We start from the raw sequence: 56,516 nt of genomic DNA, 5'->3' as shown, positions 1-56,516 counted from the left end.
TTCGCGGCCGGGATTATCGCCTGGTGGCGTGGCCTGCGTGTGGCGCGCTACTTCATCATCGCCTGGTCGGCGTTTTTGCTTGGCGGCGTCATCAATACGCTGATGGTGCTGGGCCTGCTGCCGAACGTATTCTTGACCATGTACGCCAGCCAGATCGGTTCGGCCATTGAAGTGGCATTGCTCTCGCTGGCGCTGGCTGACCGCATCAACGCCATGCGCGAACAACAGGCGCAGACGCTTTACGACGCCGGGCAAAAACTCGAAGTGCTCAACCAGCAACTGGCGCACAGCAACAAGCTCAAGGACGAATTCCTTGCGACCCTGACCCACGAACTGCGCACGCCGATGAACGGTGTGATCGGTTCGCTGGAATTGATGCAGACCGTCGAGTTGGACTCGGAGCTGGAGCAATATCACCAGACTGCCGCCGGTTCGGCGCGGGACATGATGCGCATGGTCAACGGCATCCTTACCCTCACCGAATTGCAGGCCGGCAAGCTCAAGGCTGCGCCGGGCAGTTTCAGCCTGCGCACGGTGGTCGAGGCGCTACGTGCGCAGTTCGACGGCAATGCGTCGAGCAAGTCGCTGGACTTCAAGGTCGAGGTGCTGCCAACCCTGCCGGATCGTCTGTACGGTGACAGCGCCAAGCTTGCGCAATGCCTGGAATGCCTGCTCGACAACGCGATCAAGTTCACCCGCGTAGGTGGCCTGGCGCTGCGGGTGACCGGCAAACCGTCGACGGGCAATCGCCTGGCGCTGTCGTTTGCGGTGATCGATACCGGCATCGGTTTCACCGATCTGGGCGAGGCGACGATGTATCAACGCTTCTTCCAGCTCGACGGCTCGATGACGCGCGAGTACGGCGGCCTGGGCGTTGGTCTGGCGATCTGCCGACAGTTGGTGGAGTTGCTCGGCGGCAAGCTGACTCACCGGTCCGAGCCGGGTCGCGGCAGCCGCTTCCAGCTGGATGTCGAATTCGAATTGCCGGAGGTCGAACCTACGCCGATAACCGCGCCTTTGCGTGAATGCGTGCGCGCGCCGCAGGACTGCACGGTGTTGCTGGTGGATGACAACAGCGTCAACCTACTGGTGATGCGCGGCATGTTGCTCAAGCTCGGTTTCCGTGTGCGTAGCGCCGACAACGGCGCGGCGGCGCTCGAATGTCTGCAACGCGAAACGGTCGACGCGGTGCTCATCGATTGCCAGTTGCCGAGTCATGAAAGTGCGTCGTTGTGCTGCCAGATCCAGGCGCTGCCCGGTTGCGCCAACCTTCCGGTGTTCATGCTGGCGTTGAACGTTGACCGAGAACTTTGCGCCACGGGTGCCGCGATTGATTACCTGAACAAACCGGTGAAATTCGAAGATTTGCAGTCAGCCCTTGAGCGCCGGGTGCTGTGCTGCGCATAGGGTAAATGCGCCGCCAATTCGGCAGGTATGACACTTTGATCGGTCTGAGGGCAGTGCTTAACTGACTTTCTGGCCGACAGAGGAGCCCGTGTCATGAACCTGCATCAGTTCGCCGAAACCCACGAAGTCACCAACCAGCCACCGTCGCTGGACGGCACCAACCTGTATCGCATCGACCTGCCTTTACAGGAATGGTCGCGCCGGTTCGGTGCCGGTTGGGCCGAGTCGCGGATCGATGCGTACGGTGCGCTCGCCGGCGGGCCACTGATGGCCGCCGGGTTCCTCGCCAATCAGAACAAACCGGTATTCACCAGCCATGACCGCTATGGCCATCGTATCGATCTGGTGGAGTTTCATCCGGCCTATCACGAGCTGATGCGCACGGCGATTGAACACGGTCTGACTTCGCTGCCATGGACACATCCCCAGGATGGCGCCCATGTCGCCCGCGCCTCGATGAGCTATCTGCACAGTCAGGCCGAGGCTGGCAGCGGTTGTCCGTTGACCATGACCTTCGCCAGCGTGCCGGCCCTGCGTTTGCAGCCGAACCTGGCCGAGCAGTGGCTGCCGAAAGTCCTCGCCAGCGAATACGACCCGCGTAACGTCGGCATGGCGCACAAGGCCGGTGTGACTATCGGCATGGCCATGACCGAAAAACAGGGCGGTACCGACGTCCGAGCCAACACCACCAAAGCGTATCCGGTGGGCGCCAGTGGCCCGGGCGAGGCTTATGAATTGGTGGGTCACAAGTGGTTCTGCTCGGCGCCAATGTGCGATGCCTTCCTGACGCTGGCGCAGACCGACAAGGGCCTGACCTGCTTCCTGTTGCCGCGTCATCGCCCGGATGACACGCGCAATCAGTTCTACATCCAGCGCCTGAAAAACAAACTCGGCAACCAGTCCAATGCTTCCAGCGAAGTGGAGTTCCGTGGCGCGCTGGCATGGATGGTCGGTGAAGAGGGCCGCGGCGTGCCGACCATCATCGAGATGGTGGCGATGACCCGGTTCGATTGCATGGTCGGCTCCAGCGCACTGATGCGTCAGGCACTGACCCAGGCCAGCCATCACTGCGCGCACCGCAAGGTCGGCGGCAAATTGCTCAGTGAACAGCCGTTGATGCAAAACGTGCTGGCCGATCTGGCGCTGGAAAGCGAAGCCGCGCTGGCCCTGAGCTTGCGCATGGGCAAAGCGCTGGATCATCTGGATGATCGCCACGAAGCGCAGTTTGCGCGGCTGGTGACGGCGGTGGGCAAATACTGGATCTGCAAACGTGCGCCGGGGATGATCAACGAAGCGGCCGAATGCATGGGCGGCGCGGGGTATGTGGAGGACAGCATCCTGCCGCGCCTGTACCGCGAGGCCCCGGTGAACTCGACGTGGGAGGGCTCGGGCAACGTGCAGTGTCTGGATGTGCTGCGCGCGCTGTCGAAAGAACCGGGTGTGCTCGATGTGTTGTTCAGTGAATTGGGCGATGGTCATGGCGACAAACGTCTGGCCACGCATATTCAGCAGTTGCAGGCGCAGTTCAAGGATACGAGCGACATTCAGTACCGGGCGCGGCAACTGACCGAAGACATCGCGCTCGGTTTGCAGGCCAAGCTCCTGTTGGAGGCCGGAAACTCAGCCGTCAGCGACGCCTTCATTGCCAGCCGCCTGAGCGGCGGTGGCCGCGTATACGGCGCGCTACCGCGAGGCCTCGACGTCGAAGCCATCGTCGCCCGCGCAACCCCACAAGGATTCTAACCCACCACAAATCCCCCCTGTGGGAGCGAGCCTGCTCGCGAAAACGGTGTATCAGTCGACATCTTTATTAATGACCCACCGCATTCGCGAGCAGGCTCGCTCCCACAGGGGATCTTCATTGATTTAAAGATTTAGGTACCGCCACAACGCCACTGTTCCCGTGACGCCACGATGCAGGCAAGATGAAGCTCTGCAAGTCAGAACACAGGAAGCTGATCGTGACCGAAGCGTTTATTGTCGTTGAAACCGCCGAACAAGCCGTGGATCGTCTGGCCGAGCTGCATGAGCGTGCCACCACTGCGCTGAACTCGGCGCTCAAGCGTTACCTCAAGGATCGCGTCGAGCCTGACGCCGAACAGCGTGCGCTGTTCCGTTATCCCGAACTGCGTCTGACCTATCTTTGCCAGGGCGAAGTCCCGCAGACCACCCGCGCTTACGCCAAGGTGCAATTGCCGGGCACTTACAGCGTCACCGTCACCCACCCGGCGGCGTTTCGCAAATACCTGCTCGAACAACTGGTGCCATTGATGCACGACTTCACCGTGACGGTGGAAGTCGGCGTCAGCCAGCAAAACATTCCGTATCCGTACGTGGTCGAGCAGGGCGATGAACTGGCCGGCTCCGGGGTCACCGCTGCGGTGCTGGCGCGCGTGTTCCCGAGTACTGACCTGTCTGCTGCCACCGATGGCATCGCCGATGGCCTCTACGATTGGGAAAACACCGATCCGCTGCCGCTGGCGCTGTTCGACGCCGCGCGCGTGGATTTCTCGCTGCGTCGCCTGGTGCACTACACCGGCAGCGACTGGCGCCATGTGCAGCCGTGGATTCTGCTGACCAACTATCACCGCTACGTCGACCAATTTATCGTCCATGGTCTGGAGCAATTGCGCAGCGATCCGCGTTTCGTGCGCATGGTCTTGCCGGGCAATGTGATCATCGAAAAGAGCATGGATCACGGCGAAGCGTCGGCGATTGCTGCCGGTGTGGTGTGGCACCGTTATCAGATGCCGGCCTATCACCTGATCGCCAGTGACGGCCACGGTGTGACGCTGGTCAACATCGGCGTCGGCCCGTCCAACGCGAAAAACATCACCGACCATTTGGCGGTGCTGCGTCCGCATTGCTGGCTGATGATTGGTCATTGCGGCGGCCTGCGTCAGTCGCAGACCATCGGCGACTACGTGTTGGCGCATGCTTACATGCGTCGCGACGGCATTCTCGACCGCGTGGTGCCGCCGAATATCCCGATCCCGGCGTTGGCCGAAGTGCAGATGGCCCTGCAACAAGCGGCTGCCAACATCACCGGCGAGAAGGGCGACGACCTGAAAAAACGCCTGCGCACCGGCACCGTGCTGACCTACGACGACCGTAACTGGGAACTGCGTTGGGCGCAGGAGCGACCGTTGATCAACCTGTCCCGCGCAGTTGCCGTGGACATGGAAAGCGGCACCATTGCCGCCCAGGGTTATCGCCTGCGCGTACCGTACGGCACGTTGCTGTGCGTTTCCGACAAACCGCTGCACAGCGAAATCAAACTGCCGGGTTCGGCCAACGCGTTCTACGAGCGCGCAGTCAGCCAGCACTTGAAAATCGGCATCGAAGCGGTGGATCTGCTGCGCACCGAACTCAACTCGCTGCACTCGCGCAAACTGCGCAGCTTCGACGAGCCGCCGTTCCGTTAACGGTTAGTCGTGGTCATTTGGCGGTCGGGGCACTAGCATTAGCAGCCCTGACCGTTAGATGTTCCTTCCGCCATGTCCCGTCCCCCGCGTCCACCTTCCCGCCATCCCGGCGCGAAGCCTCAGTCTTCCTCCCCGCGGCGTGTCGCCAAAGCGCCACCGGCCGAGCCGAAGCTGATCCTGTTCAACAAGCCCTTCGATGTGCTGACGCAATTCAGCGACGAAGGAGGGCGGGCGACGCTCAAGGATTACATCGATGTGCCCGGCATCTATCCGGCTGGCCGCCTTGATCGCGACAGCGAAGGTTTGTTGTTGCTGACCAACGACGGTCAGTTGCAGGCGCGTATCGCTGATCCGAAACACAAACTGGCGAAGACCTATTGGGTGCAGGTCGAGGGCGTGCCGACGGACGAGCAGTTGCAGCGGCTGCGTGACGGCGTCGAGCTGAATGACGGCATGACCCTGCCGGCCGAAGCACGACAACTGGATGAGCCCGAGTTGTGGCCGCGCAATCCGCCGGTGCGCTTTCGCATGACGGTGCCGACTTCTTGGCTGGAGTTGGTGATTCGTGAAGGGCGCAACCGCCAGGTGCGGCGCATGACGGCGGCGGTCGGTTTGCCGACCTTGCGACTTGTCCGGGTGAGGATTGGCGACTGGACGATCGAAGGACTCGATCAGGGCCAGTGGAAAGAAGTGCCGGCGCGCTTATAGAGCGCCGGATTCGATCAGGCCGATCACCACGCTCTTGATGATGAACGCGGCCACGCCCAGGCCCAGCACGAAGAACAAAATGAACGAGCCAAAGCGCCCGGCCTTGGACTTCTTCGCCAGATCCCAGACGATGAACCCCATGAAAATGATCAGGATGCTGACCAGGCCGGTCATCATCCATTCTTCTAATAGTGCTGGATCCATTAGGTTTCTCCGACGCGCGCGGGGCTAAAAGGGCGCGGCGAGTATACGCCAAGGTCGAACGGCGGGGCATTGACCTGCGTCGGTGTGCCGCAGTCATTGGTCTGGAACCCTGTGGCGAGGGGATTTATCCCCAACGGGTTGCGAAGCGACCCCAAAAATATCCGCCTCGCTGCAAAATCTTGCCAGTGCTGCGCACTGGATCGGGGATAAATCCCCTCGTCACGAAAGCAATCAGCTGCGAAGATGAGTCAGCGGCAGTTCGGTGCTGTTGAGCACCTGATTGAGCACAAAACTCGAGCGCACGCTGGTCACGCCATCGATGCGCGTAAGGTGGCCAAGCAGCAGCTTTTGATAGTGATCCATGTCCGGCACCACCACTTTCAACTGATAGTCAGCGTCGACGCCAGTCACCAGACTGCACTCCAACACCTGCGGCAATGTGCGAATCGCCGCTTCGAAATTCTCGAAACGCTCCGGCGTGTGCCGATCCATGCCGATCAGCACGTACGCGGTCAGGCTCAGACCGAGCATTTTGCGATCCAGCAAAGCCACTTGGCGCGAGATATAGCCGTCGTCTTCCAGTTGCTTGACCCGGCGCGAGCACGGCGATGGCGACAGACCGATGCGTTCGGCCAGTTCCTGGTTGGAGATGCGGGCGTCGCGCTGCAATTCCGCCAAAATGCTCAGGTCGTAACGGTCGAGTTTGCTCATCAATCTGTCCTTGGTTGTAACTATTGCGGCGGATTATCTATCCAGGGTTAAAAATTGCGCAAGTGGTGTTTATTTCAGCAATCTTCGCAATCATCTGTCGCGGCCTCAGGCCTATTCTTATCACCAGAATCACTGCTCGGTAACACAGTCCACGCGGCCCGCCCTATCCGGCCCGCCGCGGCCGCCACCCCCACCGGGGTTGTGCCGGCCCCCGAGCTGCACACTGTCCACAAGACGGCGTGAGGTGAGCCGACGTCAAAAGCGTCGAGCCAGGACGAAGTTCTCTAAGGGGAGGCCGACGGGTCTCCCCTTTTTCTTGTTGGCGATTTTTGTGCCTCGACAGCACGCAGTCCTCAATAAATAAGTTGCGTGACTGATAACCTGTTGCAGAACCGGAAGTGCACATCCCCGGTCTTAGTTACAGGCCCCTTAATGACAGGTCTTAGCCGCAGTGAGGAAGAGCATGAAGTCGCGCATCTGGCGTCTGGCCGGTGTTGGTTTGCTGTGTGTGAGTGTCAGTGCGCAAGCGCTGGCCGATGATCCGCAGAATCGTGGACCCGATGGCGGTGGCCACGGTCAGGACCATCAGGGTAACAATCAGGGCCATGGCGGCAAAATCAGCCGCACCCGCAGAACAATCCACAGCAAAACCAGCCGCGTCCGCAAAATCAGCCGCCGCAGAATCAACCGCGTCCGCAGAACAACGAGATCATTCGTGGCGACAACAGCCGCCAGTTCGAGCACAACGGCCAGCCGCACAATAACAATGGTCAGTGGCAAAACCACGACCAGAACCGGCCTGCCTACAACCCCAATCCGGTGCGCCAACCGCCACCGCCGGCCAACAGCCTGCCGATTCAGCCGCGCCCCGATGCCGTGCGCCAGACCCAGGAACCGCGTCAGGGTTACTACCGCGACGAGCGTCCGCAAAACGGCTACAACAACCAGCATTGGCAGACCAACAATCGCCCAAACGACAATCATTGGCCGGGGCGCCCGGACGGGCATGGCAACGGTTGGGGCCCCGGCCCGCAATACCGGCCGGGGCATGTGATTGATCGCTTCCCGGATCGTGAATACCGCGTGCCGTATCGCGGTCAGGATTACTTCTATTCCGGCGGCTACTGGTATCGCCCGCAAGGTCCGCGCTACATCGTCGTGCAGCCACCGCGGGGGATCCGCACTCAGTACCTGCCGGACTACGCCCGTGAAGTATGGATCGGTGGCTCGCTGCTGTTCCTCGCCGCCGGTTCCTATTACGCCTATCAGGAAGCGACGCAGGATTACGTGGTGGTCGAGCCGCCAGTGCAGCAACAACCGCAACCGCAATCCCCGGGTTATGACGTCGAGGCGTATCCAGCCAACGGTCAGTCGCCGGAGCAAGTGCAGCAGGACGGTTACCAGTGCTATCAGTACGCGGTGCAGCAAAGCGGCTTCGACCCGCGCACCGCGACCTATCAACCGGCGCCCGAAGTGGTTCAGGCGTATCGCCAGGCGCAGGGCAATTGCCTGAGCAGTCGCGGTTATCAAGTCCAGTACTAGCAGCGGCGAGCTGCAAGCTTCGAGCTACAGGATTGAAGCTTGAGGCTCGCGGCTTGTAGCTGCTTTTATCGGGTCGGCGTGCACCAGCACTTCGGCCCGTGGGTAGGCTTTGTGGATGGCATCGGCGGCCTGGTCGCTGATGCCATGCGCCACTGACAGGGTCAATTCTCCCGGCAACTCCAGGTGCAACTGCACGAACCAGTGGTTGCCGGAAATCCGCGTGCGCAAGTCATGCGCGCCCAACACCCCCGGTACACTGCACGCCAGTTCGAGCATGTGCTGACTGACATCGGTCGGCAGTTCTTCATCCATCAACACCGAAAAACTTTCCCGGGCGATCTGCACCGCGCTCCACAGAATGTAGGCAGCAATCCCCAGACCGAACCACGCATCAAGCTGATGAAAGCCGAGCCCGGCCAAAATCAGCGCAATCAGAATGCTGCCGTTGAGCAACATGTCCGAGCGATAGTGCAGCGAATCCGCGCGCACCGCGTTGGAGCCGGTCTGCTTGATCACCCGATGCTGCAACACCAGCAGCGCCGCTGTCAGCAGCAGCGAAAACACGATCACCCCGATGCTCAGCCACGGCGCGCCAAGCGGTTGTGGATCGTGCAGTCGCTCGTAAGCCTGAAACGCGATCAACACCGCACTGCCGCCAATGAACAGCGCCTGCGCCATGCCCGCGAGGGACTCGGCTTTGCCGTGACCGTAACGGTGATCGTCATCGGCCGGGCGCAGCGCGTAATGCACCGCCAGCAGATTGAGCATCGAGGTAATGCCATCGAGCGCCGAGTCGGTAAGGCCGGCGAGCATGCTCACCGAACCGCTCAGCCACCAGGCGATGGCTTTGGCGACGATCAGCGTGCAGGCCACCGCCACCGAGGCGCGGGTCGCCAGCCGTAACAGGCGGGCGTGTTCGGGGCTGGTTGTCATCAAGCTTCCTTTTTAGGCGGCGGGTTGCAGGCCGAACATCGCCAGTTGTTGAGTGCTGCCTTTGTGTTGAATCAGGCGCGGATCATCGAGAGGGAAGTCTCTTCCGAGCTCGCTTTCGAGAATAGCCTGCAACTTGTGATTATCGACCTGACCGTCAGGGCCGATGGCTTGCTTGAGCTTGGCCGGGTCGATCTGTGCGGTGTGACCGGGTTCGAAGTAGATCGCGCCAGTGGCGAAGTCGACGGCAAACGCGATCAAGCCGGGAATGATGTAGAAGAGCAGGCCCACGGCATCCAGCACGGCAATCGCCGGGTCGACCTTGCCATCAATCTGGCCGCGCCGATCCGGGTAGAAAATCGAACCGCACGCGGTGATTTGGGTGAGCAGAGTAGCGACCAGCACACCGCCGATCAGGCGAAAAGGTAAACGCATGGGAAATCTCCTCAGTCATTTGAAAACGAAGCGTCGTCATTTGGAATTAAGACCCTGACGAACGCCCGGCAGTTCGCCGTTATACTCGGCCCTCTGTTTTGGAGCCAGCATGAATTCTTTGCCGATCGACGACGTTTTACCCGCCCTGCGTGAAGCCTTGGCGACACGCCACGAAGCCGTGCTCGAAGCACCGCCCGGTGCCGGTAAAACCACCCGCGTGCCGCTGGCCCTGCTCAATGAGGCATGGCTGGACGGGCAAACCATTCTGATGCTCGAACCGCGTCGCCTGGCTGCGCGTGCGGCGGCGGAGCGCTTGGCCAGCGAGTTGGGCGAGAAGGTCGGCGAAACCGTCGGTTATCGCATTCGTCTCGACAGCAAGGTCGGCCCCAAGACGCGCATCGAAGTGGTCACCGAAGGCATTCTCACCCGCCGTTTGCAGGATGACCCGGCGCTCGAAGGCGTGGGTTTGCTGATCTTCGACGAATTCCACGAGCGCAGCCTCGACGCTGATCTGGCGTTGGCCTTAAGTCTGAACGGTCGTGAGCTGTTTCGAGCTGAACAGCCGCTGAAGATCTTGCTGATGTCGGCCACGCTCGAAGGTGAGCGCTTGGCCGGGTTGCTGGATGACGCGCCGATCCTGCGCAGCGAAGGACGCATGTACCCGGTGACGATGCGCTGGGGCCGTCCGTTCCAGCCTGGCGAATACATTGATCAACGTGTTACGCAGACCGTACTTGAAGCCCTTAATGATGAAACCGGCAGTGTGTTGGTCTTTCTGCCGGGGCAGGCCGAAATTCGTCGTGTGCATCAGCAATTAGCCGACGCGATAGGTGAGCGCAGTGACGTCTTGCTCTGCCCGCTGCACGGTGAACTCGACCTCAATGCCCAACGCGCGGCAATCGATCCGGCACCGGCCGGCCAGCGCAAAGTGGTGCTGGCGACTAACATCGCCGAGACCAGTCTGACCATCAACGGCGTGCGCGTGGTGATCGATGCCGGGCTGGCGCGGGTGCCGCGTTTCGATCCAGGCAGCGGCATGACCCGGCTCGACACGCAGCGGATTTCCAAGGCCAGCGCCACCCAGCGTGCAGGCCGCGCCGGGCGTCTGGAACCGGGCGTTTGTTATCGCTTGTGGTCGCAGGATCAGCACGAGCAACTCGCCGCTTATGGCAGTGCGGAAATTCTCTCGGCGGATCTTGCCAGCCTTGCGCTGCAATTGGCGCGCTGGGGCGTGACCCCGGGCGAATTGGTCTGGCTGGATGTGCCGCCAGCAGCGGCTTATGCACAGGCGCAGGATTTGTTGCAGCGACTGGGTGCGCTGGAAGGTGAGGCGCTGACCACTCACGGCCAGGCCATGGCTGAGTTGCCGGCGCATCCACGGATCGGCCATCTACTCCTGCGTGGTCAGGCGTTGGGGCTGGCCGACATGGCGTGCGACGTTGCCGCGTTGCTCGGCGAGCGCGATATCTTGCGCGGCGCCGGGGCCGATCTGCACAGTCGATTGGTCCTGCTTTCTGGCGAAGAACGTGCGGCCCGTGGAGCACAGGGCGGTGTGCAGCGCGCTAAGCAGCTGGCGCGGCAGTATCGCGGTTATCTGCGCGGCAAGGCGAGCGAACCGGTCAGCGATCCCGATCATCCGCGCTGGCTGGGTGCGCTGCTGGCGCTGGCGTATCCCGATCGCGTCGCGCAACAGCGGCGAGCCGGTGGCGCCGAATATCGCCTGGCCAACGGTCGCGCCGCGCTGTTCGCCGAAGCCGACAGCCTGATGAAAGAGCCGTGGATCGTCATCGCCGATCTCGGCAGCCGTCAGGGCCAGCGTGAAGAGCGGATTTACCTCGCAGCGGATTTCGATCCGGCGCTGTTCGATTCCGTGCTCGCCGAGCAAGTGCGCAACGTCGATCAACTCGACTGGGACGAGCGCGAAGGCGTGCTGCGCGCCGAACGTCAGCGCAAGGTCGGCGAGCTGATTCTCAGCCGTGAACCGTTGACCGGTCTCGATGAAAACGCGCGCAGTCAGGCATTGGTCAATCTCGTGCGGCGCAAGGGGCTGGAGCTGTTGCCGTGGACGCCGGAACTGCGTCAGTGGCAGGCGCGAGTGGCGTTGTTGCGACAGCTCGATCTGGATTCGCAGGACGCAAGCCAATGGCCGGATGTCAGCGATGCGACGTTGCTGAGCACCCTCGAGCATTGGTTAATGCCTTACTTGGGCAAGGTCTCGCGACTCAGCCATTTCGGCAATCTGGATCTGTCGAGCATCGTGCGTAATCTGCTGCCGTGGCCGTTACCGCAAAAGCTCGATGAACTGGCGCCGCATCATTTGAGCGTGCCGTCGGGGTCGTCGATTCGCCTGGATTACAGCGAGCATCCGCCGATTCTGGCGGTACGGTTGCAGGAACTGTTCGGGCTGGCGGACACGCCACGGATTGCCGGTGGGCGGCAGGTGGTCAAACTTCATCTGTTGTCGCCAGCGCGGCGGCCGGTGCAGGTAACGCAGGACTTGGCGAACTTCTGGCGCAGCACCTATGCCGAGGTGAAGAAGGATTTGAAAGGGCGGTATCCGAAGCACTACTGGCCGGACGATCCGTTGGTGGCCGAGGCGACCGCGCGGGCTAAACCACGTGGTACGTGAAGATCAAAAGATCGCAGCCTCCGGCAGCTTCTACAGTGCTGGAGTTGGCGCAACATCTATCTACTGTGGGAGCTGCCGCAGGCTGCGATCTTTCGATTTTAAAAACGGCTCTTGGCGGTCAGTTGCTCGCGGCAGTAATCGGCAAACAACTGCGCCGGTTTGGTCAGTTGCCCACGCTTGAGCCACGCCGCCACCAATCCTGAGCCGGTGACGTCCTCGGCAATTTCCACGCACACGACTTTCTTGCCATCGTAGGTGCATTCCGAATGCGGCCGCGTCACCAGTATCGAGAAGCCGAAACCCTGGCCGACCATTCCACGGACCATCTCGATTGACGGTGAGCTGAAGTCGATGCGCGGCGTCAGGCCCAATTCTTCGAAGAGGCTGACGAAGTAGGTCCGGCTCGGTTGCACGTCGAGCAGGATCATCGGCTCCAGGCACAAGTCCCGTAGCGAAACCTGCTTGTACTCGGCAAAGCGATGGTCGGCGGGTAGCAACGCATATGGCCGTTGCGCCGGCATCAGCGGTTCGGTCTGAATCGTCGCGTCGAGTTCGTGTTCATAGAGGATCACCAGGTCAAATGCGCCCGAGGTCAGGCCTTGCACCAGTTCCTGTTGCTCGCCGTCGCGGATGCGGATTTTTACCCCCGGGTACAGGGCGGAAAACCCGGCGATCAATTGCGGCAGGTATAACGGCGCGACGGTTTCGAAACAGCCGATGTCGATCTGCCCGGCGACCACATCGTTGTCGGCCAATGCGTTCTGCTCGAACTCCTTGGCCATGCGCAGCAGTTCCTGAGCCTTGCGCAAGAAACGTGCGCCGCTGGGTGTCAGGGAAACCCCTTGGGCGTGATGGCGGATCAGCAGTTGCACGGCGAAGCTGTCTTCCAGCGCCTTGATCGCCGTGGAGATCGCCGGTTGGGCGATGTAGAGCTTGCGTGAAGCCTCGGCAACGCTGCCGCATTCGACGGTGGTGATGAAATATTTCAACTGACGCAAATTGTAGGCGGCCACGGCAAACCTCAGGACGAGCGGACTCGACTTCCAAGCAATTTGTGCGCCGCCGCGTCCGCTGCGCGACGTTGTTTTTATCCTTCAACCATAGCCACCTGCGCAGTGTTTGGGGGAAGTCATTGCCCAGTGTTTTTATTGCCTGCGAAGACATTTTTACTATTTTTAGCTCGCGCAGGCCTGAGCGACCATCGACTGCACAATAAAGCCCAAGGAGCATCCGACGTGTTCGAGTTTGCAGAGTGGCAGCGCCAGGCCGTTGCATTGAAGTTTCCCGATCAAGCCGTGATCAACGGCCAACACTGCGCGGCGCAGTCGGGGCAGACCTTTGCCGCGATCAACCCGGCTACCGGCCAGTTACTGGCCAACGTTGCTGCGTGCGGCGAGGCCGATGTCGACGCGGCGGTGCGCAATGCCCGACAGGTGTTCGAGTCCGGCACTTGGTCGCAACGCTCGCCGGCCGAGCGCAAGCAAGTGCTGTTGCGTCTGGCCGATTTGTTGATGAGCCATCGCGAAGAGCTGGCGCTGCTCGACTCATTGAACATGGGCAAACCGGTGAAGGATGCCTACAACATTGATGTGCCGGGTGCCACCGGGGTGTTCCGCTGGTACGCCGAAAGTGTCGACAAGCTCTACGATCAGGTGGCGCCGAGCGCGTCCAACGTGCTGGCGACCATTACCCGCGAAGCCCTCGGTGTAGTCGCTGCGGTGGTGCCGTGGAATTTTCCCTTGGACATGGCCGCGTGGAAACTCGCGCCAGCGTTGGCGGCGGGCAATTCGGTGATTCTCAAACCCGCCGAGCAGTCACCGTTTTCGGCATTGCGTCTGGCCGAGCTGGCGCTGGAGGCGGGCCTGCCGCCGGGTGTGCTGAACGTACTGCCGGGGCTCGGCGAGCAGGCCGGCAAGGCCTTGGGCTTGCACGCGGATGTCGACTGTCTGGTGTTTACCGGTTCGACGCAGGTCGGCAAATATTTCATGCAATACGCGGCGCAATCCAACCTCAAACAGGTATGGCTGGAGTGCGGCGGCAAGAGCGCCAATCTGGTCTTCGCCGATTGCCGGGATCTGGATCTGGCGGCGGAGAAAGCCGCGTTCGGGATCTTCCTCAACCAGGGCGAAGTCTGTTCGGCCAACTCGCGGTTGCTGGTGGAACGTTCGATTCATGATGAGTTTGTCGAGCGCCTAAAAGCGCAGGCCGAACTTTGGTTGCCGGGCGATCCGCTGGATCCGCAGAGCCGCGCGGGTGCCATCGTTGATCAGCGGCAGACGGCGGGCATCATGCGCGCCATTCGCCAGGCACAAGAGCAGGGCGCGACGCTGGTATGCGGCGGCCGGCAACGGCGTTTCAATGGTTCGGACAATTTCATCGAGCCGACGATTTTCACCGGTGTGAAAGCCGACATGTCGCTGTTTCGTGAAGAGGTGTTCGGGCCGGTGCTGGCGGTGGTGCCGTTCGACAGTGAAGAGGAGGCCGTGCGTCTGGCGAATGACAGCGTCTACGGGCTGGCGGCATCGCTGTGGACCGATGATCTGCATCGCGCGCATCGCGTGGCGCGACGGTCGCGTGCCGGCACGGTGTCGGTCAATACCGTCGATGCGCTGGACGTGACCGTGCCGTTTGGCGGCGGCAAGCAATCGGGTTTTGGCCGCGATTTGTCGCTGCATTCATTCGACAAATACACCCAACTGAAAACCACTTGGTTCCAATTGCGCTGATACCGCGTCGCCCCCTTCGCGAGCAGGCTCACTCCCAAAAGAGTTTTGTGTCGATCACACATCCCCTGTAGGAGTGAGCCTGCTCGCGATAGCGATGGGTCAGGCGGCAAAGATATCGACTGACCGGACGCCATCGCTGGCAAGCCAGCTCCCACAGGTTTCAGTGGTGCTCACAAAATCCGGGCACACCTTAGATCCTTGTAGGAGTGAGCCTGCTCGCGATAGCGGTGGGTCAGGCAGCAAAGATGTCGACTGACCGGACGCCATCGCGAGCAGGCTCACTCCTACAGTATTCAGCGGTGCTCACAAAATCCGGGCATACCTTAGATCCATGTAGGAGTGAGCCTGCTCGCGATAGCGGTGGGTCAGGCAGCAAAGATGTCGACTGACCGGACGCCATCGCGAGCAGGCTCACTCCTACAGTATTCAGCGGTGCTCACAAAATCCGGGCACACCTTAGATCCTTGTAGGAGTGAGCCTGCTCGCGATAGCGGTGGGTCAGGCAGCAAAGATATCGACTGACCGGACGCCATCGCTGGCAAGCCACACAGGTTTCAGCGGTGCTCACAAAATCCGGGCATACCTTAGATCCATGTAGGAGTGAGCCTGCTCGCGATAGCGGTGGGTCAGGCAGCAAAGATGTCGACTGACCGGACGCCATCGCTGGCAAGCCAGCTCCCACAGGTTTCAGTGGTGCTCACAAAATCCGGGCACACCTTAGATCCTTGTAGGAGTGAGCCTGCTCGCGATAGCGGTGGGTCAGGCAGCAAAGATGTCGACTGACCGGACGCCATCGCGAGCAGGCTCACTCCTACAGTATTCAGCGGTGCTCACAAAATCCGGGCACACCTTAGATCCTTGTAGGAGTGAGCCTGCTCGCGATAGCGGTGGGTCAGGCAGCAAAGATGTCGACTGACCGGACGCCATCGCTGGCAAGCCAGCTCCCACAGGTTTCAGTGGTGCTCACAAAATCCGGGCACACCTTAGATCCTTGTAGGAGTGAGCCTGCTCGCGATAGCGGTGGGTCAGGCAGCAAAGATATCGGCCGACGGGGCGCCATCGCGAGCAGGCTCGCTCCTACAGTATTCAGTGGTGCTCACAAAATCCGGGCACGCCCGAGATCCCTGTGGGAGCTGGCTTGCCAGCGATGGCATTCTTTCTGTCACAGAAAATCCCCGACTTGCACCGACCTCGAACATCCGCGCAAGCCCCGCTCTTTTGCGGTGCGCCCTAAGCAGTTTTTTCATTGTTCGCAGCCAACAATTTCCTGATTTTCCTCACCGCGCACATGGGCCACCATCGATCTCGCCAGCCCAAGCCTTTCACGCCAGAGTCCAGCAGAGACCGCAGCGTGGATTCACATCATTTGGCGCTGGCCGTACTGCCCATGACAAAACTAAATCAACAGCGTCGGGAGTGCTCCATGATCAAGTCCTTGTGTATCCGTCTCGCTCATCCTCTGGCGATCACCGCCCTTGCCGCCACGGTCGCGACCAGCGCCCAGGCCGGCACCCTGTCCATCGGCCACACCACGTGGGTCGGTTACGGCACGCTTTATCTGGCTCAGGACCTGGGCTATTTCAAGGAAAAAGGTCTGACCGTCGAATTGCCCGTGGTTGAAGAAGCCTCGATGTACATGGCCGCGCAGGCGTCCGGGCAACTCTCGGGCTCGGCGTCGACCATCGACGAAGTGCTCAAGTACCGGCCGCAATTCTGCTTCAAGGCGGTCGCGGCACTGGATGACAGCCATGGCGGCGACGGCGTGCTGGTCGGCAAGGATGTGCAAAGCCTGCAAGAACTCAAGGGCAAATCCGTCGCGGTGAACGAAGGCTCGACCTCGCAGTTCTGGCTCTCGTATCTGCTGAAAAAGAACGGCATGAAAATGAGCGACATCACCGTGCAGAACATGACCGCTGACGATGCCGCCACCGCGTTCATCGCCGGTCGCGTGCCCGCTGCGGTGACTTGGGAACCGCATCTGTCGATGGTCCGCGACAAGCAGCAAGGCAAGGTGTTGATCGACAGCAGCACCACGCCCGGAGTGATCGTCGATGTGGTGGCGCTCAACTGCAGCGTCATCGAAAAACAGCCGGAGGACGTCAAGGCGCTGGTCGCCGGTTTGTACAAAGCCGTGCAATACACCAAGGATCACCCGGAAGACGCTTACAAAATCATGGCCAAAGGCGTCGGCGGTTACCTGTCCGATCCGAAGGAACTGGCTGCCGCCGCGCAAGGCGTGCGCTTCTACGATCAGGCCATGAGCGAGAAGCTCCTCGGCGCACCGGGCCAGCCGGGTGACAGCGCCGCGTTGATCAAACTGGCCAACGAAACCGCCAGCGAGTTGCAAGGCAAACCCTACAACGTCAGTCATGACGAGTTGGTCGACAACCGTTTCGTCAGCCCGCTCTAGGAGGTCTGCAATGTTCAAGCGCAATTCGTGGCTGAGCCGCAGCCTCACGCCGAAAACCGCTTTGCCGGTACCCGTGGTGTGGAGCGCCAGCGGTCTGGCCTGGGTGTTGTTGGTCGGTCTGTGGGCCGGGTTGTCCTACGGCGGCATCGTGCCGGGGATGTTCTTGCCTACGCCGGGCGCGGTGGTCGAAGCGGCCGTGCGGTTGAGCCGCGACGGCACCCTTGGCACGCATGTCTGGGCCAGTGTCGAAGTGGTGATGGTCGGCTTCATTGTGTCGTCGCTGGTGGCGGTACCGTTGGGATTACTGATGGGCAGCTTCCGCATCGTCCAGGCGTTTCTGGAACCGCTGGTGAACTTCATTCGTTATCTGCCGGTGACCTCGTTCGTGCCGCTGTTCATCCTGTGGATCGGCATCGGTCTGGAACAGCGGGTGTCGGTGATTATCTTCGGTGTGTTCTTCCAGCAACTGGTGATGATTGCCGATGTGTCGAAAGGTATTTCCAAGGACTTGATCAACGCCTCCTACACCTTGGGTTCCAACCGCCGTGATGCGGTGTTGCATGTGATCGCCCCGGCCTCGGTGCCCGGCGTGCTCGACACTTTGCGGGTAACCATGGGCTGGGCCTGGACCTATCTGGTGGTGGCCGAACTGGTCGCGGCGTCCAGTGGCCTCGGCTATTTGAGTCTGAAAGCCATGCGCGGCTTTCAGGTTGACGTGATTTTCCTCGCCATCGCGATCATCGGCCTGCTCGGTCTGGTGACTGATCAACTGTTCCGTTTTCTCCGCTTGAGGGTTGCCGCATGGGCTCAGTGACTGCTGCCAATCATCGTTTTATCGAACCGGTCGCGGCACCGGTGCAGGCCGCGCCACGCTTGCAGGTGGACAAGGTCAGCCTGCGCTACAAGAAGCCCGATGGCGGAACGTTTACCGCGCTGGAAGAGGTTTCATTCGAAGTGCCGGATCAGCAGTTCGCCGTGCTGGTCGGGCCGTCGGGTTGCGGCAAGTCGAGCCTGTTGTACTTGACCGCTGGCCTGGCCGAACCCACCTCCGGCGAGATCTACGTCGGCGGCCAGCAGGTGCAAGGTCCCGGCGCGGATCGCGGCATGGTCTTTCAGAGCTATACGTTGTTCCCGTGGCTGACGGTACGACAGAACGTCGAGTTCGGCCTCAAGCGTCGTGGCCTGCCGGCGGCGCGGCGCAAAGAGATTGTCGATTACTACGTCAACGAAGTCGGCCTCGCCGGGTTCGCCGACAGCTACGCCAAACAGCTCTCGGGCGGGATGATGCAGCGCGTGGCGATTGCGCGGGCGCTGGCCAATGATCCGCAGATTTTGCTGATGGACGAACCGTTCGGTGCGCTGGATAGCCAAACGCGTTTGCAGATGCAGCAGTTGTTGCTGCGGGTGTGGGGCAACAGCAAAAAAACCGTGCTGTTCGTCACCCACGACATCGACGAAGCGATTCTGCTCGGTGACCGGGTCTATGTGATGGGCGCCAAGCCGGGGCGGATCAAGCAGATTCTCGACGTACCGATCGAGCGTCCGCGCTCGCTGGACATGGTCATGGAACGCTCATTCATCGACATGAAACGGCAGATCTTCGGCCTGCTGCACGACGATCTGGAAGAAGTGCACTGATCACGCAATACCCCTGTAGGAGCTGCCGAAGGCTGCGATCTTTTGATCTTGTTTTTTAAGATCAAGAGATCGCAGCCTTCGGCAGCTCCTACAGGGGCATTGTTGTATTGAAGGTTATGAGGAAAACCAGGCTCAAGGCGCGGCGGGCAGGAGGAAACGCGCGATCACCGGCAGGTGATCGGAGATGCGCAGCGTGTCGTCCTGGCGCACCATCGCTTCGATACGTTTGATTTTCGGGCTGTAGAACAGATAGTCGACCGTGCGATCCGGGCCGTTCAGGCCGGGGTCGTTGGGGTAGTGGGTCAGCCACTGCGCGCGGTCGATGCCGCTGGCCTCGTTGTTGGTCGGGATCATCGGGTATTTGTCCCACAGCAGGTGCAGTTCGCTGTCGGCCGAGTAGGGCGTGCGCTGTTCGGCGGGCAAGCGCCGATATTGGCCGAGCGGCAGCAGGTTGAAGTCGCCACCGATCAGCCAGGGCAGGCCTTGGCTTTCATACTTGTCGAGCACTTTGGCCACGGCGCTCACTTGCGTTTGCAAGGTGTTGTCCGGTTGCCGGGCACGCTCCAGGTGGGTGTTGAATACGGTCAGTTGCCCACCATCGCTGAGCGGCAGTTTGGTCGCGAGCAGGGCGTCTTTCGGTTGAAACTGACGGCTGATGAAGTTGCTCGAGGCCACCGGCAGTTGCAGGCGTTCGGCGTGTTCGATGCGATAGCGGCTCAGCGTCGCCAGCTGCCGGCCAACGCTGCCGAAGATATGCGGATCCGGGACAAAGTCAGCCTTCCAGTCAAAGGCATGGGCGCTGCACGGATACAAATCGGCGACGCGTTCCTGCAACAGCTTGAGCTGGTCTTGATAGTCGCTGGCTTTGGCGCCGTCATCCAGTTCCTGCAACAGCACCACATCGGGCTGCTCATCGCGAATCACCCGCGCCACTTCGTCGAGGCTGAAGGCCATGTCTTCCGGCGTGGGTGCTTCGTCATCACCCTGTGCCAGGTCATTCCAGAACACATATCGCTTGCCGGCCAGATACTGCACGTTCCAGGTCATGACTTTCAGCGCTTGCCCGGGCACCAGCGTCGGCGGCTTGCCGGTGCAACTGACCGGCAGGGTTTCGCGGGCGTCGGGGCGCCAGGTCAGGCTGAACATCAGCACGCCGATCAGGACGACGGCGAGCACAAAAAGCATCAGGGTGTAGCGCAGTAGACGGGTCATGGCTCGGCTTATAGCGTTACAGAAAGTGGCCCCGAGCATACCTGAGGGCGGTCGCGATGCCCAAGCGCCGTGCGGTCAGACCGCTCCGTCACGTTTGTCAGGCAATTCGCTGATCAGCATGAACAGCCGGAACAACACCACACTGGTGAACAGTTGCAGGAAACTGTGAGCGCTTTCGATCAGCACGGCGATCGCCGGGTTTTGCGGCTCCGGATACACCGCCAGTGTCGCGCCCTTGAGCAACCACAGGGGTGTCATCACGCAGAGAATGCACAGCAGGATTCGCCAGAAATGCCCGCGAGTCAGGCGCAGGCTTTCTTTCATTGCCTGCAACGGCCCCATGCCGCGCAGTACCAGCAGGTATTCGCCGAACGCGAGCATGACCATCAAGATCAGCCCCGGCAGGAAATACAGCGACAGGCCCAACAGGATCAGCAGGGTGTTAAGCGCTGTCAGCAGGGCGAAACGCGGCCACAGGCGCGCAGACATCGCCAGCAGATCGAGGGTGCGCGGCGCTTCGCCACGGGTGCGGGCGTCGAGAAACAGGATCAGTGCGGCGGTGTACAACGGGTAAACCAGCAGGCCGACGACCACGCTGACCGAGGAAAAACTCTCCGGGTCGCTGTTGTGATCGACCACTTGCTGCAGAAACGCTTCGAAAATCACCAGCGGCAGGCACAGCTGCACGATGCTGCCCAAATGGCGTTTGAAAAAATACAGAGAGTCGCGCAGTACTTCGAGGGCATTCATCAGTCGGTATCGCAGGTCGAAAACAGTGGCTCACTTTAACCGATGATGCGCGAGGCGACACGAACGTAAACATTCGGTAAAGGTCATTGAAACGTTTTGTCACTGTCTCCATTACAGGAGAGCACCTTGTCCAATGTGGACGAGGGCAATGTTATCCCCGGCAATCTACGAGGTCGCCATGAACAGCGAAGAGCAAACCCTGATCGATGGACTGTTTTCCCGGCTGCAACAGGCCGAAACGGAGGCAGCCCCGCGCGATGCCCAGGCTGAAACGCGGATCAAGGAACACCTGACGCGCCAACCGGCCGCAGGTTATTTCATGACCCAGGCGATTCTGGTGCAAGAGGCTGCGCTCAAGAGCCTCGATGAGCAGAACAAGCAACTGACCCAGCAAATTCAGCAATTGCAGGCGGAACTGCAATCGGCCAAAGCACAAAGTGCCGCGCCTGCGCCGAGCGGCGGCGGGTTTTTGTCGAGCATCTTTGGTGGCGGCAGCTCGCGCCCAGCGCCAACCCAAAGCGCTCCAGCCTCGACCGGCGGCTGGCGCGAGCCGGCGCCGCAGCAGAACTTTAACGCGCCTGCGCCCCAGCAGAACTTCGGCGCGCCGCCGCCTAACTACGCGCAGCAAGCCGCTCCGGCGGCGGGCAGCAGCTTCCTCGGTGGCGCGCTGAAAACTGCGGCCGGTGTGGCCGGTGGCGTGATGCTGGCGCAAGGCATCAGCAGCCTGTTCCATCACAACCAGCAACCGCAGGAAATCGTTGAGGTGATCAAGGAAGAGCCGGCACAGGTGGCCGACCAGAGCAGCAGTGGCTGGGGCGATGATCAGCGCATGGCCGGCAACGATCAGGGCGGCTTCACCGACACTGATTACAGCAGCGACGACAACTCATCATTCTTCGATGACGACGACTCCTTCGTCTGACACCTGCATTCATCAGGTTTGACACCAAACCTGTGGTGAGGGGATAAATCCCCTCACCACTCGTCAGCAGCACCTGCGCGCCTGCCGGTGATTATTCGCTGAACCTTCCTCTTGGCTGGCATACTGAGCGCCTTTTTCGGGCCCCGCGCCTGATCCCGCTTCTTGCGCTCGCGCGCTCACAGGAACTCCGGTGAAAAAAATCGCAGTGTTCGCCGACGTGCAGAACCTCTACTACACCGTGCGTCAGGCCTATGGTTGCCACTTCAACTATGCCGCGCTGTGGGCGGATATCAGCAAGGACGGGCAGATTGTCGAGGCCTACGCCTACGCGATCGACCGTGGCGACAGCAAGCAGCAGCAGTTCCAGCAGATCCTGCGCAACCTCGGGTTTACCGTGAAACTCAAGCCCTACATCCAGCGCAGCGACGGCTCGGCCAAGGGCGACTGGGACGTGGGCATCACCCTCGACATCATGGACGCCGCCGACCATGTCGACGAAGTCGTCCTCGCTTCCGGTGACGGCGATTTCGACATGCTGCTCGAACGCATCATCAGCAAACACGGGGTGCAGGCAGTCGCCTATGGCGTGCCCGGCCTGACCGCGAACTCGCTGATTCGTGCCGCCAGCCGCTACGTGCCGATCGAAGGCGCGCTGCTTCTGAAGAATTAAGCTGCACCCGAGAAATTGAATTGGACGGAGTACATCCCGGTTTGGAACGCATTGCAGTCATCGACTTTGAAACCACCGGCCTCTCGCCGAACAGCAGCTGTCGCGCCACGGAAATCGCCGTGGTCATGCTGGAAAACGGCCGTATCGTCGAGCGTTACCAGAGCCTGATGAACGCTGGCGTGCGCGTCCCGGCGTTCATCGAGCAACTGACCGGCATCAGCAACGCCATGCTGCGCACCGCGCCGCCGGCGGAGCAGGTGATGAACGAGGTCAACGAATTCGTCGGCTGCACGCCACTGGTCGCGCACAACGCTTCGTTCGACCAGAAGTTCTGGGATTTCGAGCTGGGGCGGATCAAGCGCACGCGCTTGCAGAACTTTGCCTGTTCGCTGCTGCTGGCGCGTCGATTGATGCCGGCCGCACCGAATCACAAGCTCGGCACGCTCACCACTTTTGCGCGCCTGCCGCACACTGGCCAGGCTCACCGGGCCATGGCCGATGCCGAGATGGCGGCCAACCTGATGGCGCATCTGGCCGCAGAGTTGCGCGACAAGCATGGCGTGCGCGAGCTATCGCATGACCTGCTGTGCAAACTGCAGAAAGTCCCCGCCGCCAAAGTCAGCGAACACCTGCAGCGCTACCGCTGATCCCGCGCCCCACACAAAGCCCCTATGGGAGCGAGCCTGCTCGCGAAAGCGGTGTATCAGGCAACATCAATGTTGAATGAAAAACCGCATTCGCGAGCAGGCTCGCTCCCACAGGGGCATGTTCGTCCTCAGGATTTGCCGTTGTTTTCGATGTGGTCGAGCGGCACGCGTTTTTCGATGGCGCTGGACAGCACAATCGACGTCTTGCTGAAGCCGAATTTCGCCACGCGATTGATCAACTCCTCAAGCTCGGGCATCGAGCCCACCGCGCCTTTCATGATCACGCACGGATCGCCTGTTACTCGAAAACACTCGGTCAGCTGCGGAATTTTCACCAACTCGTCATACACCTTCTGACTGCCGTTCTGGTGCAGGCGCAACTCGATCACGCATTGGATCGGCAGCCCGATTTTCGACAGGTCGATTTTCGCCTCATACCCGGTAATCACCCCGGATGCCTCAAGCTTGGCCACCCGTTCGGCGACGGCCGGGGCGGACAGGTTCACTTTGCGCGCCAGATCGGCGTAGGACGCGCGGCCGTTTTCGAGCAGGGCGCTGAGCAGCATGCGGTCGTATTTATCCAAGGGAAACTTCCTGAAAATGCCAGACTTTCGAAATCGCGGTTTATTCCATCGATCTCCGTGATTTCCAAAGTGTACCGGCGTGATAAACAGGTTTTGTAGCTTATTTTTGCTCCCTGGCCTTTCTAGAATAATCTATTCACTGACGCTGATATTTGAGCTGCCCATGCCTGCCTTGCGCCGTTTTTCCTTACCGTTGATTGCTGCGTTTTTCGCGCTGTATGTGATTTGGGGATCGACCTACCTGGTGATTCGCCTCGGCGTCGAGTACTGGCCGCCGCTGATGCTTGGCGGGGTGCGCTTCGTCATCGCGGGCAGCCTGATGTACGCCTTCCTGCGCTGGCGCGGGGCGCCGGCGCCGACCTGGGCGCAGTGGAAAGCGGCGGGGATCATCGGGATTTTGCTGCTGAGTTTCGGTAATGGCGCCGTAAGTATCGCCGAGCATACCGGCGTGGCTTCGGGTGTGGCGGCGTTGGCGGTGGCGACGGTGCCGTTGTTCACCTTGCTGTTTGGTTATTTCTGGGGCGCGCGTAACACTCGTCTGGAGTGGGCCGGTGTCGGCTTGGGGATTATCGGCATCGCCATGCTCAACATGGGCTCCAACCTGCAATCGAGCCCGATGGGCGCGGCGTTGCTGATTTTTGCGGCGGCGACCTGGGCGTTCGGTTCTGTCTGGAGCAAGCACTTGCCGTTGCCGCAGGGGGCGATGGCCAGTGCTGTGGAAATGCTGGTTGGCGGCGTGGTGCTGCTGATCGGCAGTGCCGTGAGCGGCGAACACTTGCAAGCGCTGCCGCCCATCGAAGGCTGGCTGGCGCTGGCGTACCTGATCTTTTTCGGCTCGATCATCGCCTTCAACTCTTATATGTACCTGCTCAAGCATGTGCGTCCGGCCGCGGCGACCAGTTATGCCTACGTCAACCCGGCGGTGGCGGTGCTGCTCGGGATCGTGTTCGTTGGCGAGACCATCGGGATCGAAGAAGCGCTGGCGATGCTGGTGATCATCAGCGCCGTGGTGCTTATTGGCTTGCCGCAGTGGCGCCGGCCAGCACAGCCGCCAGTCGTGGCGCCGACAGCCGTTCCCACAGAAACGCGTACGAATTAGGGTAAACTGCGCGCAATTGCATCCTTGTTTTGCGCAACCGCGCTGATTTTTCCTACGGTACTTCCATGACTTTCGCCACCCTTGGCCTGATCGAACCCTTGCTGCGCTCCCTTGAGAAGCTCGGCTACCAGACCCCGACGCCGGTTCAGGCGCAAGCCATTCCGGCCGTGCTGGCCGGTCGTGACCTGATGGCAGCGGCCCAGACCGGCACTGGCAAAACCGCCGGTTTCGCCTTGCCGCTGTTGCAGTTGCTGGCGATGGAAGGCCCAAAAGTTACCGCGAATTCGGCGCGTGCGCTGATTCTGGTGCCGACTCGCGAGCTGGCCGAGCAGGTTCATGAGTCTGTGCGCCAGTACGCCGAAAACCTGCCGCTGCGCACTTATGCGGTTTACGGTGGTGTCAGCATCAACCCGCAGATGATGAAGCTGCGCGGCGGCGTCGATGTGCTGGTCGCTACGCCCGGTCGCTTGATTGACCTGTTCCGCCAGAACGCGCTGAAACTCGATCAGTTGCAAACTCTGGTGCTGGATGAAGCCGATCGTATGCTCGACCTGGGCTTCTCCGAAGAACTGGCGAACATCTACCGCATGCTGCCGAAAAAGCGCCAGACCCTGCTGTTCTCCGCGACCTTCTCCGATGACATCCGCTTGTTGGCCGGGCAGATGCTCAACGATCCATTGAGCATCGAAGTCAGCCCACGCAACGTCGCCGCCAACACCGTCAAACAGTGGGTGGTAACGGTAGACAAGAAGCGCAAGGCCGAACTGTTCGTGCACCTGATGCGCAAGAACAAGTGGAAGCAGGTGCTGGTGTTCGCCAAGACCCGCAACGGCGTCGATGCGCTGGTGGAAAAACTCCAAGGCCTGGGCGTCAACGCCGACGGTATCCATGGCGACAAACCGCAGGCCACTCGTCAGCGCGCGCTGGAACGTTTCAAGTTGAGTGAAGTGCAGATTCTGGTCGCCACCGACGTGGCTGCGCGTGGTCTGGATATCGAAGATTTGCCACTGGTGGTCAATTTCGATCTGCCGATCGTCGCGGAGGATTACATCCACCGCATCGGCCGTACTGGCCGTGCAGGTGCGACCGGTGAGGCGATCTCGCTGGTGTGTGCCGATGAAGTGAACATGTTGTCGGCGATTGAAATGCTGACGCGCCAGACCTTGAAGCGCCAGAACGAACCGGACTTCGAGCCCGAGCATCGCGTGCCGGACACCGATGCGACTGGTCAGGTGATCAAGAAGCCGAAGAAACCGAAGAAGCTGAAAACTTCGGGTGGGGGCGGCAAGCGTAACCTGGGCAAGTGGGTCGACAGCGGCGACACGCAGGCGCCAGAGCCTTCGATCAAGCCAGTGCGCAAAGTGCCGGTGTTCAACACTGGACCGCGTAAGCGTAAACCTTAATATTCGCTGCACCTGTAAGGCCGCTATCGCGAGCAGGCTCACACCTACATTGGAACGAATTTCCCTGTAGGAGTGAGCCTGCTCGCGAAGGGCGCAACGCGGTCTTCAGTCCTTGCGCAACCACTCCAGCATCCCAAAACCCGCCGCCCGGCCGCTGGCAAAACACCCCGTCAGCAGATAGCCGCCCGTCGGCGCTTCCCAATCCAGCATTTCCCCCGCACAGAACACCCCCGGCAACGCCTTGAGCATCAAGCGCTCATCCATCGCCTCGAACGTCACACCACCGGCACTGCTGATCGCTTCGTCCAATGGACGGCTTTTCACCAATGTCAGCGGTAGCGCCTTGATCGCCCGCGCCAACAGTGCCGGATCGGCGAAGGTCGCCGCATCGGTCAGCTCCCGCAACAGTGCCGCTTTCACCCCATCAATCCCGACCTGACTGTGCAAATGCTTGGCCATCGAACGCGAACCGCGCGGCTTACTCAGCGCTGCCTGCAATTTATCCACAGGCCGGCCGGGCAGCAGATCGATATGAATCGTTGCTGCACCGTGCACATTGATCGCCTCACGAATCGGCGCCGACAGTGCGTAAATCAGACTGCCCTCAATCCCGGTTGCGGTGATCACGCATTCGCCCAAACGCGGGATGTCGTCGTTCAAGCCAATGGCGATGTTTTTCAGCGGCGCCCCGGCGAATTTGCTGACCATCAGTTCGCTCCAGGCCTGCACTTCGAAGCCGCAATTACTCGGCTGCAAGGGCGCCAGTCCTACACCACGTTGCTCCAGCGCGAGCATCCACGCACCGTCCGAGCCCAGGCGCGACCAACTGCCGCCGCCGAGGGCGAGCAGGGTGGCGTCGGCCTGGATCGTTTTTTCGCCGTCCGGGCTGTCGATGCGCAACGCGCCGTGTTCATCCCAACCGAGCCAGCGGTGGCGGGTGTGGATAACGACGCCGCTGTCGCGCAGACGCTTGAGCCAGGCGCGCAGCAGCGGTGCGGCTTTCATGTCGGTGGGGAACACGCGGCCGGAGCTGCCGATGAAGGTTTCGATGCCCAGGTCATGAATCCATTTGCACAGCGCATCGGCATCAAAGTCGCGCAGCAGCGGGGCAATGTTCGGCGCGCGCTCGGCGTAGCGTGAGAGGAATGCCGGGTAGGCTTCGGAGTGGGTGATGTTCATGCCGCCGACCCCGGCCAACAGAAACTTGCGGCCTACCGAGGGCATGCCGTCGTACAGATCAACGCGAATTCCGGCCTGGCTCAGCACTTCAGCGGCCATCAGGCCAGCGGGGCCACCGCCGATGATGGCGACGTGAGCGGGGGAGGAGGCGGAGTTCTGGGTCATGGCGAGCGCTGCGGTATGGCGGGATAAGCCGCGCATTCTAACAGCCGGGATTCCTGTAGGAGCTGCCGCAGGCTGCGAACTTTTGCTGTTGATTTTTAGCAGCCAATCAAAAGATCGCAGCCTGCGGCAGCTCCTACACAGAGTTGGTTAAATATTAACCATAGTTCTGTACGCCATAGCCAGCATGGGCGGTAGACGCTTTCACTCAGGTTATCCACAGGCAGTTCCACAGCGATTGTGGGTAACGCAGCACAGCTCAATGACAACCGTGTGACTGCCATACCCGTTGCGCGCTGTGATGGAGGATGCCGTGGCGGCGGGCGAGGGCGTGCCGATCTTTGCTGTAGCCACCGCCGATCACGCCCATCACCGGGATGTCGCGGCCCAGGCAATGGCGCATCACCCGTTCATCGCGCGCGGCGACGCCTTCGTCGGTCAGCTGTAGATAACCGAGGGCGTCGTCCTTGTGCACGTCGACACCGGCGTCATACAGCACCAGATCCGGTTGATACAGCGGCAGCAAATAGTTGAGCGTGTCGTCCACGACCTTTAGATAGTCGGCATCGCCCATGCCTTTGGGCAGCGGAATGTCCCAGTCGCTTTCGGCTTTGCGTGCAGGAAAATTCTTCTCGCAGTGCAGGGAAACGGTAATCGCCTCCGGCGTGTCATGAAGAATTCGCGCCGTGCCGTCGCCCTGATGCACATCGCAATCGAAAATCAGCACCCGGTTGACCCGACCGCTTTGCAGCAGGTAATGGCTGATGATCGCCAGGTCATTGAAGATGCAGAACCCCGCCGGGTAGTCGTAATGCGCGTGATGGGTGCCCCCGGCCAGGTGACAGGCCAAACCGTGCTCCAGCGCTTTCTCGGCCGCCAGTATCGAACCGCCGACCGCGCGCACCGTGCGCCGCGCCAGCGCCTCGTTCCAGGGCAAGCCAAGACGCCGCTGGTCTTCGCGGGACAACTCGCCGCTCATGTAGCGTTCGATATACGCACGGTCATGGGCGAGGGCGAGGATGTCGTTGGGGCAGATTTCCGGACGCAGCAGATCGGCATCGCGGGTCAAACCGCTGTCGACCAGGTGATCGCGCAGCAGACGAAACTTGTCCATGGGAAAGCGGTGATCCGCCGGAAACTCGGGGCTGTAGTCTTCGTGGTAGATCAGCGGCAGTGGCATGGTGATTTCATGTAGGAAGCGTAGGAAAGAGTGAACGATCCTACCAGCGATGTAGACTTGCGGCATGGAAACGGAGGGGCACGATGGAGCCGATACTGGAACTGCAAAGCGCGCGCTTGCTGATGCGTCAGTGGCAGGACGAGGATTTGCCGGCATTTGCGGCGATGTGCGCCGATCCTCAAGTGATGCGCTACTTTCCGGCAGCGTTGAGCCGACTGGAAAGCGCTTCGGTGATCGGCCGCGTGCGCGGGCATTTTGCCGAGCACGGTTTCGGCTTGTGGGCGCTGGAACGCAAGGACAGCGGTGAATTCATCGGTTTCACCGGGCTTGGCGTGGTGGGTTTCGACGCGCCGTTCACCCCTGCAGTGGAAATCGGCTGGCGTCTGGCCAGGGAACATTGGGGTTTGGGTTATGCCAGTGAAGCGGCGTGGACAGCTTTGCGCGCAGGCTTTGATCGATTGGCCTTGAAAGAAATCGTGTCATTCACCGCGCAAAGCAATCTGCCTTCGGAGAAAGTCATGCAGGCGATCGGCATGCACCACGCTCCGGCCGATGATTTCGATCACCCGAAACTGGCCGTCGATCATCCGTTACGCAGGCATGTGCTGTACCGCATCACCCGGGAACAATGGCTGCAAACCTTGCATGGCTAAGCCGACATGGACGTTTACAATGGCGCGATAGTGGCTCGCGCCAGAACCTGAATCGGCCGCCGCAGCCAAGACTGCGCGGCATTGCGTTGTGTGAGGAGAGTCTGAATGAGCCAAGTGTTGGAAGATCTGGTCGACCTGCTGACCCTGGAACCGATCGAAGAAAACCTCTTCCGTGGCCGCAGCCAGGATCTGGGTTTTCGTCAGTTGTTCGGTGGTCAGGTACTCGGCCAGTCGTTGTCGGCGGCCAGTCAGACGGTTGAAGAAGCGCGCCATGTGCACTCGATGCACGGCTATTTTCTGCGTCCGGGCGACGCCAAGTTGCCGGTGGTGTATTCGGTTGATCGCGTGCGCGACGGCGGCAGTTTCAGCACCCGCCGCGTCACGGCGATCCAGAAGGGCAATCCGATCTTCACCTGCAGCGCTTCGTTCCAGTACGACGAAGAAGGCTTCGAGCACCAGAGCCAGATGCCCGTCGTGGTCGGTCCGGAAAACCTGCCCTCGGAGCTGGAACTGACCCAGCAACGCGCGCACCTGATCCCGGAACACATGCGCGAAAAACTGCTGTGCCCGAAACCGATCGAAGTGCGCCCGGTCACCGAAAAAGACCCGTACAACCCGCAACCGGCCGATCCGGTGAAGTACGTATGGTTCCGCGCCGATGGCGCTTTGGCCGACATTCCGGCACTGCACAAATACCTGCTGGCCTACGCCTCGGACTTCGGTCTGCTGACCACATCGATGTTGCCTCATGGCAAATCGGTCTGGCAGAAAGACATGCAGGTCGCCAGCCTCGATCACGCGCTGTGGTTTCACAACGACCTGCGCGCCGATGACTGGTTGCTGTACGCGATGGACAGTCCGTGGGCCGGCAATTCCCGAGGTTTCTCCCGTGGCAGCGTGTATAACCGCGCCGGGCAACTGGTGGCGTCGGTCACGCAGGAAGGCTTGATTCGTCATCGCAAGGATTGGGCATGAGCCTGGCCGACGTCCGCCATTGGGTGTTCGACATGGACGGCACACTGACCGTCGCCGTGCATGATTTTGCGGCGATTCGTGTGGCGCTTGCCATTCCGCCCGAGGACGACATTCTCACTCACCTCGCCGCGTTGCCCGCAGATGAAGCCGCCGCCAAGCACGCGTGGTTGCTGGAGCATGAACGCGATCTGGCGCTGGGTTCGACCCCGGCTACCGGGGCTGTGGAGCTGGTGCGTGATCTGCACTCACGCGGTTATCGCCTCGGCATTCTGACCCGCAATGCCCGAGAGCTGGCGCATGTGACGCTGGAGGCGATTGGTCTGGCGGACTGCTTTGCGGTGGAGGATGTCTTGGGGCGCGATGAAGCACCGCCGAAACCGCATCCCGGCGGTTTGCTGAAATTGGCAGACGCGTGGGCGGTGCCGGCCAGCGAGTTGGTGATGGTCGGTGATTACCGCTTTGATCTGGATTGCGGACGTGCGGCGGGGGCACGGACGGTGTTGGTGAATTTGCCGGATAACCCGTGGCCGGAGCTGACGGATTGGCATGCGCAGGATTGTGTCGAGTTGCGGCGGATGCTTTTGGCCTGAGAATTTTGTTGTCAGAAGGGGCGCCTTCGCGAGCAGGCTCGCTCCTACATTAGATCTCCTGTGCACAGAGATTTTGTGCAATGCGTAAATCCATTGTGGGAGCGAGCCTGCTCGCGAAAAGGCCCGCACAGTCGCCACAAAAATTACTGCTCGAACAGAGCCTTCTGCCCCTCCGGCGAGGTCAACATTCCATCGCCGTTATGCCCAACCCCGGGTACCTCGACCAGTCGTTGATTGACTCCTTCCGGATGGCGGCGCAGCAGGTAGCCGAAAAACAGCTTGCCGCGCTCCAAGCGATAAGCGCCTTGCGCTTCGGCTGAACAGCTCTTGTCCAGCGCCGGATGCTGGGGGTCGATATCCTGTTGCCCGAGTAAATAAATCACTTCGCGTTTGGTGTAACTGCTTTCCAGCTGCAACGGTGTTTGCCCGCCGGCATACACCGGCATGTCTGCCAGACCGTACTTCCAGCGATTGAAACCCGCGCACTTGGCATGATCGAACGCCACCGGTCGTTGCTCATTGAAGTACGCATAAGAAGACGGATTGGCTACCACATAACGCAAGCGGATGCCGTTGGCTTTAAGCGCCGGCTGATCCTTGGCGAGCAGGGCGTAACGCTGCACCACCTGGCCGCCGCCAGAGTGGCCGAAGATCACGATTTGCTTCACGTCGGGAAATTGTTTGCGATCACTGATGCGCGCAACGATTTCATCCAGCGCCGCATAGGAACTCAATGGATTCGGCCCTGTGGATAAACCGCCGCCCATCCATTCGTTGCCTTTCCAGCGCAGCAATGTTGCGGGCAAGGAATACAGGGCAACATCGCTTTCGTTGAGAAACTGCGGCGCGATCACCAGCGTGTGCGCGGTTTGTCCCGCCAGTTCGGCAGCGCTTTCGGCGCTTTTGCGATAGGTCTCGGCGTTACGCAACCGACCATGAATGACGATCAGCACGCGCTCGATCTTCTCGGGCGCGGGGCCGATGCCCACCGCCATTTCGCCAGCCTTGAATTGCAAGCGACCGGAGCTGATCGCGTCGACGCCGGCCGCTTGCGCGGTGCTGCCAATGATCAGTAACGCCAAAAGCCATTTATGCATTTACAGGTTTTTCGCCGCGAAGGTATCGCACTGGCCAACCTGGCCCTGCGCGAATCCGGTTTTGAACCAGCGCACCCTTTGCGCCGACGTACCGTGGGTAAACGAGTCTGGCACCACACGGCCCTGACCCTGTTGTTGCAAGCGATCATCGCCGATGGCATTGGCGGCGTTCAAGGCTTCTTCGATGTCGCCCGGTTCCAGCCAGTTCAGACGCTTCTGCGCGTGATAGGCCCAGACGCCAGCCAGGCAGTCGGCCTGCAATTCCTGACGCACCAGTAGACCACCGTCGCCTTCCATCTGCCGGCCCTGCTGGCGGGCTGTCTGAATTTTCGCCGAGACGCCAAGAAGCGTCTGCACATGGTGTCCGACTTCGTGCGCGATCACGTAGGCCTGCGCGAAATCGCCCGCCGCTTTGAAGCGTTGGGCCATTTCCTGGAAGAACGCCATGTCCAGATAGACCTTCTGATCTGCCGGGCAGTAGAACGGGCCGGTGGCGGAAGTCGCCAGGCCGCAGGCCGAATTCACCCGATTGCTGAACAGCACCAGCGTCGGATCTTTATATTGCCGGCCGGCCTGCTGGAAAATTGCGCCCCAGGTGTCTTCGGTATCGCCGAGGATCGAACGGACGAATTCCGCCTGTTCATCATTGGCCGGCGGTGCCTGGCGGGTTTGCGAGGTCGGCGCCGTTTGCTGGCCCACTTGCCCGGTCAGTTGGCCGAGGATCTGCAATGGATCCTGTCCGGTGATCCAGCCAATCCCGACGATCAGCAGGATGGCCCCCAGGCTCAGGCCTTTGCCCCCGCCGAAGCGCATGCCGCCGCCACCGCCGGCATCATCACCACGCGCATCGACGACGTTGTCACTGCGTCGGCCTTTTTTCCATAGCATGCGGGAATCCTCTATTTGTACGGTAAAGAGTTACGTGGTGATGAGTGTTGCTGGTGCGCGGTCACGGCGCCAGTCCGGTCGTCAGACACCTGAACGGCCCCGACGGTTCGATGGCCAGTCAAGGATCATGTGCCCGACGTGAACTATAACGGTGTGCCGTCAGGCCTGCTGTTTTTCATGTGCTTCACTTCCAGCGATTGAAACCCGTGAATCGCGTGTGATTGAACGTCACGGGTCGCTGTTCATTGAACCAGTTGCACGAGTAACCACTCACGACCACATGACGCAGGTGGCAAAAGCCATTTATGCATTTACAGATTCTTCGCCGCGAAGGTGTCGCACTGGCCAACCTGGCCCTGCGCGAATCCGGTGTTGAACCAGCTCACCCTTTGCTCGGCGGTGCCGTGAGTAAACGAGTTCGGATCTACATCCTCATCCAGCAGGAGATCATCACCGCCGTCGAAGGCGGCGTCCAAGGCTTCTTCGATATCATCGGGCTCCAGCCAGTTCAGACGCTGCTGAGCGTTGAAGGCCCAGACTCCGGCCAGGCAGTCGGCCTGCAATTCCAGGCGCACATCGAGTCCACTCTCGCCGACGACAGTCTCCCCGCGCGCTTTAGCCTCATTTATTTTTTTGTGGCTTCCCAAAAAGTTCTGGACGTGGTGTCCGACTTCATGAGCGATGATGTAGGCCTGCGCGAAGTCGTTGACGGTTGAGGGGGTTGTCGTCTGTTCATCTAGCCAGCGCAGATCAATATAGATTTGCTGATCAGTGGGGCAATAGACCGCACCGTGCTTTTGCGCGTCTACTACACCGCAGGCCGAGGGTTTTTTTTCGTTGTATAACACCAGAGTCGGTGGGGAATATGCCTGACCTGACTCGGCGAAAAACTCAGTCCATACCTCTTCGGTACTTCCCAGTACCGCCTCGATGAATACGCGATGCGGATCGTCTTTTAAAAGGGCGGCGATCTCTGCGTCGTGCTGCGCCTTGACTACGGCCGCCGCCGCAGGACCGACGGTAGTTTCAAGCGCTGCCCAGTACCCTCCGTAGGCGACCGCAAGGGAGGCAATCAGCCCTGTGGCCAAGGCTATCCCTGTCGCGCTACGGCGCTCCTTTTGCTTTCGCTGATCGTCCACGTTGTTGCTGCGTTCAGATTTGTTCCATAACATTTTGCTTATCTCTCATAGGTTTATGGGCGTTTATTGCCCGGCCTATGAATATCCGCATGTGGAGGGTGTTGCAGGCGCAATGTGTAAGAGCGCGTAAGCCACTTTCGGCTGATGAAATAAATGTCGTTCTTTTCAGTATTAACTTGTCGAAAATGACTACGTCCGGATGTAATCCGGGCAGGGCTTCTTTATGCGCTCAGGAAACCTTCCAGCCATCGCCCCGGAAGTGTCCGAAGTGTTGTGATCGAATGAAGCTGTGCGCTGTTCGCCCGGTATTTCGAATGTTGTCTGTAAGAGCCAGAACTCCGGCTCTAGATTGTTGCGCAGTATTTACAGGGAGGTCCCATGACCGTCAGCACACCGTTATCCGGAATAAACCAACCCTTCAAGGGGATCTTGCTGATCGTCGTGGCAACCTTCCTGTTCTCCAGCCATGACGCACTGTCGAAATACCTGTCCGGTTTCTATCCGATCGTGATGGTGGTCTGGGCGCGTTATCTGGTGCACACGTTATTGATGGCGGGAATTTTTCTGCCGCAGTCGGGGTTGCGCGTCCTGCGCACCAAGAAGCCTTTATGGCAGTTGACCCGAGCACTTTGCCTACTGGGCACCAGCCTGTTTTTCACCACGGCGCTGCTGTACATCCCGTTGGCGGAAGCCACGGCGGTCAACTTTCTTGCGCCGGTTTTGGTGACGGCATTGTCAGTGCCGCTGCTCAAGGAACGGGTGACACGCGGCCAATGGATCGCGGTGATTTGTGGCTTTATCGGTGTGCTGATCATCGTCCATCCGGGCGGTGAACTGTTCACTCCAGCGGTGCTTTTGCCGTTCTGCTCGGCGTTGTTTTTCTGCTTTTATCAGTTGCTCACGCGAAAACTGGCGGAGGTGGACAGCCCGACCACCAGCAACTTTTTCGCCGGGCTGTGCAACACGTTGGTGATGAGCGCGCTGGTGCCGTTCTTCTGGCAGGTGCCAACGCTCAATCACGCCGTGCTGATGCTGGCGCTGGGCAGTTGCGGGATGACCGCGCATTTGTTTCTGACCCAGGCGTTCCGGCATGCCGCACCGGCATTGCTGGCGCCGTTCGGTTATTGCCAGATCGTCTTTGCGGGGTTGTTGGGTTGGTTGCTGTTCAATCACACGCCGAGTCTGTTGACGATCATCGGCATTGCGGTGATTTGTTGCAGCGGCCTGGCGGCGGCGTGGCAGCAGAGCCGCCGCTGAAGGAATCCACACGCTTTTTTGCCGAATACAAAACCCTGTAGGAGCTGCGGCACGCTGCGATCTTTTGATCTTCAGCATCAAGATCAAAAGATCGCAGCGTGCCGCAGCTCCTACAGGGTTTATTCGGTGACGGTCGGGATTTTGCGCGGGGCCATGAAGTACATCCACGTCAGCGCAATGAAGTACATCGCCGGGATCAGGGTGAACAACACGGTGTAGTTGTTGTTGGTGACGGTGAGGATGTGGCCGACGATCTGGGTCATGAACATCCCGCCAATCGCCGCACACATGCCGCCGAAACCGAACACCGTACTCATCATGTGCTTGGGCGTGTAGTCCATCACCAGGCTCCAGATGTTCGCCGTCCATGCCTGATGCGCGCCGATGGCCAGGGAGATGGCGGCTACGGCGACCCACAGGTTCGCGGAGCCGGCGGCCATGACCACGCCGATGATGCAGCAGGCAAACAGGAACATCGACAGCAACCGCGCTTTGATCGAGTTCATCCCGCGACCGATCAGGAACGAAGACAGAATGCCGCCACCGACACTGCCGAAATCGGCGGTGACGTAGATGATGATCAGCGGAATGCCCATCTGGGTGACGTTGATGCCCAGGTTGTATTGCTGATTGAGGAACGGCGGCAGCCAGTACAGGTAGAACCAGAACACCGGTGCAGTCAGCGAGTAGGCGAGGGCAAAGGCCCAGGTGCCGCGCATGCGGAGGATTTTCGAGAACGGCACGCGGGCCTGTTCCGGTTCGACTTCCTGCTGGATGTAATCGAGCTCCGATTGTTTAACGCTCGGGTGATCTTCCGGGTTGAAGTACTTCAAGCCCCAGAACAACAGCCAGATCCCGCCCAGTGCCGACATGCACAGGAACGCCGCCTGCCAGCCCCAGACGTGGAGCACCAATGGCAGCAACATTGGCGTGAACATCGCGCCAACGTTGGTGCCAGCGTTGAAGATGCCGGTGGCCACGGCGCGTTCGCCGGCCGGGAACCACAGGCGCGTGGTTTTCACGCAGGCCGGGTAGTTGGCGGCTTCAGTCAGGCCAAGGATGAATCGGCAGACCATGAAGCCGACCGCCGATGTCGCCAGGCCGTGGGCACCGGTGGCCAGGCTCCAGAGCAGGACGGCGCAGAAGAACACGCGCTTGACGCCGACCCGGTCAATCAACCGCCCTTGCAGGACGAAACCGATCGCGTAACCGACCTGAAACCAGAAGTTGATGTTGGCGTAATCCATCGCCGTCCAGCTCATTTCCTTGGCGAGGATTGGCTGCATGACGCCGAGTGCGGCGCGGTCGATGTAGTTCAGGGTGGTGGCGAAAAACACCAGTGCCAGCATGCCCCAACGGGTTTTGCCGACCGCCATGGCGCCGCGGATCTTGTCGCCGATGCCACCCGTGGCAGTGCTCATGGCCGGGGCCATGCGGGAAGTCTGTGAAGGAATCATGTGTTCCACCCGTTTTTGGATTTTTTATTTGGTGTGCTTTTTTCGTGCACGCTGCGACCGGTGGTTCAGATCCGGACTCAATGTGCAGTCGATGGTGGGCAGCGGACGAAAAATCGTCAATTCGCCAAAACGCCATTGTGTTCGATAATCGCACGCAAAACTAACCGGCTAGTACACTTTAAATTGCTGCCGCGTTCGATGCAGCCAATAATTTCCCCACTATAAAAACGATCCCCCGCCATACAGCCGCGCAGTCCGGGAGTTGAAGCATGCAGCGTTCCATTGCCACCGTTTCCTTGAGCGGCACCCTGCCGGAAAAACTCGAAGCCATCGCCGCCGCCGGGTTCGACGGGGTGGAGATTTTCGAAAACGATCTCCTGTACTACGACGGCAGTCCGCGGGAAATCAAACAGATGTGCGCCGATCTCGGCATCGCCATCACTCTGTTTCAGCCGTTCCGCGATTTCGAAGGCTGCCGCCGTGATCGCCTGGCGCGCAACCTGGAACGTGCCGAGCGCAAGTTCGACCTGATGCAGGAACTGGGCACCGATCTGGTGCTGGTGTGCAGCAATGCTTCGGCGGACAGCGTCGGCGATCAGCAAATCCTCATCGATGACCTGCACCTGCTGGCCGAACACGCCGGCGCGCGCGGCTTGCGCATTGGTTACGAGGCGCTGGCCTGGGGCCGCCACGTGAATACTTATCAACAGGTCTGGGACATCGTCCGTCAGGCCGATCACCCGAGCCTTGGCGTGCTGCTCGACAGTTTTCATACCCTGTCGCTGAAGGGCGATCCGCGTGCGATTGCCGACATCCCCGGCGATAAAATCTTCTTTGTGCAAATGGCCGACGCGCCGATTCTGGCGATGGATGTGCTGGAGTGGAGCCGGCATTTCCGCTGCTTCCCGGGGCAGGGTGAATTCGATCTGCCGGGGTTCCTCGCGCCGATCATTCAGAGTGGTTACACCGGGCCGCTGTCGCTGGAAATCTTCAACGACGGCTTCCGTGCGGCGCCGCCACGGGCCAATGCCGCTGACGGTTTGCGTTCGCTGCTGTATCTGGAAGAGAAGACCCGCCAGCGTCTGGAGCAGGACAGCCAACCTGTGGCGAACCGTGAAATCCTTTTCGAAACGCCGAAAGCCAGTGAATACAACGGCATCGAATTTCTCGAGTTTGCCGTCGATGAAGCGCTTGGCGCGAAGCTCAGCCATTGGCTGGAACGTTTGGGTTTCGTCAAGGCCGGGCAGCACCGCTCCAAGAGCGTCAGCCTGTTGCGCCAGGGCGATATCAACCTGATCCTCAACTCCGAACCCTATTCGTTTGCCCACAGTTTTTTCGAGGCTCACGGCCCATCGCTGTGTGCGACGGCTGTGCGAGTCAAGGACAGCGCCAGTGCGCTGGCCCGTGCCGTCGCTTACAAAGGGCAGCCCTATCGTGGATTGGTCGGCCCTAATGAACTGGAACTGGCGGCCGTGCGCGCGCCGGACGGCAGCCTGATTTATCTGGTGGATGAACAGGCCGATGTCTACGGCACCGATTTCAACCTGCTGACAAACGCGACGGCCCGTGGCGGCCTGAAGCGCATCGACCACATGGCCATGGCGCTGCCCGCCGACAGCCTAGACAGTTGGGTGCTGTTCTATAAAAGCCTGCTGGATTTCGAGGCCGACGACGAAGTAGTGCTGCCCGACCCGTACGGTCTGGTGAAGAGCCGCGCGTTGCGCAGCCGCGACAGTTCGATCCGGTTGCCGCTGAACATCTCAGAGAACCGCAACACTGCGATCTCCCACGCCTTGTCGAGTTATCACGGTTCTGGTGTGCATCACATCGCCTTCGATTGCGACGACATCTTCGCTGAAGTCAGTCGCGCCAAAGAGGCCGGAGTGCCGCTGCTGGATATCCCGCTCAACTATTACGACGACCTCGCCGCACGTTTCGATTTCGACGACGAATTCCTCAGCGAACTGGCGTATTACAACGTGCTCTACGACCGTGACGCGCAGGGCGGTGAGTTGTTCCACGTCTACACCGAGCCGTTCGAAGGACGCTTTTTCTTCGAGATCATCCAGCGTAAAAACGGTTATGCCGGTTATGGTGCGGCGAACGTCGCCGTACGTCTGGCAGCGATGGCCAAATCACGCAGTGGCGCCGTTCGCCAGGCTAAGTTGTAGGGAATTCGTAAACGCGGGATTAAACACGGGCTGCGCGGCTTCCTTCACTGTGCCGCGCGGCTCATAATCGCCGCCTGTGCAGTGATGGCCGTGAGCCCGCAATGACAATGATCCCAGAACTCCCCGCAGCTTCCGTCGTACCAGCGGTAGAGCCGCGCAAGAGTCGCAAGAACAACCCGGAAAAGACCCGCGAGAACATCCTGCAGGAGGCGATCGTCGAATTCGTCCAGCAGGGTTTGTCCGGTGCCCGCGTCGACGCGATCGCCGAGCGTATCCATACCTCAAAACGCATGATCTATTACTACTTCGGCAGTAAGGAACAGTTGTACGTCGAGGTGTTGGAGAAGCTTTACGGTGATATCCGCAGCACCGAAAACCGACTGCACCTCGACGAACTGTCGCCGGTGGTGGCGATTCGGCGGTTGGTGGAGTTCACCTTCGATCACCACGACCGCAACGTCGATTTCGTGCGCATCGTCAGCATCGAAAATATCCACAACGCCGAATACGTGAAGCGTTCCGACGCGATCAAGGCGATGAACAACACCATCCTCGATTCACTGGGCGAGATTCTGCGTCGCGGTGTCGAGGAGGGAGTATTCCGCAGCGGGCTGGATGCTCTGGACGTGCATTTGCTGATCAGCTCGTTCTGCTTCTATCGCGTGTCGAACCGGCATACGTTTGGCGAGATTTTTCAGATCGATCTGCCGGATGAAAGCATCAAGCAGCGGCATCGCGAGATGATCTGCGAGTCGGTGTTGCGCTACCTGCAAGCCTGACACTGAACCCCTGTAGGAGTGAGCCTGCTCGCGATAGCGGTGTGTCAGGCAACTAATGTGTTGGCTGACAGGACGCCATCGCGAGCAGGCTCACTCCTACAGGGAAGCAAATTGTTTCACCCGTTCATGCTTTGAAAATGCGCGAGCATCCGCTGTGCATCCGGCACCACGCCGCTGAACAGTTCGAACGCCTTCACTGCCTGGAACACCGCCATGTTGCCGCCGTCCAGCGTGCGGCAACCCAAGGCACGGGCGTTGCGCAGCAGTTCGGTTTCCAGCGGGAAATACACAATCTCCGCGACCCACAATTCCTTGCGCAGCAACTCGACCGGCACCGGCATGCCCGGCAGTTTGGCCATGCCCATCGGCGTAGTGTTCACCAGACCATCTGCCTGGTTCAGCGTACTCGGCAGATCTCGGCCGGCCACCGCGCGACCGAAGCCGAAATGCTGATTGAGATTGTTCGCCAGACTCTCGGCGCGGTCGCTGTCGACGTCGAAAATGCTCAACTGCTGTACGCCTTCGCTCAACAGGGCGTGGGCCACTGCCGCGCCCGCACCACCGGCGCCCATCTGCACCACACGCTCACGGGCGGCGTCCTGCAAGCCTCGGCGAAAACCCTCGGCGAAACCGAGGCAATCGGTGTTGTGACCGACACGTTTGCCGTCCTTCAATACCACGGTGTTTACCGCGCCGATGCCCTTGGCTTCCGGGGACAATTCATCCAGCAACGGCATGATGGCCTGCTTGCACGGAAACGTAATGTTCAGTCCGGTGTAATTCATGCGCTCCGCCGCCAGCAGCAGATCGGGCAGGGCGGTGGTGTCCATTTTCAGCTGATCCAGATCGATCAATCGATACAGGTAGCGCATGCCCTGTGCATCACCCTCGTGCTCGTGCAGCGCTGGCGTGCGCGAGGCCTGAATGCCAGCACCGATCAGCCCGGCCAGTATCACGTTGTGGCGACTCATGCTGTTTGCCCCTTCAGCCGCTGGCTGAAATGTTCCAGGGCCAGACGATAGCCATGGCTGCCGAACCCGCACATCACTGCTGTGGCGATGGCCGAGACGAACGAGTGATGCCGGAACGGCTCGCGTGCATGGACGTTCGACAGGTGCACTTCGATCACCGGCAATTCACTGGCGACCAAGGCATCGCGAATGGCTACCGAGGTGTGCGTCCACGCGGCCGGGTTGATCACGATCCCGGCGCAACGACCGCGAGCAGCGTGAATCCAGTCGAGCAGTTCGCCTTCGTGATTGGTCTGGCGAAATTCCATGGCCAGGCCGAATTCTTCGGCCGCGCGACCGCACAGTGCAGAGATGTCCGCCAGGGTTTCGTGACCGTAAGTCGCCGGCTCTCGAGTGCCGAGCAGGTTCAGGTTCGGGCCGTTGAGCACCAGAACGATAGGGGGCATGAGGGGGTGACTCCACTTATTGTTTTTGGCTTTGGCCGAAGGTTTCAGCCTGTGGAGATAAAATGTACCAGATGGTTACCATGGTCAATTGAACAAAAATGGCCGTGGCGTTTTATGTTCGGTGATCGCACACAAGTAATATTCGCGTTGCGCTTGGATCGAGATGTGACGACAGCTTTGCTTACGGTTTTTCCCGAAAACTGTGCCACTCACCGACCGCTTCGACGCTAGCCTTGACTGCGGTGGGAGGCCTGGTCGAGCTGTTCACCAGTCGTCGGATTTGAACGGGATATCAAATCCTGAAACTTATTAACCTAACGGATGGGTTAGCATGCGGGTGTGCAGTTACAAAGGATTGTCGATTGTCGTCATGCTGCGAGATGAGCATTGCCCGCCACATGTTCACGTGAACGCAGGCGCCTGGAATGCCCGGTTGCAGTTTAGTTTCTGGCATAACGATATTGAGGTCTGGGATGTCGCTCCGCTCTCTTGTCGACCGCCGCTGGCCGTGCTGGAAGGCTTGTGCCAATCCCTTGAACAGCCCGCTCATCTGCGACGGGCCCGTAGGATTTGGTGGTCGAGATTACAAACCGTCTGTCTCGACAATAAATTGTGGGACAACCACTCAAACCAGGTGCTGGGGATGAAAGTCGTCACTCACACAACTTACAGAGTCGGTTCGGCACGTTATGAGCCGGAAGGGGACAAGACCTTTCTGACCTTGATAGGCGCATTGGAGGGAGTCGAAATCAATTTATGAACATCATCAAGGCAAAGCCTTCCGCACGTAGGCCATTGACGGAAGAAACGATCGATGCAGCAATCAAACGCGGGGAAGCAAACCGCGCCAGCAGCTTGCAGGCTGTCTCTGTAACCTATGAAAAACCATCTTTGGTCATTCGTTTTGAAGACGGCAGCGGCGTGTTGCTGCCGGTGAATCGCTATCCTGAGTTCAACGGATTCGATGCACAGGATTATGCGAACCTGACGATAGGATTCGCGGGCACTGCACTTTGCCACGAGGGCAAAGACCTCGATGTTTCCATCGCCGGACTGATCTCGGCGAGTCCGTCACTGATGGCGATGGCGGCTTCGGTAGTCGCTTCGCGCAACGGTCGTCAAAGCAGTGCTGCAAAGTCTGAAGCAGCACGGGCCAATGGCAAGAAGGGCGGACGTCCGCGCAAAATCGACCCCGCTGTGTGATCGTCCACAAAAAAGCCGTCAATCACGACGGCTTTCTTGTGTCCAGCATCTGCGGCAAATCAACGGCGGGTCAGTAACACACCCGATTCCATGTGATGCGTCCACGGGAACTGGTCGAACAACGCGCAGCGTGTGATGCGGTGCGTGTCGTGCAACTGGGCGATGTTGGCCGCCAGGGTTTCCGGGTTGCAGGAGATGTAGAGGATGTTGTCGAAACGCCGGGTCAGCTCGCAGGTGTCCGGGTCCATGCCGGCACGTGGCGGGTCGACGAAGACACTACCGAACTCGTAGCTCTTCAGGTCGATGCCTTGCAGGCGACGGAACGGACGCACTTCGTTGAGCGCTTCGGTCAGCTCTTCGGCGGAAAGGCGCACCAGCGTGACGTTATCCACAGCGTTTTCGCTGAGATTGCTCAATGCCGCGTTGACCGAGGTCTTGCTGATTTCGGTGGCCAGCACTTTGCGCACGCGGGTGGCGAGCGGCAGGGTGAAGTTGCCGTTGCCGCAGTACAACTCCAGCAGATCGTCAGTGCGATCGCCAAGTGCTTCGTACGCCCAGTTCAGCATCTTCTGGTTCACCGTGCCGTTGGGCTGGGTGAACGCGCCTTCCGGTTGGCGATAGCTGAAGGTGCGGCCGCCGACTTCGAGCTTCTCGACAACGTAATCGAGGCCGAGCACTTCGCGTTTGCCCTTCGAGCGACCAATGATGCTGACGCCGAGATCTGCCGCCAGTTTCGAAGCCGCCGCCTGCCAGTGTTCGTCCAGCGGGCGGTGATAGCACAGGGTGATCATCGCATCGCCGGACAGCGTGGTCAGGAACTCCACCTGAAACAACTTGTGGCTCAGCGCCGAACTCGCCTGCCATGCGGCTTTCAACTGCGGCATCAACTGATTGATACGCAGGCTGGCGATCGGGAATTCTTCGATGAGGATTGGCGTGCGCTTGTCGTCCTGAGCGAACATCGCGTAATGCCGATCGCCACCCTCGCGCCAGAGGCGGAACTCGGCGCGCAGACGGAAGTTCTGCAGCGGCGAGTCGAACACTGTCGGCTCGGGTGCATCGAACGGCGCCAGCAGATCACGCAAACGCGTGACCTTGGCTTCAAGTTGCTCGGCGTAAGCCTGGGAATCAAATGTCATGCGTTGAACCAACCCAACTTGATCACGAACAGAATCGACAGAATCACCAGCGCCGGGTTCAGCTCACGAGCGCGACCGGACAGCAACTTGATCACGGTCCAGGAAATGAAGCCGAACGCGATGCCGTTGGCGATCGAATAAGTGAACGGCATGGCCAACGCGGTGACGACGACCGGTGCGGCAACGGTGATGTCGTCCCAGTCTATTTCCGCCAGGCCCGAAGTCATCAACACGGCGACGAACAGCAGCGCCGGTGCCGTGGCGAAGGCCGGAACGCTGGCCGCCAGTGGCGAGAAGAACAGCGCGAGCAGGAACAGGATCGCGACAACGACGGCGGTCAGACCGGTGCGGCCGCCCGCGCTCACGCCAGCAGCCGATTCGATGTAACTGGTGGTGGTCGACGTGCCCAGCAACGAACCGGCCATGGCCGCGGTGCTGTCGGCGATCAGCGCACGGCCCATTTTCGGCATGTGGCCGTCCTTGCCCATCAGGCCGGCACGCTTGGCGACGCCGATCAGGGTGCCGGAGTTGTCGAACAGGTCAACGAATAGGAAGGCGAAAATCACGCTGACTAGACCGATGTCCAAAGCGCCTTTGATGTCCAGTTGCAGGAAGGTCGGGGCCAGCGAAGGTGGCATCGAGGTCACGCCGCCGAACGGGGTAAAGCCCATGGCGATCGACACGATGGTCACCACCAGAATGCCGATCAGCACTGCGCCGCGCACTTTCAGTGCTTCGAGGGCAACGATCAGGGCGAAACCGAGGGTTGCGAGGATCGGCGCAGGTTGTTTCAGGTCACCGAGGCCGACCATGGTCGCCGGGTTGCTGACCACGATACCGGCGTTGTGCAGCGCGATCAGCGCCAGGAACAGGCCGATACCGGCCGCAATCGCCGAGCGCAGCGGCAGCGGAATACTGTTGATGATCCATTCACGGATGCGGAAGATCGACAGCAGGAAGAACAGCACCGCCGAAATGAATACCGCCCCCAGCGCTACTTGCCAGGTGTGGCCCATGTGCAGCACGACGGTGTAAGTGAAGAAGGCGTTCAGGCCCATGCCCGGTGCGAGGGCGATCGGGTAGTTGGCGATCAGGCCCATCACCGTCGAACCGATGGCGGCGGCGAGACAGGTGGCGACGAATACCGCGCCCTTGTCCATACCGGTCTCGCCGAGAATGCTCGGGTTGACGAACAGAATGTAGGCCATGGCCAGGAAAGTCGTGATGCCCGCAAGAATCTCGGTGCGCACGTTGGTGTTGTGTGCCTTGAGTTGAAACAGCCTTTCCAGCATGTCTGCTCCCCGTGGCGCGCATGGCGCCGTGAATGTATCGACCTCAACAGCAAAGCACAGACCGTCGCAAGCGCCTGGAAAATTGTAGTGGGCCGGAAAAAGCCGCGCATCATACCAGCAGCGTGAGGAATATGGCGGTTGTTGGTGTCGATCGTCGGCGAAGTTTTGCGCCGGGGCCAACTGCGCCATACTGCGCGCAGTTTTTTTCTAAGGATGTGGATCGCATGAGCAAGCGCTGGATGACGGCTTTCGGATTAATCGCCGGGCTGATGACTGGAGCCTCTGCTGCGTTCGCGGCATCGGCGCCGCCATTGACCCAAGTGAAAGTGATCAAGGTGCAATCGTCGGCCTGCGGCCTGGAAGACATTGCCGATAACCAGCCGCAAACCCAGTGCAATCACAGCGGACCGAGCATCAAGGTCTACGTGCTGGAGGTTGGCTATGGCCAGAGCCAGCCACAAGCGACATTGGACGGCTTCGAAGTGAATGGCACGCGATCCCCGGTATGCGCCTTCGATAACGGCAACCTGACCGAATGCAACCCCGGCAGTAAAACCGTTGGTTCTCTCTATACGTTCGATCTGGCAGGCAAGCAGGAGGGCACTTTCAGCTTCAGCAACACCTCGATCAACGCCCCGCGCAACACGATGTCGACCCAGCTTTACATCAAGTAACGGCAACCCCGAACGGTTGAGGGCAAAGCTGACTACGCTTTAAAGATCATTCAGTGGATAGCGCCCATGACCTTTAGAGCCCTGATTACCCTCGCCGAGGGCATCGATGATCTGCAAAGCGTGACCCTGATCGACGTGTTGCGCCGCGCCGGCATCGAAGTGGTCGCGGCCAGCGTCGAAGGCCGGCGCATGCTCACCTGCGCGCGCGGCACACGGCTGACGGCGGACGGCATGCTGGTCGATGTGCTGGCACAAACCTTCGATCTGATCGTTCTGCCCGGCGGCGCCGTCGGCTCACAGCACCTGGCGGCGCATCAACCACTGCAACAAGTGCTCAAGGATCAGGCCAGCGCCGGGCGCCTGTTTGCCGCCATCGCCGAAGCCCCTGCCGTCGTCCTGCAAGCCTTCGGCTTACTGCGCCAGCGGCGCATGACCTGTTTGCCGAGTGCCAGCCATCAACTCTCCGGCTGTACGTTTATTGATCAACCGGTGGTAGTCGATGGCAACTGCATCACCGCCCAAGGTTCCGGCGCGACGCTGGAGTTTGCGTTGACGCTGGTTGAGCAACTTGGTGGTAGGGCTTTGCGGGCGAAGGTGGCGGTGGAGTTGGTTATCTGAAGAGGGTCAAACCTTCGCCTCTTCCACCAACTCCGTCATCCGGTCTCGTTTGGCCAGCGTCGGGAACAGTTTGATCCACGTCCCCGTCACCACCAGCGTGCCGATCCCGCCCATGACCACTGCTGGCACCGTGCCGAACCAGTGCGCTGTGACGCCGGATTCGAATTCGCCCAACTGGTTCGAGGCGCCGATGAACAGGCCGTTCACCGCGCTGACCCGGCCGCGCATTTCGTCCGGGGTTTCCAGTTGGACGAAAGAGGCGCGGATCACCATGCTGATCATGTCTGCCGCGCCCAGCACCACCAGCACCGCCAGCGAGAACCAGAACGAGGTCGACAGGCCGAAGGCGATGGTGGCGACGCCGAAAATGCCGACAGCGGTGAACATCACTCGACCGACATTCCTCTCCACGGCAAATCGTGCGAGGAACAGCGACATCCCCAGCGCGCCGACTGCCGGCGCCGAGCGCAACAGGCCCAAGCCCCACGGCCCGGTCAGCAGGATGTCTTTGGCGAACACCGGTAGCAATGCCGTCGCGCCGCCGAGCAACACCGCAAACAGATCCAGCGAAATCGCCCCGAGAATGTCCGGCCGGCTGCGAATGAAGCGGACCCCCGCCAGCAACGAATCCAGCGTGGCCTTGCCTTTGTTTAACGGCGTTTGTCGGGCGGGCAGGTTGAGCATCAATGTGCAGGCGATGACGTAGAGCAGCACGGTCGGGCCATAAACCCAGACGCTGCCGAATGCGTAGAGCAACCCGCCGAGGGCTGGCGCCACGATAGTTGCCGATTGTTGCGCCGATTGTGCCGCCGCCACGGCCCGCGGGAACAGCGCAGTTGGCACGATGCTCGGCAGCAAGGCTTGAGTGGTCGGCATCTCGAACGAGCGCGCCGCGCCGAGCAGGAAGGCGAGGATGAAGATCATCTCGCGGGTGACGTGATCAGTGGCGCTGCCGATGGCCAATGACAGGGCGATCAACGCCTGCAACGACTGACAGATCGCCGCGACTTTGCGTCGGTCGTAGCGATCAGCGACATGCCCGGTGTGCAGCATGAACAGCACCCGTGGAGCGAATTCGACCAGCCCGACCAGGCCCAGGTCGAGGACGTTGCCGGTCAATTGATAGAGGTTCCAGCCAATCGCCACGGTGAGCATCTGAAAACCGCTGGCGGTGAAAATCCGCGCGAACCAGAACGCGAGGAAGGGACGATGGTGACGTAACAGCAAGGGCTCTTGGCTGGGCATCTGAGGGCAGGTCTGGTGCGGAGGGAATTCCGAGGTTATCACCAGTCTGTAACAGGAAGTTGCTATGACGAAAAATTTAGTTAGCCAGACATCTATTTTCCGTGCCTGTGAGATTTCCCTTGTGGTGAGGGGATTTATCCACGATGGGGCGCGAAGCGGCCCCGATAGCATTCAACTCAGTTGTTTCAGATGAATAACGTGGTCGGATTTGCGACTGCTGCGCAGCCGATCGGGGATAAATCCCCTCGCCACAGGGGACTTCATTCATCTGAAAAATGCATTTCAGAGTGTTGCCATAGCTGTGAGGCAACTTGTCACGCGGCAAACGACCACGCAGTTCTTCGTCGCAAATGGGACTACTCTTTCAACGTTGCTTGATCCAGATCAAGACCCCAGACGGAATTGATCCGGTGGCCAGTCGGCCAGACTCCCTGCGTTGCGATGGTTTTAAAAAGAACGAATCAGAATTCGCCGCACTCCATATCCGTGGGGGCAGTAGGTGCAGGGGCCACGAGCCCCGCAGCCGGTTTTACCTGACAGAGGAAGCCATATGTTCGGTTTAGAGGCACTCGATCTCGCCCGAATTCAATTCGCGTTCACCATCTCGTTCCACATCCTGTTCCCGGCCATTACCATCGGTCTGGCGAGTTACCTTGCGGTACTCGAAGGCCTGTGGCTGAAAACCCACAATGACACCTACCGTGACCTCTATCATTTCTGGTCGAAGATCTTTGCCGTCAACTTCGGCATGGGCGTGGTCTCGGGGTTGGTCATGGCCTACCAGTTCGGCACCAACTGGAGCCGCTTCTCGGACTTCGCCGGCTCGGTGACCGGGCCGTTGCTGACCTATGAGGTGCTCACGGCGTTCTTCCTCGAAGCGGGTTTTCTTGGCGTGATGCTGTTTGGCTGGAACAAGGTCGGGCGCAAGCTGCACTTCTTCGCCACGGTCATGGTGGCCATCGGCACGCTGATTTCGACCTTCTGGATTCTCGCGTCCAACAGCTGGATGCAGACGCCGCAAGGCTTCGAGATCGTCAACGGTCAGGTGATTCCAACCGATTGGTTTGCCATCATCTTCAACCCTTCGTTCCCCTACCGTCTGATGCACATGGCAACGGCGGCGTTTGTCGCCACGGCGTTTTTCGTCGGCTCTTCGGCGGCCTGGCACTTGCTGCGTGGCAAGGACAACCCGGCGATTCGTACCATGCTGTCGATGGCCATGTGGATGGCGTTGATCGTCGCGCCGATCCAGGCCGTGATTGGCGACTTCCATGGCCTCAACACCCTTGAGCATCAGCCGGCAAAAATCGCTGCGATTGAAGGTCATTGGGAAAACAAGGGTGACGAAGCGACGCCGCTGATCCTGTTCGGCTGGCCGGACATGAAAGAAGAAAAAACCAAATTCGCCGTGGAGATCCCCTACCTCGGCAGCCTGATCCTGACTCACTCGCTGGATAAGCAGGTGCCGGCGCTCAAGGAGTTTGCGCCTGAAGACCGGCCGAATTCGACCATCGTGTTCTGGTCGTTCCGGGTCATGGTCGGCCTCGGTTTCCTGATGATTTTCACCGGTCTGTGGAGTCTGTGGCTGCGCAAGCGCGACTCGCTCTATACCTCGCGCCCGTTTCTGTATCTGGCGTTGTGGATGGGGCCGTCCGGGCTGATCGCGATTCTCGCCGGTTGGTTCACCACTGAAATCGGTCGCCAGCCATGGGTGGTCTACGGGCTGATGCGCACGGCGGATGCTTCTTCCAACCACAGCTTCATGCAGATGAGCATCACCCTGATCATGTTCGTGGTGGTGTACTTCGCGCTGTTCGGTGCAGGGCTTGGCTACATGATGCGCCTGGTGCGCAAAGGGCCGAAAACCGATGAAGGCAAGGAAACCAACGACGGTGGTCCTGGCCAGAAACGCACGCCGGCGCGGCCATTGTCTGCAGCTGACGACGATGGCGCCGAGGCTGACCACAGCCCCAGCCTGACCAAGGAGATTTGAATCATGGGTATCGATCTTCCGCTGATCTGGGCCGTGATCATCATCTTCGGCATCATGATGTACGTGGTCATGGACGGCTTCGACCTGGGCATCGGGATTCTCTTCCCGTTCATCCCCGGCAAAGTCGACCGTGACGTGATGATGAACACCGTCGCCCCGGTCTGGGACGGCAATGAAACCTGGCTGGTGCTGGGCGGCGCGGCGTTGTTTGGCGCGTTCCCGCTGGCTTATTCGGTGGTGTTGTCGGCGCTGTACCTGCCGCTGATCTTCATGCTTATCGGTTTGATCTTTCGTGGCGTGGCGTTCGAGTTCCGCTTCAAGGCCAAGGATGACAAGCGTCACCTGTGGGACAAAGCGTTTATCGGCGGTTCGGTGGCGGCGACATTCTTTCAGGGCGTGGCGCTCGGCGCGTTCATCGACGGATTGCCGGTGGTCAATCGACAGTTCGCCGGTGGCTCACTGGATTGGCTGACACCGTTCACCCTGTTCTGCGGCGCCGCGCTGGTGGTGGCTTATGCCTTGCTCGGCTGCACCTGGCTGATCATGAAAACCGAAGGCAAGCTGCAAGAGCAGATGCACAATCTGGCGCGGCCACTGGCCTTCGTGCTGTTGGCGGTGATCGGTGTCGTCAGTCTGTGGACACCGCTGGCCCATCCGGAAATTGCCACGCGCTGGTTCAGCATGCCAAACCTGTTCTGGTTCATGCCGGTGCCGATTCTGGTGCTGGTGACAATGTATGGCCTGATTCGCGCCGTGGCGCGTAACGCCAATTACATGCCGTTCCTGCTGACCCTGGTGTTGATCTTCCTTGGTTACAGCGGTCTGGGCATCAGCTTGTGGCCAAACATCGTGCCGCCGTCGATTTCGATCTGGGACGCCGCCGCACCGCCACAAAGTCAGGGCTTCATGCTGGTGGGCACGCTGTTCATCATCCCGTTCATCCTGGGTTACACCTTCTGGAGCTACTACGTGTTCCGCGGCAAGGTCACCCATGAAGACGGTTATCACTAAACCTGTGGGAGCGGGCCTGCCCGCGATGGCGTCGGTAGCGGCGCCATCGATCTGACTGAGGATCGAGACAATGACCGGCAAACATTCCCTGCATGACATTGAACAAGCCGAAAAAAAACCGCTGTGGCAGCGGCTCGGCTGGTTGGCCCTGATCTGGGTTGGCAGCGTTGGCGCGCTGTTTATCGTCGCCAGCCTGATGCGCATGTTCATGAACGCGGCAGGCCTGACGACGCACTGAATCATCCCGCCCCGGCGCCTTCGGGTGCGGATTTGTAACCCTCCTCACGGAGGGTTTTTTTTGCCTTGGCGATTACTTGCGAGCCTTGAGGATGACGAATTTCGGCGTCGCCGCCACTTGTTCGACGCCGCGGAACAGTCGCGCCAGTTTGCTGTGATAACCCAGATGACGGTTGCCGACGATGTACAAGGCCCCCCCAACCACCAAGGCTTCACGCGCCTGCTGGAACATGCGCCACGCAAGGAAATCGCCGACCACCTGCTGCTGATGGAAGGGCGGATTGCACAGCACCACGTCCAGCGATTGCGACTCTTGCCCGGCCAGGCCGTCACCGGCGCGCACGATCACCTCACGTTCACCCAACGCTGCGCGCCAGTTTTCAGCCGCCGATTGCACCGCCATGAATGACTCATCGACCAGCGTGTAATGCGCGTCGGGGTTTTGCAGTGCGCTGGCAATCGCGAGCACGCCGTTACCGCAACCGAGGTCGGCGACCCGTGCGCCACCCAGGTTCTTCGGTAGATGCGGAAGAAAGGCGCGCGTGCCGATGTCCAGGCCTTCACGGCAGAACACGTTGGCGTGGTTGAGCAGTTCGATCGCCGGTTCGTCGAGGCGATAGCGCGATGGGTAGGGCGAAACGGCAAGGGCTTTTACTTCCGGCGTGGCGATCAGCAAACGGGCCTTTTTCACCGCCAGAGACGCTTGTACCGGGCCTATATAGCGCTCCAGCAGATCCCCCGCAGCACGCGGTAGATGTTTGACCATCGCGGCGGCGATCACTTCAGCGCCGGGGGCGAGCTGCCCTTGCAAGCGGATCAGTTGTTCCTCCAGCAGGGCCAGAGTTTTCGGCACGCGGATCAGCACGCGGTCATACGGCCCGGTCAAAGGTTCGCTGGCGGCGATCGGGCGTATCGCATCGAAAGCCTGGCCATTGCGCAGCAGATTTTTTTCCAGCCCTTGAAAACCCAGGAACGAATCGCCGCTGCTGCTCACGTCGACCTTGCCGAGAAGGCTGGCCGCCAGCGCGCCGAAGCTGTCATTGAGAACCAGCACCCGCGTGTTCGCCGCCGGCAGTTGCGCGGCAAGATGATTGAGCAGGTATTCGTCGGCAGCATCGAAAGCTTGCAGCGGTTCGTTCTGCTGTTCGGGCTGGCGGATCAGATCGAGTTGGGCGAAAGGGGTATCGAGCAAAGGCATGGGGCGGGGACTCAGGGTAATCGACGGGTGTCCCGCTGCCCTGGCGTCGTGCGGCGGAACCGACCGAGTGGACTGCAACGTGAGGAAATCACGCCATCACTCAGGAAGGCCGCAAATGGTACGTTTTTTTCAGCGAAATACCCGCAGGTTTTCAGGTGGTGACAAGGGCACCACTCAGATAATCCCGGCTCTGGCGGCCGCGATGACAGCAGAGATCTTGTTGCAGACGTTGAGCTTCTCGATCACGTTTTGCACGTGGTAGTTCACGGTGCGTTCGCTCAGGCTGAGGATCTTCGAGATCTCATAGGCCGTCTTTCCGCCGGCGGACAATTGCAGAACCTCTAGTTCTCGTGGCGAAAGATTTGGCTGTCGGGGTTTGGCAGGTTGCTTGGGCAGGGTCCGGGCGAACAATTCACTGAGGTGGCTGGCGGCGTAAAAGATGTAGCCAAAATGCTCATACAGCTCAAGCGGGCTGATCGGGCAGTGTTTGCGCGCCAGGCTGAGAATGCAGCACAAGCCGCTTTCCTCATGGTGGAAAGATTGCGACCAGCCATGTTGCAGGCCCTGTTGCTTCAAGCCTTGCCATAATTGTGGTGCATTTGAGAATGCCTTTTCATTCCAGACGATGGGAATCATTGAATGATTGCAGTGTGCTATTACCGGGTCGATCTGATTGAAGTTGTCTTTTTCATATTGTTGATTCCAGTCTTGAGGGTAGTTGTTGATTTGCAGGGCGTTTAATTGCGTGACCTGCCGGGGCGAAGTAACTGAAATTGCACAAAAGTTAAAACCCAGATTTTCGGCAAATCTGAGCAATATCGGATATGCCGTATCTATACCCTTGGCGAAAGTCAGTTGCTTCGATTGCGACTCCTTCCACGTTTCCATACCAATGCTCCAAGCAATGACCGGGGTGCTTTTTTGGATCCAACCGAATCCGCACGCCACCGAGTGTAGGACTTTTCCTACGTGCTGTTTTAATTTTTTTGCACTTGAGTTGAGCGAAAACTGAATAACTAATTCTTAAGTACATATTGTTTTATATGGGGGTTGACATCTTTCGTGAATCTTTTACTAATTAGTGATAAATGTCATGGGGTTGTACAGCTTTTACAAATTGCAAGATGTACTGAATACCATTACAAAACAGTGGTATTTAAGCGAGTGACTTTGCGAGAGACTAGGGCACCGCAAAATGGAGCGCCAACATGACTGCCAGCGCAGACAAGTTCACTCGCCAGACCCTGCTCGATGTTCAGCCCCTCACGCCGAATCTGTTCACCTTGCGTACCACTCGGGATGCGGGCTTCAGATTTCGTGCCGGTCAATTTGCCAGGCTCGGCGTCACCAAGGCCGACGGCAGCACGGTGTGGCGTGCCTATTCGATGGTGTCATCGCCGTTTGACGAGTTTCTCGAGTTTTTTTCCATCGTTGTGCCGGACGGAGAGTTCACCAGTGAGCTGAGCCGTCTCGAAGTGGGGGATACCTTGCTGGTCGAGCGTCAGGCCTTCGGTTATCTGACCCTTGATCGTTTTGTCGACGGGCGTGATCTCTGGCTGTTATCCACAGGTACCGGCGTCGCACCGTTCCTGTCGATCCTGCAGGATTTCGAGGTGTGGGAAAAGTTTGAGCGGATCATCCTGGTGTACAGCGTGCGCGAGGCGCGAGAGCTGGCCTATCAACAGCTGATCAGCGAGTTGACGCAGCGAGATTATCTGGCCGACTACGCCCACAAGTTGCAGTTCATCCCGATCGTGACCCGTGAAGCGCATCCGGGGGCGCTGAATGGCCGGATCACGACGCTGATCGAAAACGGCAAGTTGGAGCGAGCAGCCGGTGTGGAGCTGTCGGCGGAGCATTCTCGGGTCATGCTGTGCGGCAATCCGCAGATGATCGATGACACCCGCGCCTTGCTCAAACAGCGGCACATGAGCCTGAGCCTGACCCGCAGGCCGGGCCAGGTGGCGGTGGAAAACTACTGGTAAACAAACGGCGCCTTGAAGGCGCCGTTTTCAATCCTGCCGGTTTATTGCGGCCGGTTGTTCTGTGCTTTGAGCAGGTCGCGGATTTCACCCAGCAACTCTTCTTCTTTGGTCGGAACCGGCGGCAGCGTAGGGGCCACGGCTTCTTCGCGCTTCAGGCGGTTGATGGCTTTGACGCCCATGAAGATTGCGAACGCGACGATGATGAAGTCGAGAATGGTCTGGATGAATTTGCCGTAAGCCATTACGACTGCAGGCGTAGTCCCTTGCGCTGCCTTGAGGGTTACCGCCAGATCACTGAAGTCCACCCCACCGATCAGCAGGCCGATCGGCGGCATGATCACGTCGCCGACAAACGACGAAACAATCTTGCCGAAGGCGGCACCGATGATGATACCGACGGCCATGTCGACCACATTGCCTTTGACCGCGAAGGCCTTGAACTCACTTAGCACGCCCATAGGTTATTCCTTGTTACAGATGAGGTTGGTGTACGCAGTGTAAATCAGCAAAACGCGTCCTGCGCGAAACACGTTCTTACAATGCCCGTTTTTATCGACACATGAATCGACGATTAGTTTGCAAAGTGCCACTAATCGCGCGCGAAATACGCCGTAACCAGCTGATCTGGAAGCTAATTTTTTCAATCGTCGAGTTACGATCTTTCTATTTATGTTCGGCGACGCAGGCCTCTAGCCTTGGGTTGGCGCACCTGGATGCGCCCAAAAAAAACAGAGGATCCTGATATGAATTCCACTCCTGGACTGGGGGCTTTTCCCCATCGCCGTACCCTCGGTGTACTCACCGCCAGCCTGCTGACCTTCTCCGTGCATGCAGCGCCCCTGACCCGGGACAACGGCGCCGCGGTGGGTGATAACCAGAACTCGCAGACTGCCGGTGCCAACGGCCCGGTGTTGTTGCAGGACGTGCAGTTGATCCAGAAACTGCAACGCTTCGACCGTGAGCGCATTCCCGAGCGCGTGGTGCATGCGCGCGGCACCGGTGCCCACGGTACGTTTACGGTGACCAACGACCTCAGCGACCTGAGCAAGGCCAAGGTTTTTGCCAGCGGCCAGACCACGCCGGTGTTCGTGCGTTTCTCGGCGGTGGTGCACGGCAATCACTCTCCGGAAACCCTGCGTGACCCGCGCGGATTTGCCACCAAGTTCTATACCGCTGACGGTAACTGGGACCTGGTCGGCAATAACTTTCCGACATTCTTTATTCGCGATGCGATCAAGTTTCCGGACATGGTCCACGCCTTCAAACCCGATCCGCGAACTAATCTCGATGATGATTCGCGCCGCTTCGACTTCTTCTCGCATGTCCCCGAGGCCACTCGGACACTGACCGAGTTATATTCAAACTCGGGAACGCCGGCCAGTTATCGTGAAATGGATGGTAATGGCGTACATGCTTACAAGTTGGTGAACAGCAAAGGTGAGGTGCACTACGTAAAGTTCCACTGGAAGAGTCTGCAAGGGATAAAAAACCTGACGCCTGAAGAGGTCAATAAAGTTCAGGGTCAAGATTACAGTCACATGACCAAAGATTTGGTGACGAATATAAATAAGGGCAATTTCCCGAAGTGGGACTTGTACATTCAAGTGCTGAATCCACAAGATTTGTCCAGGTTTGATTTCGATCCATTAGACGCAACCAAGATCTGGCCAGGTGTGCCGGAGCGAAAAGTTGGACAAATGGTCCTCAATCGCAACCCGGCCAATGTGTTCCAGGAGACCGAACAAGTGGCCATGGCGCCGGCCAATGTCGTGCCTGGTATCGAGCCGTCGGAAGACCGTTTACTGCAAGGTCGAGTGTTCTCCTACGCGGACACGCAGATGTATCGCCTCGGTGCCAACGCCCTGCAATTGCCGATCAATGCGCCGAAGGTCGCGGTGAACAATGGTAATCAGGACGGCGCGATGAACTTCGGTGCGAGCAACTCCGGGGTGAACTATCAGCCGAGCCGACTGCAACCGCGTGAAGAAACGCAAAGTGCGCGTTACAGCCAGGCTGCGCTGTCTGGCAATACTCAGCAGGCGAAAATCACTCGGGAGCAGAACTTCAAGCAGGCCGGTGATCTGTATCGCTCGTTCAGCAAGACAGAGCGTCGCGATCTGATCGAAAACTTCGGCGGCTCGCTGGCAACGACCGATGACGAGAGCAAACACATCATCCTGTCTTTCCTTTATAAGGCCGATCCGGAATACGGCGCTGGCGTGACTGACGTGGCCAAGGGTGACCTGAACCGAGTCAAGGCGTTGGCGGCGAAACTGGTCGACTGATCTAGCGCCAATACGACGCGGGGCCTGAGCCAGGCCCCGTTTCGCTCAAGGAGATCGCTGATGCGTATCTGTCTTTTACTGTTAGCCGGTTGCTGGTCATTCACCGCGTGGGCGGCAACACCTGCGCAGCGCCCTGACGCGATCCAGCTTCAGTTGCAAAGCTACTATTTCGATGCGGCACGGCGCGGGGACGTACCGATGCTCGACACCTTCATCGAGTCCGGTTATTCCCTCGACACTCGCGACGCCAAGGGTTACACCGCGCTGATCCTCGCGGCCTATCACGGTCAGGCGCCGGCGGTGGAGCGCTTGCTCGCTGCCGGCGCCGATGCCTGTGCCCAGGATCAACGCGGCAACACGGCGCTGATGGGCGCGATATTCAAAGGCGAGTTGCAGATTGCCCGGCGGCTGATGGCCACCGAGTGCAGCGCCGACCAGCGTAACGGTGCCGGGCAGACGGCGGCGATGTACGCCGGGTTGTTCAAACGCCTGGAATTACTCGATGCTCTGAAAGCCAAGGGCGCCGACCTGAATGCCGAAGATCCGCTGGGCAATAGCGCCGCGCGTCTGGCCAGCGGGGAAATCCGTACGGCAGCGCCGCGCTGATCGGCGACGCGTGCGTTATCATCGCGGTTTTTGT

52 protein-coding genes and 1 pseudogene (1 of these 53 running past the window's edge) are annotated in these 56,516 nt (G+C 59.8%); 31 read left to right on the top strand and 22 right to left on the bottom strand.

The genetic code is table 11. The features are described 5' to 3' along the window. The 4 genes from JFT91_RS01710 to JFT91_RS01695 all read left to right on the top strand — a co-directional run. Nucleotides 1–1,407, top strand: partial view of a hybrid sensor histidine kinase/response regulator gene (locus tag JFT91_RS01710; RefSeq protein WP_201231423.1) — the 3' portion only. The gene continues 951 nt to the left of window position 1, outside the view; 1,407 of the gene's 2,358 nt are visible here — the last part of the coding sequence; its start codon lies off the left edge, out of view; it ends in the stop codon at nt 1,405–1,407. Between the two features lie 93 nt (nt 1,408–1,500). Beyond that, on the top strand, nt 1,501–3,150 hold the full coding sequence (locus tag JFT91_RS01705) for an acyl-CoA dehydrogenase family protein (RefSeq protein ID WP_201231422.1): 1,650 nt from the start codon (nt 1,501–1,503) through the stop codon (nt 3,148–3,150). 182 nt (nt 3,151–3,332) lie between these two features. After that, nucleotides 3,333–4,832: an AMP nucleosidase gene (gene amn, locus JFT91_RS01700; protein ID WP_201228619.1), complete on the top strand. Its 1,500-nt coding sequence runs from the start codon at nt 3,333–3,335 to the stop codon at nt 4,830–4,832. Between the two features lie 72 nt (nt 4,833–4,904). Next, nucleotides 4,905–5,540: a pseudouridine synthase gene (locus JFT91_RS01695; RefSeq protein ID WP_242489203.1), complete on the top strand. Its 636-nt coding sequence runs from the start codon at nt 4,905–4,907 to the stop codon at nt 5,538–5,540. Here JFT91_RS01695 and JFT91_RS01690 read toward each other — a convergent pair. Next, a complete protein-coding gene (locus JFT91_RS01690) occupies nt 5,535–5,744 on the bottom strand; it encodes a DUF2788 domain-containing protein (protein WP_007909655.1) in 210 nt (69 codons plus the stop codon). The genes JFT91_RS01695 and JFT91_RS01690 overlap by 6 nt on opposite strands. Nucleotides 5,745–5,975: 231 nt before the next feature. After that, on the bottom strand, nt 5,976–6,455 hold the full coding sequence (locus JFT91_RS01685; protein ID WP_042561225.1) for an Lrp/AsnC family transcriptional regulator: 480 nt from the start codon (nt 6,453–6,455) through the stop codon (nt 5,976–5,978). 463 nt (nt 6,456–6,918) lie between these two features. Here JFT91_RS01685 and JFT91_RS01680 point away from each other — a divergent pair. Further along, nucleotides 6,919–7,997, top strand: a pseudogene (locus JFT91_RS01680) (DUF6515 family protein). 24 nt (nt 7,998–8,021) lie between these two features. On the opposite strand, the gene JFT91_RS01675 reads toward JFT91_RS01680, so the two are convergent. Next, nucleotides 8,022–8,930 (bottom strand): cation diffusion facilitator family transporter, encoded by a 909-nt coding sequence (locus JFT91_RS01675; RefSeq protein ID WP_201228617.1) that lies wholly within the window; start codon nt 8,928–8,930, stop codon nt 8,022–8,024. Between the two features lie 12 nt (nt 8,931–8,942). Next, nucleotides 8,943–9,362, bottom strand: a complete 420-nt coding sequence (pmcY, locus tag JFT91_RS01670; RefSeq protein ID WP_034153788.1) for a periplasmic Zn2+ metallochaperone PmcY — start codon at nt 9,360–9,362, stop codon at nt 8,943–8,945. A gap of 109 nt (nt 9,363–9,471) precedes the next feature. Between pmcY and hrpB the strand changes: the two genes are divergently transcribed. After that, nucleotides 9,472–11,991: an ATP-dependent helicase HrpB gene (gene hrpB, locus JFT91_RS01665; protein ID WP_201231421.1), complete on the top strand. Its 2,520-nt coding sequence runs from the start codon at nt 9,472–9,474 to the stop codon at nt 11,989–11,991. A gap of 98 nt (nt 11,992–12,089) precedes the next feature. On the opposite strand, the gene JFT91_RS01660 is transcribed toward hrpB, so the two are convergent. After that, nucleotides 12,090–13,004 (bottom strand): LysR substrate-binding domain-containing protein, encoded by a 915-nt coding sequence (locus tag JFT91_RS01660; RefSeq protein WP_201231420.1) that lies wholly within the window; start codon nt 13,002–13,004, stop codon nt 12,090–12,092. A 222-nt stretch (nt 13,005–13,226) separates the two neighbouring features. Between JFT91_RS01660 and JFT91_RS01655 the strand changes: the two genes are divergently transcribed. From JFT91_RS01655 to JFT91_RS01640, 4 genes are all read left to right on the top strand, one after another. Then, a complete protein-coding gene (locus JFT91_RS01655; protein WP_201231419.1) occupies nt 13,227–14,717 on the top strand; it encodes an aldehyde dehydrogenase family protein in 1,491 nt (496 codons plus the stop codon). A 1,423-nt stretch (nt 14,718–16,140) separates the two neighbouring features. Beyond that, on the top strand, nt 16,141–17,127 hold the full coding sequence (locus JFT91_RS01650) for an ABC transporter substrate-binding protein (protein ID WP_201231418.1): 987 nt from the start codon (nt 16,141–16,143) through the stop codon (nt 17,125–17,127). Between the two features lie 10 nt (nt 17,128–17,137). Beyond that, the gene (locus JFT91_RS01645; RefSeq protein WP_103303657.1) at nt 17,138–17,941 is read left to right on the top strand and encodes an ABC transporter permease; all 804 of its coding nucleotides are present in this window, start codon (nt 17,138–17,140) and stop codon (nt 17,939–17,941) included. Then, nucleotides 17,929–18,765, top strand: coding sequence for an ABC transporter ATP-binding protein (locus JFT91_RS01640; protein ID WP_201231417.1), 837 nt, complete (start codon nt 17,929–17,931; stop codon nt 18,763–18,765). The genes JFT91_RS01645 and JFT91_RS01640 overlap by 13 nt, the downstream gene beginning before the upstream one ends. A 132-nt stretch (nt 18,766–18,897) precedes the next feature. On the opposite strand, the gene JFT91_RS01635 is transcribed toward JFT91_RS01640, so the two are convergent. Both JFT91_RS01635 and JFT91_RS01630 read right to left on the bottom strand, forming a co-directional pair. After that, the gene (locus JFT91_RS01635) at nt 18,898–19,977 is read right to left on the bottom strand and encodes an endonuclease/exonuclease/phosphatase family protein (protein WP_201231416.1); all 1,080 of its coding nucleotides are present in this window, start codon (nt 19,975–19,977) and stop codon (nt 18,898–18,900) included. A gap of 75 nt (nt 19,978–20,052) precedes the next feature. Beyond that, nucleotides 20,053–20,727 carry a YciC family protein gene (locus tag JFT91_RS01630; protein WP_201231415.1) on the bottom strand — a complete coding sequence of 225 codons (675 nt, stop codon included), beginning with the start codon at nt 20,725–20,727 and terminating at the stop codon, nt 20,053–20,055. Between the two features lie 178 nt (nt 20,728–20,905). On the opposite strand from JFT91_RS01630, the gene JFT91_RS01625 reads away from it, so the two are divergent. The 3 genes from JFT91_RS01625 (at nt 20,906) to JFT91_RS01615 (ending at nt 22,966) form a co-directional block, all read left to right on the top strand. Continuing rightward, nucleotides 20,906–21,649, top strand: coding sequence for a DUF2076 domain-containing protein (locus JFT91_RS01625; protein WP_201232224.1), 744 nt, complete (start codon nt 20,906–20,908; stop codon nt 21,647–21,649). A 190-nt stretch (nt 21,650–21,839) separates the two neighbouring features. Continuing rightward, on the top strand, nt 21,840–22,319 hold the full coding sequence (locus JFT91_RS01620) for a LabA-like NYN domain-containing protein (RefSeq protein WP_016986151.1): 480 nt from the start codon (nt 21,840–21,842) through the stop codon (nt 22,317–22,319). Nucleotides 22,320–22,360: 41 nt separating this feature from the next. Further along, nucleotides 22,361–22,966, top strand: coding sequence for a 3'-5' exonuclease (locus tag JFT91_RS01615; RefSeq protein ID WP_201231414.1), 606 nt, complete (start codon nt 22,361–22,363; stop codon nt 22,964–22,966). Nucleotides 22,967–23,094: 128 nt separating this feature from the next. Here the strand turns inward: JFT91_RS01615 and JFT91_RS01610 are convergent, their stop codons facing one another. Beyond that, the gene (locus JFT91_RS01610; protein ID WP_201231413.1) at nt 23,095–23,550 is read right to left on the bottom strand and encodes an Lrp/AsnC family transcriptional regulator; all 456 of its coding nucleotides are present in this window, start codon (nt 23,548–23,550) and stop codon (nt 23,095–23,097) included. A gap of 163 nt (nt 23,551–23,713) precedes the next feature. On the opposite strand from JFT91_RS01610, the gene yedA reads away from it, so the two are divergent. Then, on the top strand, nt 23,714–24,649 hold the full coding sequence (yedA, locus tag JFT91_RS01605) for a drug/metabolite exporter YedA (protein ID WP_201228610.1): 936 nt from the start codon (nt 23,714–23,716) through the stop codon (nt 24,647–24,649). Nucleotides 24,650–24,714: 65 nt separating this feature from the next. Next, nucleotides 24,715–26,052 (top strand): RNA helicase RhlE1, encoded by a 1,338-nt coding sequence (rhlE1, locus tag JFT91_RS01600; RefSeq protein WP_201231412.1) that lies wholly within the window; start codon nt 24,715–24,717, stop codon nt 26,050–26,052. 105 nt (nt 26,053–26,157) lie between these two features. Here the strand turns inward: rhlE1 and JFT91_RS01595 are convergent, their stop codons facing one another. Together JFT91_RS01595 and JFT91_RS01590 are read right to left on the bottom strand one after the other, a co-directional pair. After that, nucleotides 26,158–27,396 (bottom strand): TIGR03862 family flavoprotein, encoded by a 1,239-nt coding sequence (locus JFT91_RS01595; protein ID WP_201231411.1) that lies wholly within the window; start codon nt 27,394–27,396, stop codon nt 26,158–26,160. Nucleotides 27,397–27,652: 256 nt separating this feature from the next. Beyond that, nucleotides 27,653–28,573, bottom strand: a complete 921-nt coding sequence (locus JFT91_RS01590) for a histone deacetylase family protein (protein WP_201231410.1) — start codon at nt 28,571–28,573, stop codon at nt 27,653–27,655. An 83-nt stretch (nt 28,574–28,656) separates the two neighbouring features. On the opposite strand from JFT91_RS01590, the gene JFT91_RS01585 reads away from it, so the two are divergent. The 3 genes from JFT91_RS01585 (at nt 28,657) to JFT91_RS01575 (ending at nt 30,791) form a co-directional block, all read left to right on the top strand. After that, nucleotides 28,657–29,226 (top strand): GNAT family N-acetyltransferase, encoded by a 570-nt coding sequence (locus JFT91_RS01585; protein WP_201228606.1) that lies wholly within the window; start codon nt 28,657–28,659, stop codon nt 29,224–29,226. 105 nt (nt 29,227–29,331) lie between these two features. Continuing rightward, nucleotides 29,332–30,201 (top strand): acyl-CoA thioesterase II, encoded by an 870-nt coding sequence (tesB, locus tag JFT91_RS01580; protein ID WP_201228605.1) that lies wholly within the window; start codon nt 29,332–29,334, stop codon nt 30,199–30,201. Continuing rightward, nucleotides 30,198–30,791 carry an HAD family hydrolase gene (locus tag JFT91_RS01575; protein WP_201231409.1) on the top strand — a complete coding sequence of 198 codons (594 nt, stop codon included), beginning with the start codon at nt 30,198–30,200 and terminating at the stop codon, nt 30,789–30,791. The genes tesB and JFT91_RS01575 overlap by 4 nt, the downstream gene beginning before the upstream one ends. Nucleotides 30,792–30,934: 143 nt before the next feature. Here the strand turns inward: JFT91_RS01575 and JFT91_RS01570 are convergent, their stop codons facing one another. The 3 genes from JFT91_RS01570 to ypfJ (JFT91_RS01560) form a co-directional block, all read right to left on the bottom strand. Continuing rightward, the gene (locus tag JFT91_RS01570; protein WP_201231408.1) at nt 30,935–31,888 is read right to left on the bottom strand and encodes an alpha/beta hydrolase family protein; all 954 of its coding nucleotides are present in this window, start codon (nt 31,886–31,888) and stop codon (nt 30,935–30,937) included. Further along, nucleotides 31,889–32,776: a KPN_02809 family neutral zinc metallopeptidase gene (ypfJ, locus tag JFT91_RS01565; protein WP_201231407.1), complete on the bottom strand. Its 888-nt coding sequence runs from the start codon at nt 32,774–32,776 to the stop codon at nt 31,889–31,891. 311 nt (nt 32,777–33,087) lie between these two features. Continuing rightward, nucleotides 33,088–33,948, bottom strand: coding sequence for a KPN_02809 family neutral zinc metallopeptidase (gene ypfJ / locus JFT91_RS01560; protein ID WP_201231406.1), 861 nt, complete (start codon nt 33,946–33,948; stop codon nt 33,088–33,090). A 345-nt stretch (nt 33,949–34,293) separates the two neighbouring features. Between ypfJ (JFT91_RS01560) and JFT91_RS01555 the strand changes: the two genes are divergently transcribed. Next, the gene (locus tag JFT91_RS01555; RefSeq protein WP_201231405.1) at nt 34,294–35,172 is read left to right on the top strand and encodes a DMT family transporter; all 879 of its coding nucleotides are present in this window, start codon (nt 34,294–34,296) and stop codon (nt 35,170–35,172) included. Nucleotides 35,173–35,291: 119 nt separating this feature from the next. On the opposite strand, the gene JFT91_RS01550 is transcribed toward JFT91_RS01555, so the two are convergent. Then, nucleotides 35,292–36,629: an MFS transporter gene (locus JFT91_RS01550; protein WP_201228594.1), complete on the bottom strand. Its 1,338-nt coding sequence runs from the start codon at nt 36,627–36,629 to the stop codon at nt 35,292–35,294. Nucleotides 36,630–36,898: 269 nt separating this feature from the next. Between JFT91_RS01550 and quiC the strand changes: the two genes are divergently transcribed. Then, on the top strand, nt 36,899–38,800 hold the full coding sequence (gene quiC, locus JFT91_RS01545; protein ID WP_201231404.1) for a 3-dehydroshikimate dehydratase QuiC: 1,902 nt from the start codon (nt 36,899–36,901) through the stop codon (nt 38,798–38,800). A 101-nt stretch (nt 38,801–38,901) separates the two neighbouring features. Beyond that, on the top strand, nt 38,902–39,579 hold the full coding sequence (locus tag JFT91_RS01540; protein WP_201231403.1) for a TetR/AcrR family transcriptional regulator: 678 nt from the start codon (nt 38,902–38,904) through the stop codon (nt 39,577–39,579). 116 nt (nt 39,580–39,695) lie between these two features. On the opposite strand, the gene JFT91_RS01535 is transcribed toward JFT91_RS01540, so the two are convergent. Both JFT91_RS01535 and aroQ read right to left on the bottom strand, forming a co-directional pair. Then, nucleotides 39,696–40,550 (bottom strand): shikimate dehydrogenase, encoded by an 855-nt coding sequence (locus JFT91_RS01535; RefSeq protein WP_201228591.1) that lies wholly within the window; start codon nt 40,548–40,550, stop codon nt 39,696–39,698. After that, on the bottom strand, nt 40,547–40,996 hold the full coding sequence (aroQ, locus tag JFT91_RS01530; RefSeq protein ID WP_201231402.1) for a type II 3-dehydroquinate dehydratase: 450 nt from the start codon (nt 40,994–40,996) through the stop codon (nt 40,547–40,549). The genes JFT91_RS01535 and aroQ overlap by 4 nt, the downstream gene beginning before the upstream one ends. A 331-nt stretch (nt 40,997–41,327) precedes the next feature. Here aroQ and JFT91_RS01525 point away from each other — a divergent pair, with 331 nt between their 5' ends. Then, entirely contained in the window at nt 41,328–41,756 is a 429-nt protein-coding gene (locus JFT91_RS01525; protein WP_201198105.1) for a DUF4160 domain-containing protein, read from the top strand. After that, nucleotides 41,753–42,199, top strand: coding sequence for a DUF2442 domain-containing protein (locus tag JFT91_RS01520; RefSeq protein WP_201198104.1), 447 nt, complete (start codon nt 41,753–41,755; stop codon nt 42,197–42,199). Before JFT91_RS01525 ends, JFT91_RS01520 begins: the two co-directional genes overlap by 4 nt. A gap of 59 nt (nt 42,200–42,258) precedes the next feature. On the opposite strand, the gene trmA is transcribed toward JFT91_RS01520, so the two are convergent. Further along, the gene (gene trmA / locus JFT91_RS01515) at nt 42,259–43,338 is read right to left on the bottom strand and encodes a tRNA (uridine(54)-C5)-methyltransferase TrmA (RefSeq protein ID WP_201228589.1); all 1,080 of its coding nucleotides are present in this window, start codon (nt 43,336–43,338) and stop codon (nt 42,259–42,261) included. After that, a complete protein-coding gene (locus JFT91_RS01510; protein WP_201228588.1) occupies nt 43,335–44,630 on the bottom strand; it encodes an NCS2 family permease in 1,296 nt (431 codons plus the stop codon). The genes trmA and JFT91_RS01510 overlap by 4 nt, the downstream gene beginning before the upstream one ends. Before the next feature lie 224 nt (nt 44,631–44,854). On the opposite strand from JFT91_RS01510, the gene JFT91_RS01505 reads away from it, so the two are divergent. Then, nucleotides 44,855–45,304: a DUF4879 domain-containing protein gene (locus JFT91_RS01505; protein WP_201231401.1), complete on the top strand. Its 450-nt coding sequence runs from the start codon at nt 44,855–44,857 to the stop codon at nt 45,302–45,304. 66 nt (nt 45,305–45,370) lie between these two features. Further along, entirely contained in the window at nt 45,371–45,922 is a 552-nt protein-coding gene (locus tag JFT91_RS01500) for a DJ-1 family glyoxalase III (RefSeq protein WP_201231400.1), read from the top strand. Between the two features lie 6 nt (nt 45,923–45,928). Here JFT91_RS01500 and JFT91_RS01495 read toward each other — a convergent pair whose 3' ends face one another. Further along, nucleotides 45,929–47,167, bottom strand: a complete 1,239-nt coding sequence (locus tag JFT91_RS01495) for an MFS transporter (protein WP_201231399.1) — start codon at nt 47,165–47,167, stop codon at nt 45,929–45,931. 550 nt (nt 47,168–47,717) lie between these two features. Here JFT91_RS01495 and JFT91_RS01490 point away from each other — a divergent pair. The 3 genes from JFT91_RS01490 (at nt 47,718) to JFT91_RS01480 (ending at nt 50,409) form a co-directional block, all read left to right on the top strand. Continuing rightward, nucleotides 47,718–49,160, top strand: a complete 1,443-nt coding sequence (locus tag JFT91_RS01490) for a cytochrome ubiquinol oxidase subunit I (protein ID WP_201231398.1) — start codon at nt 47,718–47,720, stop codon at nt 49,158–49,160. A gap of 3 nt (nt 49,161–49,163) precedes the next feature. Further along, a complete protein-coding gene (cydB, locus tag JFT91_RS01485) occupies nt 49,164–50,171 on the top strand; it encodes a cytochrome d ubiquinol oxidase subunit II (protein ID WP_201228584.1) in 1,008 nt (335 codons plus the stop codon). A 70-nt stretch (nt 50,172–50,241) separates the two neighbouring features. Further along, complete coding sequence (locus JFT91_RS01480; protein WP_008084615.1) at nt 50,242–50,409, top strand: DUF2474 domain-containing protein; 168 nt, start codon at nt 50,242–50,244, stop codon at nt 50,407–50,409. 72 nt (nt 50,410–50,481) lie between these two features. Here JFT91_RS01480 and JFT91_RS01475 read toward each other — a convergent pair whose 3' ends face one another. Beyond that, a complete protein-coding gene (locus JFT91_RS01475) occupies nt 50,482–51,606 on the bottom strand; it encodes a methyltransferase (RefSeq protein ID WP_201231397.1) in 1,125 nt (374 codons plus the stop codon). Between the two features lie 174 nt (nt 51,607–51,780). Beyond that, nucleotides 51,781–52,494: an autoinducer binding domain-containing protein gene (locus tag JFT91_RS01470; RefSeq protein WP_201231396.1), complete on the bottom strand. Its 714-nt coding sequence runs from the start codon at nt 52,492–52,494 to the stop codon at nt 51,781–51,783. A gap of 320 nt (nt 52,495–52,814) precedes the next feature. Here JFT91_RS01470 and JFT91_RS01465 point away from each other — a divergent pair, with 320 nt between their 5' ends. Next, nucleotides 52,815–53,591, top strand: coding sequence for a ferredoxin--NADP reductase (locus JFT91_RS01465; protein ID WP_201231395.1), 777 nt, complete (start codon nt 52,815–52,817; stop codon nt 53,589–53,591). A 41-nt stretch (nt 53,592–53,632) separates the two neighbouring features. Here JFT91_RS01465 and mscL read toward each other — a convergent pair whose 3' ends face one another. Then, nucleotides 53,633–54,049 carry a large-conductance mechanosensitive channel protein MscL gene (gene mscL, locus JFT91_RS01460; protein WP_201228580.1) on the bottom strand — a complete coding sequence of 139 codons (417 nt, stop codon included), beginning with the start codon at nt 54,047–54,049 and terminating at the stop codon, nt 53,633–53,635. Between the two features lie 285 nt (nt 54,050–54,334). On the opposite strand from mscL, the gene katB reads away from it, so the two are divergent. Continuing rightward, complete coding sequence (katB, locus tag JFT91_RS01455) at nt 54,335–55,876, top strand: catalase KatB (RefSeq protein WP_201231394.1); 1,542 nt, start codon at nt 54,335–54,337, stop codon at nt 55,874–55,876. A gap of 60 nt (nt 55,877–55,936) precedes the next feature. Further along, entirely contained in the window at nt 55,937–56,482 is a 546-nt protein-coding gene (locus JFT91_RS01450; RefSeq protein WP_201231393.1) for an ankyrin repeat domain-containing protein, read from the top strand. The last annotated feature ends 34 nt before the right edge of the window (nt 56,483–56,516 follow it).

Source organism: Pseudomonas sp. TH08, from assembly GCF_016651275.1.
Classification (GTDB): Bacteria; Pseudomonadota; Gammaproteobacteria; order Pseudomonadales; family Pseudomonadaceae; genus Aquipseudomonas.
This window is presented reverse-complemented; position numbering and strand designations above follow the sequence as displayed.

What these genes read in the sequence shown, in the direction of transcription:
- JFT91_RS01570 (WP_201231408.1), bottom strand. Translation starts at nt 31,888, where the DNA reads ATGCATAAATGGCTTTTGGCGTTACTGATCATTGGCAGCACCGCGCAA.
- JFT91_RS01645 (WP_103303657.1), top strand. Translation starts at nt 17,138, where the DNA reads ATGTTCAAGCGCAATTCGTGGCTGAGCCGCAGCCTCACGCCGAAAACC.
- JFT91_RS01450 (WP_201231393.1), top strand. Translation starts at nt 55,937, where the DNA reads ATGCGTATCTGTCTTTTACTGTTAGCCGGTTGCTGGTCATTCACCGCG.
- JFT91_RS01595 (WP_201231411.1), bottom strand. Translation starts at nt 27,396, where the DNA reads ATGACCCAGAACTCCGCCTCCTCCCCCGCTCACGTCGCCATCATCGGC.
- cydB (WP_201228584.1), top strand. Translation starts at nt 49,164, where the DNA reads ATGGGTATCGATCTTCCGCTGATCTGGGCCGTGATCATCATCTTCGGC.
- JFT91_RS01510 (WP_201228588.1), bottom strand. Translation starts at nt 44,630, where the DNA reads ATGCTGGAAAGGCTGTTTCAACTCAAGGCACACAACACCAACGTGCGC.
- JFT91_RS01625 (WP_201232224.1), top strand. Translation starts at nt 20,906, where the DNA reads ATGAACAGCGAAGAGCAAACCCTGATCGATGGACTGTTTTCCCGGCTG.
- JFT91_RS01650 (WP_201231418.1), top strand. Translation starts at nt 16,141, where the DNA reads ATGATCAAGTCCTTGTGTATCCGTCTCGCTCATCCTCTGGCGATCACC.
- JFT91_RS01535 (WP_201228591.1), bottom strand. Translation starts at nt 40,550, where the DNA reads ATGAGTCGCCACAACGTGATACTGGCCGGGCTGATCGGTGCTGGCATT.
- JFT91_RS01540 (WP_201231403.1), top strand. Translation starts at nt 38,902, where the DNA reads ATGACAATGATCCCAGAACTCCCCGCAGCTTCCGTCGTACCAGCGGTA.
- pmcY (WP_034153788.1), bottom strand. Translation starts at nt 9,362, where the DNA reads ATGCGTTTACCTTTTCGCCTGATCGGCGGTGTGCTGGTCGCTACTCTG.
- katB (WP_201231394.1), top strand. Translation starts at nt 54,335, where the DNA reads ATGAATTCCACTCCTGGACTGGGGGCTTTTCCCCATCGCCGTACCCTC.
- JFT91_RS01640 (WP_201231417.1), top strand. Translation starts at nt 17,929, where the DNA reads ATGGGCTCAGTGACTGCTGCCAATCATCGTTTTATCGAACCGGTCGCG.
- tesB (WP_201228605.1), top strand. Translation starts at nt 29,332, where the DNA reads ATGAGCCAAGTGTTGGAAGATCTGGTCGACCTGCTGACCCTGGAACCG.
- rhlE1 (WP_201231412.1), top strand. Translation starts at nt 24,715, where the DNA reads ATGACTTTCGCCACCCTTGGCCTGATCGAACCCTTGCTGCGCTCCCTT.
- JFT91_RS01585 (WP_201228606.1), top strand. Translation starts at nt 28,657, where the DNA reads ATGGAGCCGATACTGGAACTGCAAAGCGCGCGCTTGCTGATGCGTCAG.
- JFT91_RS01695 (WP_242489203.1), top strand. Translation starts at nt 4,905, where the DNA reads ATGTCCCGTCCCCCGCGTCCACCTTCCCGCCATCCCGGCGCGAAGCCT.
- mscL (WP_201228580.1), bottom strand. Translation starts at nt 54,049, where the DNA reads ATGGGCGTGCTAAGTGAGTTCAAGGCCTTCGCGGTCAAAGGCAATGTG.
- JFT91_RS01520 (WP_201198104.1), top strand. Translation starts at nt 41,753, where the DNA reads ATGAACATCATCAAGGCAAAGCCTTCCGCACGTAGGCCATTGACGGAA.
- JFT91_RS01555 (WP_201231405.1), top strand. Translation starts at nt 34,294, where the DNA reads ATGACCGTCAGCACACCGTTATCCGGAATAAACCAACCCTTCAAGGGG.
- quiC (WP_201231404.1), top strand. Translation starts at nt 36,899, where the DNA reads ATGCAGCGTTCCATTGCCACCGTTTCCTTGAGCGGCACCCTGCCGGAA.
- JFT91_RS01690 (WP_007909655.1), bottom strand. Translation starts at nt 5,744, where the DNA reads ATGGATCCAGCACTATTAGAAGAATGGATGATGACCGGCCTGGTCAGC.
- JFT91_RS01550 (WP_201228594.1), bottom strand. Translation starts at nt 36,629, where the DNA reads ATGATTCCTTCACAGACTTCCCGCATGGCCCCGGCCATGAGCACTGCC.
- ypfJ (WP_201231406.1), bottom strand. Translation starts at nt 33,948, where the DNA reads ATGTTATGGAACAAATCTGAACGCAGCAACAACGTGGACGATCAGCGA.
- JFT91_RS01475 (WP_201231397.1), bottom strand. Translation starts at nt 51,606, where the DNA reads ATGCCTTTGCTCGATACCCCTTTCGCCCAACTCGATCTGATCCGCCAG.
- trmA (WP_201228589.1), bottom strand. Translation starts at nt 43,338, where the DNA reads ATGACATTTGATTCCCAGGCTTACGCCGAGCAACTTGAAGCCAAGGTC.
- JFT91_RS01630 (WP_201231415.1), bottom strand. Translation starts at nt 20,727, where the DNA reads ATGAATGCCCTCGAAGTACTGCGCGACTCTCTGTATTTTTTCAAACGC.
- JFT91_RS01480 (WP_008084615.1), top strand. Translation starts at nt 50,242, where the DNA reads ATGACCGGCAAACATTCCCTGCATGACATTGAACAAGCCGAAAAAAAA.
- JFT91_RS01705 (WP_201231422.1), top strand. Translation starts at nt 1,501, where the DNA reads ATGAACCTGCATCAGTTCGCCGAAACCCACGAAGTCACCAACCAGCCA.
- JFT91_RS01505 (WP_201231401.1), top strand. Translation starts at nt 44,855, where the DNA reads ATGAGCAAGCGCTGGATGACGGCTTTCGGATTAATCGCCGGGCTGATG.
- JFT91_RS01525 (WP_201198105.1), top strand. Translation starts at nt 41,328, where the DNA reads ATGCGGGTGTGCAGTTACAAAGGATTGTCGATTGTCGTCATGCTGCGA.
- yedA (WP_201228610.1), top strand. Translation starts at nt 23,714, where the DNA reads ATGCCTGCCTTGCGCCGTTTTTCCTTACCGTTGATTGCTGCGTTTTTC.
- JFT91_RS01685 (WP_042561225.1), bottom strand. Translation starts at nt 6,455, where the DNA reads ATGAGCAAACTCGACCGTTACGACCTGAGCATTTTGGCGGAATTGCAG.
- JFT91_RS01590 (WP_201231410.1), bottom strand. Translation starts at nt 28,573, where the DNA reads ATGCCACTGCCGCTGATCTACCACGAAGACTACAGCCCCGAGTTTCCG.
- JFT91_RS01575 (WP_201231409.1), top strand. Translation starts at nt 30,198, where the DNA reads ATGAGCCTGGCCGACGTCCGCCATTGGGTGTTCGACATGGACGGCACA.
- JFT91_RS01490 (WP_201231398.1), top strand. Translation starts at nt 47,718, where the DNA reads ATGTTCGGTTTAGAGGCACTCGATCTCGCCCGAATTCAATTCGCGTTC.
- aroQ (WP_201231402.1), bottom strand. Translation starts at nt 40,996, where the DNA reads ATGCCCCCTATCGTTCTGGTGCTCAACGGCCCGAACCTGAACCTGCTC.
- hrpB (WP_201231421.1), top strand. Translation starts at nt 9,472, where the DNA reads ATGAATTCTTTGCCGATCGACGACGTTTTACCCGCCCTGCGTGAAGCC.
- JFT91_RS01675 (WP_201228617.1), bottom strand. Translation starts at nt 8,930, where the DNA reads ATGACAACCAGCCCCGAACACGCCCGCCTGTTACGGCTGGCGACCCGC.
- JFT91_RS01465 (WP_201231395.1), top strand. Translation starts at nt 52,815, where the DNA reads ATGACTGCCAGCGCAGACAAGTTCACTCGCCAGACCCTGCTCGATGTT.
- JFT91_RS01635 (WP_201231416.1), bottom strand. Translation starts at nt 19,977, where the DNA reads ATGACCCGTCTACTGCGCTACACCCTGATGCTTTTTGTGCTCGCCGTC.
- JFT91_RS01470 (WP_201231396.1), bottom strand. Translation starts at nt 52,494, where the DNA reads ATGGAAACGTGGAAGGAGTCGCAATCGAAGCAACTGACTTTCGCCAAG.
- JFT91_RS01500 (WP_201231400.1), top strand. Translation starts at nt 45,371, where the DNA reads ATGACCTTTAGAGCCCTGATTACCCTCGCCGAGGGCATCGATGATCTG.
- ypfJ (WP_201231407.1), bottom strand. Translation starts at nt 32,776, where the DNA reads ATGCTATGGAAAAAAGGCCGACGCAGTGACAACGTCGTCGATGCGCGT.
- amn (WP_201228619.1), top strand. Translation starts at nt 3,333, where the DNA reads ATGAAGCTCTGCAAGTCAGAACACAGGAAGCTGATCGTGACCGAAGCG.
- JFT91_RS01495 (WP_201231399.1), bottom strand. Translation starts at nt 47,167, where the DNA reads ATGCCCAGCCAAGAGCCCTTGCTGTTACGTCACCATCGTCCCTTCCTC.